The 57,671-nt window shown below is 64.6% G+C and carries 48 protein-coding genes (1 of these 48 running past the window's edge); 22 read left to right on the top strand and 26 right to left on the bottom strand.

Translation table 11 applies throughout. The annotated features are described in order from the left end of the window. Positions 1-1,391: the 3' portion of a ribosomal protection-like ABC-F family protein gene (abc-f, locus tag RJQ10_RS16280; protein WP_350148434.1), read on the top strand. Its footprint begins 517 nt before the window's first position; only the last 1,391 of its 1,908 coding nucleotides appear in the window; its start codon lies off the left edge, out of view; the stop codon is at positions 1,389-1,391. Here the strand turns inward: abc-f and RJQ10_RS16275 are convergent. Beyond that, positions 1,366-1,671: a GIY-YIG nuclease family protein gene (locus tag RJQ10_RS16275; RefSeq protein ID WP_502880251.1), complete on the bottom strand. Its 306-nt coding sequence runs from the start codon at positions 1,669-1,671 to the stop codon at positions 1,366-1,368. The genes abc-f and RJQ10_RS16275 overlap by 26 nt on opposite strands. 149 nt (positions 1,672-1,820) lie before the next feature. Here RJQ10_RS16275 and trxA point away from each other — a divergent pair, with 149 nt between their 5' ends. The 3 genes from trxA to ubiD all read left to right on the top strand — a co-directional run bounded on the left by trxA (position 1,821) and on the right by ubiD (position 5,267). Then, positions 1,821-2,147: a thioredoxin TrxA gene (gene trxA, locus RJQ10_RS16270; RefSeq protein WP_350148433.1), complete on the top strand. Its 327-nt coding sequence runs from the start codon at positions 1,821-1,823 to the stop codon at positions 2,145-2,147. A 272-nt stretch (positions 2,148-2,419) separates the two neighbouring features. Continuing rightward, entirely contained in the window at positions 2,420-3,688 is a 1,269-nt protein-coding gene (rho, locus tag RJQ10_RS16265) for a transcription termination factor Rho (RefSeq protein WP_350148432.1), read from the top strand. Between the two features lie 91 nt (positions 3,689-3,779). Next, a complete protein-coding gene (gene ubiD / locus RJQ10_RS16260) occupies positions 3,780-5,267 on the top strand; it encodes a 4-hydroxy-3-polyprenylbenzoate decarboxylase (protein WP_350148431.1) in 1,488 nt (495 codons plus the stop codon). Positions 5,268-5,279: 12 nt separating this feature from the next. Here the strand turns inward: ubiD and RJQ10_RS16255 are convergent, their stop codons facing one another. The 6 genes from RJQ10_RS16255 to RJQ10_RS16230 all read right to left on the bottom strand — a co-directional run bounded on the left by RJQ10_RS16255 (position 5,280) and on the right by RJQ10_RS16230 (position 11,278). Beyond that, on the bottom strand, positions 5,280-6,524 hold the full coding sequence (locus RJQ10_RS16255) for a heme biosynthesis HemY N-terminal domain-containing protein (RefSeq protein WP_350148430.1): 1,245 nt from the start codon (positions 6,522-6,524) through the stop codon (positions 5,280-5,282). A gap of 3 nt (positions 6,525-6,527) precedes the next feature. Further along, a complete protein-coding gene (locus RJQ10_RS16250) occupies positions 6,528-7,730 on the bottom strand; it encodes a uroporphyrinogen-III C-methyltransferase (RefSeq protein WP_350148429.1) in 1,203 nt (400 codons plus the stop codon). Beyond that, entirely contained in the window at positions 7,731-8,504 is a 774-nt protein-coding gene (locus RJQ10_RS16245; RefSeq protein ID WP_350148428.1) for a uroporphyrinogen-III synthase, read from the bottom strand. After that, on the bottom strand, positions 8,494-9,426 hold the full coding sequence (gene hemC / locus RJQ10_RS16240) for a hydroxymethylbilane synthase (protein WP_350148426.1): 933 nt from the start codon (positions 9,424-9,426) through the stop codon (positions 8,494-8,496). The genes RJQ10_RS16245 and hemC overlap by 11 nt, the downstream gene beginning before the upstream one ends. Before the next feature lie 65 nt (positions 9,427-9,491). Then, positions 9,492-10,220 (bottom strand): LytR/AlgR family response regulator transcription factor, encoded by a 729-nt coding sequence (locus RJQ10_RS16235; protein WP_350148425.1) that lies wholly within the window; start codon positions 10,218-10,220, stop codon positions 9,492-9,494. Then, positions 10,217-11,278 carry a sensor histidine kinase gene (locus RJQ10_RS16230; protein WP_350148424.1) on the bottom strand — a complete coding sequence of 354 codons (1,062 nt, stop codon included), beginning with the start codon at positions 11,276-11,278 and terminating at the stop codon, positions 10,217-10,219. The genes RJQ10_RS16235 and RJQ10_RS16230 overlap by 4 nt, the downstream gene beginning before the upstream one ends. Before the next feature lie 113 nt (positions 11,279-11,391). Between RJQ10_RS16230 and argH the strand changes: the two genes are divergently transcribed. Beyond that, the gene (gene argH / locus RJQ10_RS16225; protein WP_350148423.1) at positions 11,392-12,792 is read left to right on the top strand and encodes an argininosuccinate lyase; all 1,401 of its coding nucleotides are present in this window, start codon (positions 11,392-11,394) and stop codon (positions 12,790-12,792) included. Here the strand turns inward: argH and RJQ10_RS16220 are convergent. Next, positions 12,789-13,772: a DUF3187 family protein gene (locus RJQ10_RS16220; RefSeq protein ID WP_350148422.1), complete on the bottom strand. Its 984-nt coding sequence runs from the start codon at positions 13,770-13,772 to the stop codon at positions 12,789-12,791. The genes argH and RJQ10_RS16220 overlap by 4 nt on opposite strands. 107 nt (positions 13,773-13,879) lie before the next feature. Here RJQ10_RS16220 and lptM point away from each other — a divergent pair, with 107 nt between their 5' ends. The 6 genes from lptM to RJQ10_RS16190 are packed head-to-tail and all read left to right on the top strand — an operon-like array spanning position 13,880 to position 18,542. Next, on the top strand, positions 13,880-14,059 hold the full coding sequence (gene lptM, locus RJQ10_RS16215; RefSeq protein ID WP_350148421.1) for an LPS translocon maturation chaperone LptM: 180 nt from the start codon (positions 13,880-13,882) through the stop codon (positions 14,057-14,059). Between the two features lie 8 nt (positions 14,060-14,067). Further along, complete coding sequence (gene lysA / locus RJQ10_RS16210) at positions 14,068-15,318, top strand: diaminopimelate decarboxylase (RefSeq protein ID WP_350148420.1); 1,251 nt, start codon at positions 14,068-14,070, stop codon at positions 15,316-15,318. 15 nt (positions 15,319-15,333) lie between these two features. Then, positions 15,334-16,164, top strand: a complete 831-nt coding sequence (gene dapF, locus RJQ10_RS16205; protein ID WP_350148419.1) for a diaminopimelate epimerase — start codon at positions 15,334-15,336, stop codon at positions 16,162-16,164. A 38-nt stretch (positions 16,165-16,202) separates the two neighbouring features. Then, the gene (locus tag RJQ10_RS16200) at positions 16,203-16,910 is read left to right on the top strand and encodes a DUF484 family protein (RefSeq protein WP_350148418.1); all 708 of its coding nucleotides are present in this window, start codon (positions 16,203-16,205) and stop codon (positions 16,908-16,910) included. Then, entirely contained in the window at positions 16,910-17,824 is a 915-nt protein-coding gene (gene xerC, locus RJQ10_RS16195) for a tyrosine recombinase XerC (RefSeq protein WP_350148417.1), read from the top strand. The genes RJQ10_RS16200 and xerC overlap by 1 nt, the downstream gene beginning before the upstream one ends. Before the next feature lie 4 nt (positions 17,825-17,828). Beyond that, positions 17,829-18,542, top strand: a complete 714-nt coding sequence (locus RJQ10_RS16190; RefSeq protein ID WP_350148416.1) for an HAD family hydrolase — start codon at positions 17,829-17,831, stop codon at positions 18,540-18,542. 29 nt (positions 18,543-18,571) lie between these two features. On the opposite strand, the gene RJQ10_RS16185 is transcribed toward RJQ10_RS16190, so the two are convergent. The 4 genes from RJQ10_RS16185 to RJQ10_RS16170 form a co-directional block, all read right to left on the bottom strand. Continuing rightward, entirely contained in the window at positions 18,572-18,910 is a 339-nt protein-coding gene (locus RJQ10_RS16185; RefSeq protein ID WP_350148415.1) for a P-II family nitrogen regulator, read from the bottom strand. Positions 18,911-19,043: 133 nt separating this feature from the next. After that, positions 19,044-20,315 carry an ammonium transporter AmtB gene (locus RJQ10_RS16180; RefSeq protein ID WP_350148414.1) on the bottom strand — a complete coding sequence of 424 codons (1,272 nt, stop codon included), beginning with the start codon at positions 20,313-20,315 and terminating at the stop codon, positions 19,044-19,046. A 32-nt stretch (positions 20,316-20,347) separates the two neighbouring features. Continuing rightward, positions 20,348-20,686: a P-II family nitrogen regulator gene (glnK, locus tag RJQ10_RS16175; protein ID WP_350148413.1), complete on the bottom strand. Its 339-nt coding sequence runs from the start codon at positions 20,684-20,686 to the stop codon at positions 20,348-20,350. 62 nt (positions 20,687-20,748) lie between these two features. Beyond that, complete coding sequence (locus tag RJQ10_RS16170; RefSeq protein ID WP_350148412.1) at positions 20,749-21,426, bottom strand: TorF family putative porin; 678 nt, start codon at positions 21,424-21,426, stop codon at positions 20,749-20,751. 305 nt (positions 21,427-21,731) lie between these two features. Between RJQ10_RS16170 and RJQ10_RS16165 the strand changes: the two genes are divergently transcribed. Further along, positions 21,732-21,992 (top strand): accessory factor UbiK family protein, encoded by a 261-nt coding sequence (locus RJQ10_RS16165; RefSeq protein WP_350148411.1) that lies wholly within the window; start codon positions 21,732-21,734, stop codon positions 21,990-21,992. A 31-nt stretch (positions 21,993-22,023) separates the two neighbouring features. Beyond that, positions 22,024-23,526, top strand: coding sequence for a YifB family Mg chelatase-like AAA ATPase (locus RJQ10_RS16160; RefSeq protein WP_350148410.1), 1,503 nt, complete (start codon positions 22,024-22,026; stop codon positions 23,524-23,526). Between the two features lie 10 nt (positions 23,527-23,536). On the opposite strand, the gene paaN is transcribed toward RJQ10_RS16160, so the two are convergent. The 5 genes from paaN to RJQ10_RS16135 all read right to left on the bottom strand — a co-directional run bounded on the left by paaN (position 23,537) and on the right by RJQ10_RS16135 (position 31,159). Then, positions 23,537-25,219, bottom strand: coding sequence for a phenylacetic acid degradation protein PaaN (gene paaN, locus RJQ10_RS16155; protein ID WP_350148409.1), 1,683 nt, complete (start codon positions 25,217-25,219; stop codon positions 23,537-23,539). After that, positions 25,216-26,151, bottom strand: a complete 936-nt coding sequence (locus RJQ10_RS16150; protein ID WP_350148408.1) for a winged helix-turn-helix transcriptional regulator — start codon at positions 26,149-26,151, stop codon at positions 25,216-25,218. Before RJQ10_RS16150 ends, paaN begins: the two co-directional genes overlap by 4 nt. 49 nt (positions 26,152-26,200) lie before the next feature. Beyond that, entirely contained in the window at positions 26,201-27,091 is an 891-nt protein-coding gene (locus RJQ10_RS16145) for an adenylate/guanylate cyclase domain-containing protein (RefSeq protein WP_350148407.1), read from the bottom strand. Between the two features lie 111 nt (positions 27,092-27,202). Continuing rightward, positions 27,203-29,524: a TonB-dependent receptor gene (locus RJQ10_RS16140; RefSeq protein WP_350148406.1), complete on the bottom strand. Its 2,322-nt coding sequence runs from the start codon at positions 29,522-29,524 to the stop codon at positions 27,203-27,205. Positions 29,525-29,638: 114 nt separating this feature from the next. After that, positions 29,639-31,159 carry a carotenoid oxygenase family protein gene (locus RJQ10_RS16135; protein ID WP_350148405.1) on the bottom strand — a complete coding sequence of 507 codons (1,521 nt, stop codon included), beginning with the start codon at positions 31,157-31,159 and terminating at the stop codon, positions 29,639-29,641. A 160-nt stretch (positions 31,160-31,319) separates the two neighbouring features. Here RJQ10_RS16135 and RJQ10_RS16130 point away from each other — a divergent pair, with 160 nt between their 5' ends. The 6 genes from RJQ10_RS16130 to RJQ10_RS16105 all read left to right on the top strand — a co-directional run bounded on the left by RJQ10_RS16130 (position 31,320) and on the right by RJQ10_RS16105 (position 38,130). Then, positions 31,320-32,228, top strand: a complete 909-nt coding sequence (locus RJQ10_RS16130) for an SDR family NAD(P)-dependent oxidoreductase (RefSeq protein ID WP_350148403.1) — start codon at positions 31,320-31,322, stop codon at positions 32,226-32,228. After that, complete coding sequence (locus RJQ10_RS16125) at positions 32,225-33,016, top strand: DUF1295 domain-containing protein (RefSeq protein WP_350148402.1); 792 nt, start codon at positions 32,225-32,227, stop codon at positions 33,014-33,016. The genes RJQ10_RS16130 and RJQ10_RS16125 overlap by 4 nt, the downstream gene beginning before the upstream one ends. 88 nt (positions 33,017-33,104) lie before the next feature. Continuing rightward, entirely contained in the window at positions 33,105-34,019 is a 915-nt protein-coding gene (locus RJQ10_RS16120) for an NAD(P)H-dependent flavin oxidoreductase (RefSeq protein ID WP_350148401.1), read from the top strand. A gap of 3 nt (positions 34,020-34,022) precedes the next feature. After that, on the top strand, positions 34,023-35,702 hold the full coding sequence (locus tag RJQ10_RS16115; protein ID WP_350148400.1) for a class I adenylate-forming enzyme family protein: 1,680 nt from the start codon (positions 34,023-34,025) through the stop codon (positions 35,700-35,702). After that, the gene (locus RJQ10_RS16110; RefSeq protein WP_350148399.1) at positions 35,699-36,931 is read left to right on the top strand and encodes an acetyl-CoA acetyltransferase; all 1,233 of its coding nucleotides are present in this window, start codon (positions 35,699-35,701) and stop codon (positions 36,929-36,931) included. The genes RJQ10_RS16115 and RJQ10_RS16110 overlap by 4 nt, the downstream gene beginning before the upstream one ends. After that, complete coding sequence (locus RJQ10_RS16105; protein ID WP_350148398.1) at positions 36,928-38,130, top strand: acetyl-CoA C-acyltransferase; 1,203 nt, start codon at positions 36,928-36,930, stop codon at positions 38,128-38,130. The genes RJQ10_RS16110 and RJQ10_RS16105 overlap by 4 nt, the downstream gene beginning before the upstream one ends. Before the next feature lies 1 nt (position 38,131). Here RJQ10_RS16105 and RJQ10_RS16100 read toward each other — a convergent pair whose 3' ends face one another. Genes RJQ10_RS16100 through RJQ10_RS16085 form a run of 4 tightly spaced genes read right to left on the bottom strand, consistent with a single transcriptional unit; the run spans position 38,132 to position 42,996 of the window. Next, positions 38,132-39,658 (bottom strand): BCCT family transporter, encoded by a 1,527-nt coding sequence (locus RJQ10_RS16100; protein ID WP_350148397.1) that lies wholly within the window; start codon positions 39,656-39,658, stop codon positions 38,132-38,134. Then, positions 39,651-41,213, bottom strand: coding sequence for a carboxylesterase/lipase family protein (locus tag RJQ10_RS16095; protein ID WP_350148396.1), 1,563 nt, complete (start codon positions 41,211-41,213; stop codon positions 39,651-39,653). Before RJQ10_RS16095 ends, RJQ10_RS16100 begins: the two co-directional genes overlap by 8 nt. Beyond that, complete coding sequence (locus RJQ10_RS16090; protein ID WP_350148395.1) at positions 41,206-42,192, bottom strand: NADPH:quinone reductase; 987 nt, start codon at positions 42,190-42,192, stop codon at positions 41,206-41,208. The genes RJQ10_RS16095 and RJQ10_RS16090 overlap by 8 nt, the downstream gene beginning before the upstream one ends. Positions 42,193-42,216: 24 nt before the next feature. Then, positions 42,217-42,996: an SDR family oxidoreductase gene (locus tag RJQ10_RS16085; protein WP_350148394.1), complete on the bottom strand. Its 780-nt coding sequence runs from the start codon at positions 42,994-42,996 to the stop codon at positions 42,217-42,219. A gap of 208 nt (positions 42,997-43,204) precedes the next feature. On the opposite strand from RJQ10_RS16085, the gene gcvA reads away from it, so the two are divergent. After that, positions 43,205-44,152 (top strand): transcriptional regulator GcvA, encoded by a 948-nt coding sequence (gene gcvA, locus RJQ10_RS16080; protein WP_350148393.1) that lies wholly within the window; start codon positions 43,205-43,207, stop codon positions 44,150-44,152. Here gcvA and RJQ10_RS16075 read toward each other — a convergent pair. Together RJQ10_RS16075 and RJQ10_RS16070 are read right to left on the bottom strand one after the other, a co-directional pair. Further along, positions 44,146-45,795: a tetratricopeptide repeat-containing sulfotransferase family protein gene (locus tag RJQ10_RS16075; protein WP_350148392.1), complete on the bottom strand. Its 1,650-nt coding sequence runs from the start codon at positions 45,793-45,795 to the stop codon at positions 44,146-44,148. The two genes, gcvA and RJQ10_RS16075, sit on opposite strands and share 7 nt — an antisense overlap. A gap of 113 nt (positions 45,796-45,908) precedes the next feature. Next, positions 45,909-48,209 (bottom strand): TonB-dependent receptor, encoded by a 2,301-nt coding sequence (locus RJQ10_RS16070; protein WP_350148391.1) that lies wholly within the window; start codon positions 48,207-48,209, stop codon positions 45,909-45,911. A 452-nt stretch (positions 48,210-48,661) separates the two neighbouring features. Between RJQ10_RS16070 and RJQ10_RS16065 the strand changes: the two genes are divergently transcribed. Then, positions 48,662-49,225, top strand: a complete 564-nt coding sequence (locus RJQ10_RS16065) for a DUF2799 domain-containing protein (protein ID WP_350148390.1) — start codon at positions 48,662-48,664, stop codon at positions 49,223-49,225. A gap of 37 nt (positions 49,226-49,262) precedes the next feature. On the opposite strand, the gene RJQ10_RS16060 is transcribed toward RJQ10_RS16065, so the two are convergent. After that, positions 49,263-51,293, bottom strand: coding sequence for a PhoX family protein (locus RJQ10_RS16060; RefSeq protein WP_350148389.1), 2,031 nt, complete (start codon positions 51,291-51,293; stop codon positions 49,263-49,265). 135 nt (positions 51,294-51,428) lie between these two features. Here RJQ10_RS16060 and rep point away from each other — a divergent pair, with 135 nt between their 5' ends. Then, positions 51,429-53,426, top strand: a complete 1,998-nt coding sequence (gene rep, locus RJQ10_RS16055) for a DNA helicase Rep (protein ID WP_350148388.1) — start codon at positions 51,429-51,431, stop codon at positions 53,424-53,426. Between the two features lie 3 nt (positions 53,427-53,429). Here rep and RJQ10_RS16050 read toward each other — a convergent pair whose 3' ends face one another. Together RJQ10_RS16050 and RJQ10_RS16045 are read right to left on the bottom strand one after the other, a co-directional pair. After that, complete coding sequence (locus RJQ10_RS16050) at positions 53,430-56,573, bottom strand: efflux RND transporter permease subunit (protein ID WP_350148387.1); 3,144 nt, start codon at positions 56,571-56,573, stop codon at positions 53,430-53,432. 4 nt (positions 56,574-56,577) lie between these two features. Next, positions 56,578-57,671: efflux RND transporter periplasmic adaptor subunit (locus RJQ10_RS16045; RefSeq protein ID WP_350148386.1), on the bottom strand; the 1,094-nt coding region annotated here is incomplete at its 5' end.

Genomic DNA, 57,671 nt, shown 5'->3' with positions numbered 1-57,671 from the left:
TGGACGAACCCACCAACCACCTCGACCTCGACGCCACCCTGTGGCTTGAACAGTGGCTGCAGGGCTATCCCGGCACCCTGCTGATGATTTCCCACGACCGGGACTTTATCGACTCCACCTGCGAGCGCATCCTCAGTATCGAGGGCGGCCAGCTGCAGTCGTGGAAGGGCAACTACTCCGACTACGAGCGACTGCGGGCGGAGATGCTGGCCAACCAGCAGGCCAGCTTCGAGAAGCAGCAGCTGCGGATCGCGCATATCGAGGATTTCGTGCGCCGCTTCCGCTACAAGGCCACCAAGGCCCGGCAGGCCCAGAGCCGGCTCAAGGAGCTGGAGCGCATGCAGCAGCTGGCGCCGGCCCATATCGACTCCCCGTTCAACTTTGTCTTCCCCCCGGCGGGGAAGAGCAGTGACCCGCTGCTGCGCCTGGACGAGGCCGCGCTGGGCTACGCGGGCAAGCCAATCCTGCGCAAAGTGAGCCTGGTGCTGCGGCCCGGTTCCCGCATCGGCCTGCTGGGCAAGAACGGCGCCGGCAAGTCCACCCTGCTGAAAAGCCTGATCGGCAGGCTGCCACTGCTCGCCGGCTCCCGCACGCCGGGAGAACACTGTCGCATCGGCTATTTTGACCAGCAACAGCTGGAGGCCCTGGACATGCAGGCCAGCGCCGCCCTGCATATCCAGCGGCTGAGCCCGGACGCCCGGGAGCAGGAAATCCTCAACTTCCTCGGCGGCTTCAACTTTCGCGGGGATTTTGCCACCAAGGCCATTGCACCCTTCTCCGGCGGCGAGAAAGCGCGCCTGGCGCTGGCGCTGGTGGTCTGGCAGCGGCCCAATCTGCTGGTGCTGGACGAGCCCACCAACCACCTGGACCTGGACATGCGCAATGCCATGGAAATGGCCCTGCAGGGCTATGAAGGCGCGCTGATCCTGGTAAGCCACGACCGCCACCTGCTGCGCAATACCGCCGATGAACTGCTGCTGGTGCACGACGGCCTGGTCGAAGAGTATGAAGACGACCTCAGGGCCTATGAGAAATGGATCCTCGCCAGCTACCGCAACAGCGACAAGCCAGCTGCGGACGCTGCTCCGGCAGCGGAAACCAGCCGCAAGGAAAAGCGCCAGCAGGCCGCCGCCCAGCGGGCCAGGCTGCGGCCGCTGCAGAGGGACATTGCCAGCACCGAGCAGGCCATGGCTGCAGCAGAGCAGACACTGGCCGGTCTGCAGGAGCAGCTGGCCGATCCGGAGCTCTACACCGACCGCGGCAAGGCACAGCTGGGACAGCTGTTGAAACAGGAAGGGAAGCTGAAAGCGCAGGCGGAGCAGCTGGAAGAGCGCTGGCTGGACCTGCAGCAGGCACTGGAGGAGCTCAACGCCGAACTGGCGGCGGAGTGAGCCCGTTATTTCCCGGCAATTGCAGCTTGGCGGAGCGCGGCAGGCGCTTGATGGCTGACTCCCGCCGCTGGGCCGCGGAGCGATCCGCCGCCAGCTCCCACCACAACAGCTGCACCGGCCGCCGGCCGCGGGTATAGCGCGGGCCACCCGCCCGCTCGCCGTTGTGCTGTGCCAGCCGCCGGCGCAGGTCCACCGTCACCCCCGTATACAGGCTGCCGTCGGCACACTGCAGCAGGTAGACCGCCCACTGCGGCACCATTGTCAGCGACTCTGCCAGCAACGCATCCTCGCCAGGGGGAATAAGGTCATAACGAAAAACTCCTGGACGCCGGTTGTACCCCAATCAGCCAATGGTATCATTGCGCCTTCAACGCAAGGGGCCGATCCACGGCGTCCAGCCAGAGACAGCCCCGCCAACTGGAGCAAACAATGAACCAAAACATCGTACACGTGAGCGATGCAAGTTTTGACGCCGATGTTCTCAACGCAGACCTTCCGGTACTGGTCGATTTCTGGGCAGAGTGGTGCGGCCCCTGCAAGATGATCGCGCCCGTGCTGGACGAAATTGCCACGGAGTACGCCGGCAAACTTAAAGTCTGCAAGGTAGATGTGGACGCGAACCCCGACATTCCGCCGAAGTTCGGTATCCGCGGCATACCTACGCTGATCCTGTTCAAGGGCGGCAGCGCAGAGGCGACCAAGGTGGGCGCGCTGTCCAAGAGCCAGCTCGTCGACTTCATCAAGGAAGTGATCTGAGCATTCCCCCGGCCGGGCGCACCCAGCGCCCGGTCGCGGCCACGGGGGCCATCCGGACGGAGCCTGCGAGAATCGGCAGCTGCGCCAAAAAGCGGTAGACGCCCCCCTCCCGCCGTGCTACATTCCGAAACGTTGCACGGCCCCGTGCCGCAATAAAAACTCTGCCACCCAAACGTTTTAACGCTGCATTCACGTCGCCCTGATCGGCATTCCCGGTCACTACGTCCGTCTGCATTGCACTTCTTCCTCGAACAACAACTCAGCACTCTTCTATGAATCTAACTGACCTCAAGACCAAGTCCACGCAGGAACTGATTGATATTGCGAAGGAGATCGGCCTCGAAAACATGGCCCGGTCCCGCAAGCAGGACATCATTTTCGCCATTCTCAAGCGCCACGCCAAAAGCGGCGAGGACATCTATGGCGACGGCGTCCTGGAAATCCTGCAGGACGGTTTCGGTTTCCTGCGCTCGGCGGACAGCTCCTACCTGGCGGGCCCCGACGATATCTACGTGTCACCCAGCCAGATCCGCCGCTTCAACCTGCGCACCGGCGACACCATCTCCGGCAAGATCCGCCCACCAAAGGACAGCGAGCGCTACTTCGCCCTGCTCAAGGTCGGCGACATCAACTTCAACAAGCCCGAGAACGCCAAGCACAAAATCCTGTTCGAAAACCTGACACCGCTGTTCGCCGACAAGCGCCTGAAGCTGGAAAAGGGCAATGGCAGCACCGAGGATCTCATCGGCCGGGTCATAGACCTGGTGGCACCGATCGGCAAGGGCCAGCGCGGCCTGCTGGTGGCGCCGCCCAAGGCGGGCAAGACCGTCATCATGCAGAGCATCGCTCAGGCGATCCTGACCAACAACCCCGAGTGCTACATCATCGTGCTGCTGATTGATGAGCGCCCGGAGGAAGTGACCGACATGCAGCGCACCGTCGGCGTACGCGGCGCTGAAGTCGTCGCCTCTACCTTCGACGAGCCCCCCTCGCGCCATGTGCAGGTTGCCGACATGGTGATCGAGAAAGCCAAGCGCCTGGTCGAGCACAAGCGCGACGTGGTGATCCTGCTGGACTCCATCACCCGCCTGGCCCGCGCCTACAATACCGTGGTGCCAAGCTCGGGCAAGGTACTGACCGGGGGCGTCGACGCCCATGCCCTGGAGCGCCCCAAGCGCTTTTTCGGCGCCGCGCGGAATATCGAGGAAGGCGGCAGCCTGTCCATCATCGCCACCGCCCTGGTGGACACCGGCTCCAAAATGGACGAAGTGATCTACGAGGAGTTCAAGGGCACCGGCAACATGGAACTGCACCTGGACCGCAAGATTGCGGAGAAACGCGTCTACCCGGCCATCAATATCCGCCGCTCCGGCACCCGGCGCGAGGAACTGTTGACCGCCGAAGACGAACTGCAGCGTATGTGGATCCTGCGCAAGCTGCTGCACAGTATGGAAGACGGCCCCGCCATCGAGTTCCTGCTGGACAAGCTCAAGGACACCAAGACCAACGAAGAATTCTTCATGTCCATGAAACGCAAATAGAAACTGCCCCGACGCTGCGGATACCGGCGCTGCCGGTGCCCGCAGCGCGCTATACTGCTCCCTTGCCCGCTCCCTGAAGCAAGGACAGACCGTGAAGTACAAAGACCTCCGCGAATTCATTGCCGCCCTCGAACAGCGCGGTGAGCTGGTGCGCATCCGCCAGGAAATCGATCCCCACCTGGAAATGACCGAGATTGCCGACCGCACCCTGCGCGCCGGCGGCCCCGCCCTGCTGTTCGAAAACCCCAAAGGCAGCCGGATTCCGGTACTGGCCAACCTGTTCGGCACCCAGACCCGGGTGGCGCTGGGCATGGGCGCGGCAGATGTGACCGCGCTGCGCGAGATCGGGGAAGTCCTCGCCTACCTGCGCCAGCCCGACCCGCCCAAGGGCCTGCGGGACGCCTGGGACAAGGCGCCGCTGCTGAAGCAGGTGATGAACATGGGGCCGAAACTGGTGCGCAATGCACCCTGCCAGTACCACGCCCGCAGCGGTGACGAAGTCGACCTGTACCAGCTGCCGATCCAGACCTGCTGGCCCGGCGACGCGGGGCCGCTGGTCACCTGGCCGCTGGTGATTACCCGCGGTCCCAACAAGAACCGGCAGAACCTCGGCATCTACCGCATGCAGCTGATTGGCCGCAACAAGCTGATCCTGCGCTGGCTGTCACACCGGGGCGGTGCCCTGGACTACCGTGACTGGCAGTTGCAGAACCCGGGCAAGCGCTACCCGGTGGCTATCGCCCTGGGCGCGGACCCGGCCACCACCCTGGGCGCGGTCACCCCGGTACCGGACAGCCTGTCGGAATACGCATTCGCCGGCCTGCTGCGGGGCAGCAAGACCGAGCTCACCGAGTGCTACACCCAGGGCTGCCGGGACCACGGGCTGCAGGTTCCGGCGACGGCGGAATTCATTCTCGAGGGCTACCTGGAACCCGGGGAGATGGCGGACGAAGGCCCCTTTGGCGACCACACCGGCTATTACAATGAGGTCGAGCGCTTCCCGGTCTTCACCGTGGAGGCCATCACCCACCGGGAAGACCCGATCTACCACAGCACCTATACGGGCCGGCCACCGGATGAGCCAGCCATCCTCGGCCTGGCGCTGAACGAGGTATTCGTGCCCATCCTGCAGAAACAATTCCCTGAAATCGTGGACTTCTACCTGCCACCGGAGGGCTGTTCCTACCGCCTGGCCATCGTCACCATGCGCAAGGAATACCCGGGCCATGCCAAGCGGGTGATGCTCGGAGTCTGGTCCTTCCTGCGCCAGTTCATGTATACCAAGTTCGTCATTGTGACCGATGAAGACATCAACGCACGCGACTGGCAGGACGTCATCTGGGCCATGACCACCCGCATGGACCCGCAGCGCGACAGCGTATTCATAGAAAACACGCCGATTGATTACCTGGATTTCGCCTCACCTGTTGCCGGGCTGGGATCCAAGGTCGGCTTCGATGCCACCAATAAGTGGCCCGGGGAAACCAGCCGCGAGTGGGGCACCCCGATCGCCATGAGCGAGAACGTGAAGGCGCGGGTCGACGCCCTGTGGGACGAGCTGGGGATTACTGCCCAATAGCGCAGCGCTCGCCTAAGCGTGCTCGGCGCTTCGCTCCGGCAACGGCAGCTGCGGCAGGTTCTTCTCCCGCAGTAAAAGCCCTTCGCGGAAAGCGGTGGCACTGGCCCGCTCCTCACCCAGGGCCGCCAGCAGACGTCCCAGCTCGGCGCACACCTCGGGACTGCGGCGCTGCTTGTAGCTCGCTTCGAAATAGTTCCGGGCCTTGCCCCACAATTGATGCCTGCAGGCGAGCCGCCCGAGACTCAACAGCAGCTGCGGGTCCCGCGGATAGGCCGCCAGCCAGGTTTCCGCCTGTGCCAGCTGGCGCCCGGGGTTGTCGAGCTCGACATAGCCATAGAGCCGGGCCAGCTCACTGTCCCAATCCTGCTTCAGCGCCCGCTGGATGGTCTTGTCGGCAGCGGCGTGGTCCCCTTCCCGAACCAGCAGTCCTACATAGAGCTGCAGCATGGCGCTGTCCTGGCGCAGACTGCGGGGCATGGTTTGCCAGCGCTGCTGCAGGTGGGATGACCCGGCGTCGCCGGCGGCATCCAGCGCAACGCTGGCCTGGAGCAGCTGGGTGTATACCTGCCGCTCCAGCTGCAGCAGTTCCTCCTCCGGCAGCACATGGTACTTGCGCAGCTCCGGCAACAGCTTCAGCAGCGCCTCCCAGTCCTCGAGCCCGAGATAGGCCGTGCTCAACAGCTTCAGTACATGGGGGTGTTTGCCAGCGTTGCGCCGGGCCCGTTCGAGCGTGGCAACTGCCTGCTCATACTGGTTGCCGCGCAGCTTGAGTTCTGCCTGCGTCAGCTCTACCGCGATACCGGCCTCCGAGTCGGACTTCTCGGCGGCGCCGAGATATTCCCGCATCCGGTCGTGGTCGCCCAGCTGGAAGCTGGCGCGGGCGGCAACCAGGTAATTCAACAGCGGCACCTCGCTGTGTTCCGCACCGCGCAGCAACTGGCGCCGCGCGGGCTCCCAGTTGCCTTCAATGAAGCTGATCAGGCCCCGGTGAGTTAGCCGCGACGCCTGCCGGGTCTTGCGCTGCCCCAGCCAGCCGGAGAACACCCGCTGACCCCTGAGCAGCTTGCGCAGCAGGGCGAATACCGCGTAGAGGACCAGCGTGGCTAGCACCAGCAGCACGATGCCCACCCAAAGGCTGGTTTCCACCGTGTAGTTTCCGTAGGCGATCAACACATAGCCCGGGTGGTTCTCGATCAGGGCGACCACAGCCACGCCCAGCAGCAGGGCGATGAGGGCCAGCAAAAGCAGTTTGCGCATGGCCTACTCGCCCTCGCTCCGTTGCAGACGCTGTTCCGTTACCGCGTCCAGCTCCCGCAGGGACCCGGAGATATCGGGCAACTCGACCGCGATCACCTGTGCCGCGAGATCATCCAGCTCGCGGGCCGCGGCCGCCGTGGCTGATTCATCGGCGAGATAGTACTCAGCAAGCCAGCGCCGGGCCCGCTGCAGGCTGGCGTGGTACAGCGGCTGGTTACCGGACAGCAGGGCCACCTGGGCCTGCTGCAACAGCATCACCAGATTCTGCCGCAGCAGGGCCTCCCACTGCGGGTCCACCAGCGCTTCCAGGGGCACATCCCGGCGCCGCACTGTGACATAGCGGGACAGGGTCGCCAGCGCTTCCTCGTAGCCCTGCCGCAAACGCTGCTGCCAATCCCCGGCCTCCCCGGCGGGCGGGCCGGCCTCGCGCTCGGGCAACTCGAAAATCACCAGCCCGGCCACCTGGTCAACAACCGCCGCCAGACGCAGGTAGAGCCCCTCGGTGTCTACCTCTGGCAGCGCGCGCAGGGCGGCGATATCTCCGGCCACGGCGCGCCGCACCGGGTGCAGGGAGACATCCTCCAGCTGCCGTAAAATAGTGTCGGCGCTCTGCAACAGGCCGCGGGCAGATACCGCGTCCCCCGCCATGATCAGGCGCTGGTTGGCCAGGCGCAGCAGATACTCGACTTCCGCCAACAGCCAGCTGTCCTGGTCGCCACCACTGAGCTTCGCCAGTTCGCTGCGCTGCTCGCCGAGCTGGGTCTCCAACGCCTGCAGGCGCCCGGTCTGCTCCTGCAGAACCTGGCGCTGCTGCTGCACCACTTGCCGCTGCTCCTGCACCAGAGGTTGCAGGCTGCCGAACTGCCGTTCCAGCGCCACCACCTCGGCGCGCAATCCGCTGACGTCAGCCCCGCTGGCAACCGGCGCGGCAGCCGGGCCGGGCCGATCATTTTCTTCCAGCGCAGCCAACCGCTGTAACAGATCGGTTTCGCGCTCCTGAGCCTGCCACAGCAGCCATGCCGCGCCTCCGCCGAGCACCAACACCAGCAGCAGGGCCAGCCAGGCGACCGCGGCACCGCCGCCGGACCTGCCGGCAGGTGCCCCGGCATCAGCGCTTGTCGCCGGGGCAGGTTCGCCAGCTGGCTGTGCGGCGGATACCGCCTCTTCCCGCTGTTCCGGCAGCGCCGGTTCTTTGTCTTCGCTCACTCACTCATCTCCGCTGCTGGCGACCCATTTTTCCAGGGCGCGAAGCATGGCCTGATCAGAGGCATTGTCCGCCACCAGGCAATGTCTGAAGCCCGCGGCTGCTGCGGAATCCGCCACCCGTGCGGAGGGCAGCAACAGCCACACATCCTGTAACTTAGAGGTTTCTGCCGGGGTAAGCAACGCCAACATATTGGCCAGCCCTTCCCCGCTGCTGAGCATGATCAGGCCAATGTTCCAACGCGCCACCGCCGCCGCAAACGCGCCGGGGGCCAGGGCGGGCGCCACGCGCCGGTAGCAGGCCAGGGTTTCCACCCGCGCACCGCGCGCTGCCAGTTCCCGTGCCAGCGCCTCGCGGCCTCCCTCGCCCTTGACCAGCAGCACCCGCTCACCGCTGCAATTGCGCAGACCGGGCAGCGCCAGCAGGCCCTCACTGGTCATGTCCGCACCGGGGGTTTGCGCCGCCACACCGAAAGCCGCCAGCGCCCGCGCAGTGCCCTCGCCCACCGCGTACCAATCGAGGCCGAGGGGCAGTTGCGGCCAGAAATTCTCGATGACCTCCATGCCGAAGCGAACCGCATTGCCGCTGATAAAGATAATGTGCTGGAACTCATCGAGCGCCAGTACCCGCGCACGCTCGACGGCCGGTAGCAGCGGCAGAGGCTCCAGCACCAGCAGCGGCAACTGGTGGGCGCCAAGCCCTCGCCTGGCGACGCCCTCGCAGAGGGCATCACCCTGGCCTGCCGGGCGGGTAACGAGCACTCCCCTAGCGGCCATACACCTCCGCCAGAATGGCACCGGCGCCCTGCGCCAGGAGGTCCTCGGCAACTGCAATCCCCAGAGCCTCGGCCTCCGCCACCGGAGCCCGGCCCTCTGCCCGCAGCAACAGGCTGCCATCGGGCTTACCCACCAGGCCCCGCAACCACAGTTCGCGGTCGCCAGCTTCCAGCTCGGCATAGCAGGCTATGGGCACCTGGCAGCCGCCTTCCAGGCGGCGGTTGAGCGCCCGCTCGGCGGTCACCCGCAGCGCTGTCGGCGCGTGGTGCAGGGCCTGCAGGAGTCCCAGCAGCTCGCTGTCGCCGCTGCGCAGCTCGATGCCCACCGCACCCTGGCCGCCGGCTGGCAGGGAGTCCGCCACAGCCATCCGCTGGCGGATGCGATCCGCCATTTCCAGGCGCAGCAGCCCCGCCGTGGCCAGCACTATCGCGTCGTACTCGCCGTCATCCAGTTTGCGCAGGCGGGTATTGACGTTGCCGCGCAGGAAGCGGATTTCCAGGTCCGGGCGCGCCGCCCGAAGCTGGCACTCCCGGCGCAGGCTGGAAGTACCCACCACACTGCCTTTGGGCAGGGCGGCAACGCTGTCGAACCGGTTGCTGACAAAGGCGTCCCGGGGATCCTCGCGCGCGCAAATCACGCCCAGGCAGAGGCCCTCCGGAAAGGTCATGGGCACATCTTTCATCGAGTGCACGGCGATATCCGCGCTGCCGTCCAGCAGTGCCGTTTCCAGTTCCTTGACGAACAGCCCCTTGCCGCCCACCTTTGCCAGCGGCACATCCAGCAGCTGGTCGCCGCGGGACGTCATGCCCAGCAGCTCTACCTGCAGGCCGGGGTGCGCCCGCTGCAGGGCGTCGCGGACAAACTCCGCCTGCCACAGCGCCAGCGGGCTCTCTCGGGTAGCGATGGTGATGGTGCGGGGCATGCGTATCGATTCCTCATCCGGGACCCGGAATCATAACAGCCCGGCCACGGTGCGGCGACCTCGTGCTAACCCCGCTGCAGCCGCGCCTTGACCTCTGCCAGGTGCCTGCGACTGACCTGGACCCTGGCGGGCACGCTCTCCAGTTCCACCCACCAGGTTCCGTCTGCTTCCCGGCGCAGGCGCTGGATATGGGCAAGTGCCACCAGCGCGTTGCGATGCACGCGGAGAAAGTCGGCTGCCAGCTCCCGCTCCAGGTCCTTGAGGGAATCCGGCAGCAACAGCTCCCGATCGGGGGCGACCGCGGTGACGTACTTCTGCTCGGCAAGAAAACAGCGCACCTCGGCTATCGGCAGCGTCTCCAGCCCCCGGTGGCCCTGGCTGCTGACCTGGGTGCGCCCCGGCGCATCGCCGCCCGTGAGGGCTGCCAGCTGCACCCGGTTTACCCGCCCCGCGCTGGCCAGGGCGCGGGCCAGGTCCGCCTCCCGCACCGGTTTCAGGAGATAGGCGACAGCCTGGTGCTGCAGGGCTTCCAGGGCATACTCGTCATAGGCGGTGCAGAAGACTATCGCCGGCGGCTGCGGCAAGCGGTCCAGCTCCGCCGCAACCGCCATCCCGTCCATGCCCGGCATGCGGATGTCCAGCAGCAGCAGGGAGGGCTCCTCCCGCGCCAACACCGCCAGCGCTTCGTCACCGGACCCGGCTTCCAGCACCACCGCATCCGGACGCAGTTTCTGCAGCAGGCGCTGCAGGCGCTGACGGGCCAGAGGCTCATCGTCGACCAGCAGAATCTTCAAGGCTGGGCCTCCAGTGGATAGCGCAGCTCCACCCGGAAACGGCCCTGGGCGGGCACGCGCCGCAGGCTGGCATCATCGCCGAACAGGGCCTGCAGGCGCTGCTCAATATTGTTCAACGCCATGTTTTCTCCCCGGCTGATACCGGGGCGTTCCGGCACCGGGTTCTCCACCGCCGCCACCAGTTCGCCTCCCTGCCTCGCCAGGTGTACGCTGACTGTCCCGCCCCCGGGCAACAGCGACACACCGTGGTAGACCGCATTCTCCACCAACGGCTGCAGCACCAGGCCGGGCATCGGCAGCCCGGCCAGCCCCTCCTCTATCTGCCAGTCCAGGCGCAGGCGCTCACCCAGCCGCAGCTGCTCAATGCCCAGGTAGAGCTGGCACAGCCGCAGTTCGTCGGCCACTGTGGCATCCACCCCGGATTGCCGCAGGCTGGCCCGGAACAATTCCGCCAGATCCTCCACCGCTTCCTCGGCGCGCTCCGGGTGCGAGGCAATCAGGCTGGCAATGCTGTTCAGGGTATTGAAAAGAAAGTGCGGGCGGATGCGGGTCTGCATGGCATCCAGCCGCGCCTGCAGCTCGGAACGTTCGCGCAGGGCGAGCTGTTGCTGGAGATAAAAGTAGCGCAGGGCGATACCTGCCACCAGCCCCGCCACCAGCAGGTTGCGCAGCAGCCACCAGTGGCGATCCCCGGGGCCCAGCCACTGCGCAAAGAAGCCCAGCACCAGCTGGCTGGACAGCGCCGTGACCAGCAGCACCAGCAGGATGCTGCCGGCGGCGGCGACAAACAGGCTGCGGCGGGCAAACCAGCTGCGCAGGGCGCACAGCAGGACCGCGCTGAACAATACCAGCCACTGTACCAGCAGTGAGCCCGAGGCAAACACCGCCCAGTCGAAGGACGGCAAGCGGCTGACGACCAGAGTATGGATCAACACCACCAGCTCAGACAGCAGCACCAGGAAAAACACCGAGCGCGGCGCGCAGAGGTCGGGAATAAAGAACTCGCCGGAAGCTCGCGCGCTCGCGGCCGCTGCCTGCTGTTCCTTCGCATCCCCCATCTGCACGATCCCCGCGTTCCCCGGTGGTATACTTGCACCCTTGCGCGGCGGGAACAAGCGCAAGCCAGACCGCAACCGCCTGCCACCGGGCCACTGACAAGCGAAAGGACAGCATGAGCAAGCACACGGATACCAGCAAATTGTGGGGCGGGCGCTTCACCGAAGCCACCGACCAGTTCGTCCAGCGTTTCACTGCCTCGGTGCAGTTCGACCAGCGCATGGCGGACGAAGACATTCGCGGCTCCCTGGCCCACGCCGATATGCTCTGTGCCGTGGGAGTCCTCAGCGAGGAGGAGCGCGAGCAGATTCACCAGGGTCTGGGCCAGGTCCGCGAGGAGATCGCCAGCGGCCAGTTCCAGTGGTCGGTGGAGCTGGAAGACGTGCACATGAACATCGAGTCGCGATTGACCCAGCTGATCGGCAACACCGGCAAGAAACTGCACACCGGGCGCTCGCGCAACGACCAGTGCGCGACCGATATCCGCCTGCACCTGCGCAGCGCCATCGACCTCATTGGTGCCGAACTGACCCGCCTGCAGCGCGGCACCATTGCCCTGGCCGCATCCCACTGCGACACCATCATGCCCGGCTTCACGCACCTGCAGACCGCCCAGCCGGTGGTGTTCGGTCACCACCTGCTGGCCTGGAACGAAATGCTGGAACGGGACTACGGCCGCCTGATGGACTGCCGCGTACGGCTCAACCAGTCACCACTGGGGGCCGCGGCGCTGGCCGGCACCACCTACCCCATCGACCGGGAAATGACAGCGAGGGCACTGGAATTCGACCGGCCCACGGAGAACTCCCTGGACTCCGTATCCGATCGCGACTTCGCCATTGAATTCTGCGCCTTCGCCGCGCTGCTGATGACCCACCTGTCGCGGATTTCGGAAGAGCTGGTGCTGTGGACTTCGGCCCAGTTCAATTTCATCGAACTGCCGGACCGCTTCTGCACCGGGTCTTCCATCATGCCGCAGAAGAAGAACCCCGACGTGCCGGAGCTGGTGCGCGGCAAGGTGGGCAGGGTCAACGGTCACCTGGTGGCCCTGCTCACCCTGATGAAAAGCCAGCCGCTGGCTTACAACAAGGATAACCAGGAAGACAAGGAACCCCTGTTTGACACCATCGACACCGTGCTCGGCAGCCTGCGGGCCTTTGCCGACATGGTGCCGGCCATCCGCCCGAAAGCGGCGCCGATGCGAGAGGCGGCGCGGCGCGGCTTCTCCACCGCCACTGACCTGGCCGACTATCTGGTGCGCAAGGGCCTGCCGTTCCGCGATGCCCATGAAGTGGTCGGCAAGGCCGTGGCCCACGGAGTCGCCACCAGCACCGACCTCGCCGACATGAGCCTGGAAACACTGCAGGGATTCAGCGGCGATATCGGCGCCGACATCTTCGAGGTCCTGACCCTGGAAGGTTCAGTGGCCGCGCGCGACCATCTGGGAGGTACCGCGCCGCGGCAGGTCGCCGCCGCGGCCGAGCGTGCGCTGGCCCGGTTAAGCACTCGCCCCTAGCGCGGACGGTAGCGCAAACTGGCCTGGAAGGTGACGTCCGGCGCGGTTTCCACCCGGACATCCTCGACAAAGCCCAGATCCAGAGCCCAGTCCTCGCTGAACCGCCAGCGCGCGCCGGCGGTCAACAGCAAAGCGGTTTCGCCCAGCGCGGTGAGGTCGCTGTCCAGAGGTGCGCTGTGGCTGTCGAGCTGCAGCAGCAGGGACAGGGCATCACGCCAGGCCCAAACCACCCCCACACCGGCAAACCAAAGATCCCGCTGCTGGACGGCTCCCGGCAGGTCGTAGCGACCCGCGCGCAAGTAGCCCGCCTGACCCTGCCAACTGAGACGGCTGCCGGGAGCGGCGTGGCCGGCGCGCAACACCAGAAACCCATCTTCCGCCCCGCTGCCGAGAAAATCCCGCTCCCTGCCGGTGGCGAACTTGTAACCGGCACCGGCGCTCAACTGCCAGCGGTCGTCGCGGTACAGGGTCCGGTGCAGGGCCAGGGTGATATCGCCGATACCGCCGGAGGAATCCTGCAACTCGAAGTCACCAGCGGCTGACGCGTAGCGATAATTCAGGCGGTCCCGGGGCACCTGTTTGCGGCCGCCATCCGGCATACCCCAGAGGTCATGCCAGCCGTCGATCAGGCTGTCCAGGGAGCCGCCGTCATGGGTCTGCACCGGCAGTTCCAGTTGCAGCTCCCAGTCTTCGGCAAGGCCATAGCGAAAGTCGAAAGCCAGGCGCCAGGTTTCGCCGTCCAGCACCACCGCCTCGCGGCCGTTGCTGTCCACGGCGAAGTGGCTGGCGATGGCCATGTGCGTGGCAAACTGCAAGCTGCCGGGGTCGGCCAGTTGCGCCGCCCGCGGCGAGGGCAGCCCGAGCAGCCCCGCCACCGGGCTCAGGTTTTTCACATACAGCGGATCCGCGGCAAGGACGGCCTGTGGCAGGGCCAGCATGCTCCCGGCAAGCCCAATCACCAGACTCCGGTAGTTGCACATGGGTACTTCCCCAACAGTTTCCTGCCGCGATAGTACACCGCCGGGGTGACAGATTCTGCCGGGGAATCAGGTATACTGCGCCTTTTTCCCAGCCGGACTCAGCTTTCATGCGCAACCTGTTGCCCTCCACTGCTTTCGCCCTGGCGCTGCTGGCCCTGTCAGGCTGCGGCCAGACAGGGCCCCTGCAGTTGCCACCCCGGGAGCCAGCACCCCCAGCGGCGGAGCCACAGCCGCCAGCGGGCGACACAGAGGTTGCCCCAGCGACAGCACCGGCCAGTAACGGATAATCCCGACCATGAGCAGCTTTCATTATCGCGACGGTGTCCTGCACGCCGAGCAGGTCAGCGTCGATGACATCGCCGCGCAGTTCGGCACACCCTGCTACGTCTATTCCCGGGCCGCCCTGGAGGCGGCGTTCCGCGCCTACCAGGACGCGCTGGCGGACTGGCCCCACCTGATCTGCTACGCGGTCAAGGCCAACTCCAATATCGCGGTGCTGGATGTGCTGGCGCGCCTGGGAGCGGGCTTCGACATTGTCTCGGTGGGCGAGCTGGAACGAGTGGTGGCCGCGGGCGGGGATCCGGCTAAAACCGTGTTTTCCGGCGTCGCCAAAACCCCGGCGGAAATGGCGCGGGCACTGGAACTGGGCATCCACTGCTTTAACGTGGAGTCCGCGGCCGAACTGGAGGTACTCAACCGCGTCGCCGGCAGCATGGACCGGCTGGCGCCGGTGTCCATCCGCGTGAACCCGGATGTCGACGCCCGCACCCATCCCTATATCTCCACCGGCCTGCGGGAAAACAAGTTCGGCCTGGGCGTGGCGGAGGCCCTGCCCCTGTACCGTCGCGCCGCCGCCCTGCCACACCTCGACGTGCAGGGGCTAGACTGTCACATCGGTTCCCAGCTGACCGAGCTGAGCCCCTTTATCGACGCCCTGCGGCGCCTGCTGGTGCTGGTGGACGAACTCGCCGCGGAGGGCATTGCCATCCGCCACCTGGACCTGGGTGGCGGGCTCGGGGTGCGCTACCGCGACGAGCAGCCGCCGGCGATCGGCGACTATATCGCGGCCATCCGTGCCGAGTTGGGCGAGCGGCAGCTGCCGCTGGTATTTGAGCCGGGTCGCTCCATCTGTGCCAATGCCGGCCTGCTGCTGACCAGGGTGGAATACCTGAAGCAGACCACGGAACACCACTTCGCGCTGGTGGACGCAGGCATGAACGACATGATCCGCCCAGCCCTGTACCAGGCCTGGCTGGACATCCAGCCCAGCCACCCGGCCACGGAAGGAGTCTCGGCGCTGTGGGACATCGTCGGGCCGGTGTGCGAGACCGGCGACTTCCTCGGCAAGCAGCGGCAGCTGACCCTGGCCCAGGGCTCACTGCTGGCAGTCTTTGGCGCCGGTGCCTACGGCTTCAGCATGAGCTCCAACTACAACAGTCGGCCCCGCGCCGCCGAAGTGATGGTGGACGGCACCGCCATGCACGAGGTAAGGGCACGGGAAACCGTAGCCGAACTGCTGCGGCTGGAAAGCCGCCTGCCGGCCTGAGCAGGTGGCGCTGACATGCTGCTGAAGTTCACCAAAATGCACGGCGCGGGCAATGACTTCGTGGTCATCGACCTGATCAGCCAGCGCTACCGGCCACGGGAACAGGACATCCGCATGCTCGCGGACCGCCACTTCGGCATCGGCTGTGACCAGGTTCTGCTGGTCGAGGCTCCGGACAGCCCGGATGTGGATTTTCGCTACCGGATTTTCAACGCCGACGGCAGTGAAGTGGAAAACTGCGGTAACGGTGCCCGCTGTTTTGCCCGCTTCGTGCGCGACAAGCAGCTCACCGGCAAGCGCATTATCCGGGTGCAGACCGCGGGCGGCATACTGGAGCTTCGGGTGCGGGACAAGCACCGGGTCGAGGTCGACATGGGCATACCGGTGTTTGCCCCGGCTGACATCCCTTTCGCCGCCGCGGAGCTGGCAGACCATTACGCCCTCGCCGTCGACGGCCAGCGCCTCGAGATCGGCGCCCTGTCCATGGGCAACCCCCACGCGGTGCTGCGGGTGGATGACGTGGACACCGCGCCCGTCGCCACAATCGGGCCCGCGCTGGAGCGCCACCCGGATTTTCCGCAGCGGGTCAATGCCGGTTTCATGCAGGTGATGTCCGACCGCGAAATCCGCCTGCGCGTGTATGAGCGGGGCGCGGGCGAGACCCTCGCCTGCGGCACCGGAGCCTGTGCCGCAGCCGTGTACGGCATGCTGCGCGGCTGGCTGCGGGATACCGTGACAGTGCAGCTGCCCGGCGGTAAGCTTGAGATCAGCTGGGCCGGAGCAGGCCGACCGGTCATCATGACCGGACCCACTGCCGTAGTGTTTGAAGGCAGCATCAAGATCTGACGCCGCGGTGCGGCAGCAATTACGGAGAGAGACAGACCATGCCAGCCAAAAAGGAACCGGCAGTCACCGTGGCCAGCCCCGAACTCAACGATGAATCCGTGCGGGATTACCTGAAACAACACAGCGACTTTCTCCAGCGCCATCCCGACATGCTGGATTTCCTGCATGTATCGCACGCATCGGGTAGCGCGGTGTCGCTGGTGGAAAAGCAGGTTACCGTATTGCGGGAGCGCAATATCGAGATGCGCCAGCGCCTCAACGCGCTCACTGCCAATGCCCGCCACAACGACAAGCTCTACGAGCAGACCCGGCGCCTGGTGCTGGCGCTGCTGGACGCAGAGTCGCTGCCGGAGCTCTGTGGCACCTTTACCCGGGCCATGCACGAAGACTTCGAGGTCGAACACGCCAGCATCATCCTGTTCGGAGACCGGCACAAGGCCCCCGCGGGGGTGCGGATCGAGAGCGGCGAGCGCGCGCGCATCGAAATCGGCGCCCTGCTCCGCGGCCGCAAGGCCCTGTGCGGCCCGCTGCGCACCGAGGAACTTAACTATCTGTTTCCCGAGGCCGGCGCGGTCGGCTCCGCCGCCGTCATGCCGCTGCTCAACGGCGAGGAAGTCGGCGTCATCGCGGTCGGCAGTTCCGATGCCCACCGCTACAGCAGCAGCATGGGCACCCTGTTCCTGCAGCATATCGCCGAGGTCCTGGTGCGCCTGCTCCCACGCCTCGGTGTCGGCCCGGGCAGCTGATGCCCGCCGCCGCCACGCCCCTGGCGGACGCCAGCGTCGCCTATATCAATTACCTGCGCGACGTGCGGCAGCTCTCCCCGCACACGATCAGCAACTACCAGCGGGACCTCCAGTCGCTGGTGGCTTACTGCGCTGTGCGCCAACGCGAAGACGCCGGCGCTGTGCACGAGGCCGATATTCGCAGCTGGGTGAGCCAGCTGCACCGGCACGGACTGGCCGGCAGCAGCATTCAGCGCGCGCTGTCCGCGGCGCGCTCGTTCTTCCGCTACCTGGGGCGGGAACAGGGGCACAGCCGGAACCCCGCCGCGGCGGTACAGGCACCGCGCCAGCCCCGGCGCCTGCCCAAGACCCTGGACGCAGACCAGGTCAACAAATACCTGCAGTTTGCCGGCGATGACCCCATGGCCCTGCGCGACAGCGCGATTGCCGAGCTGTTCTACTCCTCCGGTCTGCGCCTGGCGGAACTGGTGGCAATCAACCTGGACGACATTGACTCCCAGGCGCACCTGGTAACCGTGACCGGCAAGGGCCGCAAGACCCGCACCATTCCGGTTGGCTCGGTGGCCCTGGAGGCCATCAGCCGCTGGCTGGCGGTGCGCCCACCCAGCAGCGACCCGGCCCTGTTTACCAGCAATCGCGGCCAGCGTATCAGCGTGCGCAACGTGCAGGCCCGGCTGAAGCTGCAGGGTCGTCGCGCGGGCATGTACCAGGACGTGCACCCGCACATGCTGCGCCACTCCTTCGCCAGCCACATGCTGGAGTCCAGCGGCGACCTGCGCGCGGTACAGGAGCTGCTGGGGCACGCCAACATCGCTACCACCCAGATCTACACCCATCTGGACTTCCAGCACCTCGCCAAGGTCTACGATGCGGCCCATCCGCGGGCCCGGCGGCGCAAGCCGAAGGCGGATTGAGGCCGTGAAGATCGCCGTCATCACCTTCGACCTCGACAACACGCTCTGGGATGTGGAACCCGCCCTGCTGCGGGCCGAGCAGGCCCAGCGCGACTGGCTGCTCCAGTATCGCCCGGGTTGCATCGAGCACCACGATCACGACAGCCTGTGGGAATTCAAAAAGCGTGTCTGGCAGGGCCACCCCGAACTCGCTCACCACGTCAGCCAGATGCGCATCCGCATGCTCTACGAACTGCAGCGGGCAGCGGGCTATAACGATGCAGACTGTGAGCGCGGCGCCATTGCCGCTTTCGCCGCCTTCCTGGAAGAGCGACACAAGGTGGAGCTGTACGAGGAAGCGCTGGAGGTACTGAGGGAATTGGCTGGACACTACCGGCTGGGCGCCCTGACCAACGGCAATGCCGACATCTACAAGACCGATGCCGGGGAGTATTTCGACTTCGCCTTTCTGGCCGAAGAGATCGGGGCCAGCAAGCCGGCGCCGGACATGTTCCAGGCGGCGTTGGCGCAGACCGGGGTGCAGCCCGGCCAGATCGTGCATGTCGGGGACAATCCTGAACACGATATTCTCGGCGCCAGCCGGGTTGGCATGCGCACGGTCTGGGTCAACCTGCAGGGCGCCACCTGGGATCAGCAGGGCCTGCTGCCGGACGCCGAGATACAGACCCTGCGCAAGCTGCCGGATGCCATCCGCCGCATTGACCACACCGGGCGCTGAACCCGGCGCCGATTACCGCTCTGGCAGTATCAGATGGCTTCTTCGCCGGTCTCGCCGGTGCGGATGCGGATCACCTGCTCCATCTCGGTCACAAAAATCTTGCCGTCGCCGATCTTGCCGGTATTGGCGGCCTTGATGATGGCTTCGATCGTGGCATCGAGATGGCTCTCGCCGACGGCGATCTCCAGCTTCAGCTTGGGCAGGAAATCGACCACGTATTCAGCGCCCCGGTAGAGCTCGGTGTGACCGCGCTGGCGCCCGAAGCCCTTGACCTCGGTCACGGTGATACCCTGCACCCCGATATCCGAGAGGGCGGCGCGAACATCATCCATTTTGAAGGGTTTGATAATTGCGGTGACCAGTTTCATGGCGGTGCTCCGGCGCGTTCAACGAAGCAGCCATTATGGAAGGCGGGCGCAGAATCGCAAGGGGTGGGCACAAAAAAGGGGGCCCGAAGGCCCCCAAAGCACGCATTGCATCAATGCGCCCGCAAGACTGGAACTATTTCTGGGAAACAAACTCCGGGTAGGCTTCCATCCCGCACTCGGACAGATCCACCCCTTCGTACTCCTCTTCCTCGCTGACCCGGATACCCATGACGGCCTTGAGGATTGCCCAGGTAATCAGGCTGGCGCCAAAGACCCAGATAAAGATCACCAGGGTGCCGACCAGCTGGCCCATGAAGGTGGCGTCGGGGTCGGACAGCAGTACCGCGAAGATGCCCCAGATACCGACCACGCCGTGGACAGAGATGGCGCCGACCGGATCGTCGATCTTGATCTTGTCCATGGCCACGATGCTGCCCACCACGATGATGCCGCCGATGGCGCCGATGATCATCGCCAGCAGGGGCGAGGGATCAGCAGGCTCGGCCGTAATGGCGACCAGGCCGGCGAGCGCGCCGTTCAGGGCCATGGTCAGGTCTGCCTTGCCGAACACGAGGCGCGACAGCAGCAGGGCCGCGATCAGGCCGCCCGCAGCAGCAGCGTTGGTGTTCAGGAACACGTTGGCCACTTCGTTGGCTACCGCGATGCCGCCCAGTTTCAGGGTGGAGCCGCCGTTGAAGCCGAACCAGCCCATCCACAGGATAAAGGTACCCAGGGTTGCCAGCGGCATGTTGGCGCCGGGAATGGCACGGACAGAACCGTCAGCGGCATACTTGCCTTTGCGCGCGCCGAGCAGCAGGACGCCTGCCAGGGCCGCCGCCGCACCAGCAAGGTGCACAATACCGGAGCCGGCGTAGTCGCTGTAGCTCAGTTCACCGATGAACGGCACTGCCTTGCCACCCCAGGTCCAGCCGCCCTCGATCGGGTAGATGAAACCGGTCATGACTACGGCGAAGGCCAGGAAGGCCCACAACTTCATCCGCTCTGCCACGGCACCGGACACGATGGACATGGCGGTGGCGACAAACACCACCTGGAAGAAGAAGTCGGAAGCACCCGAGTACACCGAGTCGCCGCCAAAGCCGGCTTCAGCGGAGTCCGCCAGCACCGCGGCCACGGCCACGTCATCCATTTGGGCAACCGTGGTCACACCGGACAGGAAGAAGCCCCCGTCGTACATGAAGTGGTAGCCGCAGATCAGGTACATGGTGCAGGCCACCGCGTACAGGGCCACGTTCTTGGTCAGGATTTCAGTGGTATTCTTGGCGCGAACGAGGCCTGCCTCCAGCATTGCGAAGCCTGCCGCCATCCACATTACCAGCGCGCCGCACACCAGGAAGTAAAAGGTGTCCATCGCATACTGTAATTCAAAAATCTGGTTTTCCATGGGATTCACTCTCGTTGGTTAGTCGCGTGGGTTCAGATGGCGTCTTCGCCGGTTTCGCCGGTACGAATCCGTATCACCTGCTCCAGAGCGGACACAAAAACCTTGCCGTCACCGATCTTGCCGGTGTTGGCAGCCTTGGTGATGGCCTCAATGGTTTTTTCCGCCAGGGCCTCGGCAACGGCCACCTCGATCTTGACCTTGGGAAGGAAGTCGACAACGTACTCGGCGCCACGATACAACTCGGTGTGGCCTTTCTGGCGACCGAAGCCCTTGACCTCGGTCACAGTGATGCCCTGCACACCTATCTCAGAGAGCGCCTCGCGTACATCGTCCAATTTGAATGGCTTGACGATAGCCGTGATCAGTTTCATGCAAATCTCCTGGTTTCAACAGGGCGCCCCGCAGGGCGCCAGTGGGGTTCAGTCCCGGCGGCTCAGAAGCTCTTCGAGATGGAGAACACGACGCGATCATCGGCGGCATCGCTATCGTCGAGATCGGTGCCGATCAGGGCGAGTGCGAAGTCCAGTTCGTAGGCGCTGTAGCCGAAGGTGACGCCGTAATCCATGTAGGTGTCTTCGCCTTCTTCCCAGAAATCGTCCTGGTCAGTGTCGGTGAAACCGATGTTGAAGCCGACACTGAACTCCTCGGTAAGGCTCATGGAGTAGCCGGCAGAGTAGTAGATATAGGTGGGGCCGCCGTCGCCGAACTCATCGGAGTAGTTCACACCGAAACTGAAGTCCGAGTAGCTGAAGCCCAGCGCGAATTCCAGATAGTCGAACTCTGGCTCGTTCTCGTAGTCGTAGTAAATGAAGCCGAAGTCGTAGCCGAAGCCACCGGCGGTTTCACCGGCAAAGCCGCCGTAGTAGTCCATCTCGGTGGACGCATCGCCACCGAAGTTGATGTTGGAGCCCCAGATGCCCGCGTACAGCCCGGACTCACCGGACCAGTCGAAGCCACCCTGGATGGCTCCGCGCTCGCCGGTCTGGGAGATACCGCGGAAGGTGTAATCCGTGGCCAGGGTGACGTTGGCGCTGATTTCCGCCTGGGCGGAAGCGGCACCCAACAACAGGGCAGCGGTGATGGAAGCGGGAAGCAGTTTCTTGTGCAACATGTTGTGATTCTCCTTGGGTTGGCGTTCGGGAGTCGCAGGTCTTGGCCCGGTGACTTCCGTGACACGTTTGTCACATTCGCAACTGAGCTTCTGCAGACCCTGTGCCAACAGGATTAAAGTCTTTATAAAACAGTTTGTTATAAAATAAATCCGGCATCGCGGGGCGATCCCCGAGCCGTGGGAGAGCATCTGCGGTGCACCATAGTAGTGCGGCGCTTGATATTGGTGCGCAGCGATGATCTGTGCTCGGCCAGCCAATTGCACTACACTGCAGCCGCTAACATTGTGGAAAGAGACGCCCTGTCATGGCCCTGAAACCCCCACCGCTGGGCGACATCCTGCAACAGATGAACGCACTGGCCGCAGGCTCCGGACTCCGCGCAGATGTGGACAAGGGTGTGCGCGCGTTGGCGCAGTCCGCACTGGGCAAACTGGATGTGGTGAGCCGGGAAGAATTCGACGCCCAGGCGGCCATCCTCGCCCGCACCCGGACACGGGTCGCGCAACTGGAGGCGGAACTGGAAGCACTGACCAAGGAATTTGAGGCCCTGCAAGCGAGGAACTAACATCCCCGGGGGGCATGCTCAAGGATGAGCCATGGAACTGTCTGTCATCTTCAGCCGCGCGGCGGTGGGTATCGCCTCACCCCCGGTGCAGGTGGAAGCCCACCTCGCCAATGGTCTGCCCTCGTTCAGCATCGTCGGCCTGCCGGAAACCGCGGTACGCGAAAGCCGCGATCGCGTGCGCTGCGCCCTGCAGAACTCCCACTTCGAGTTCCCCGACCGACGCATAACCGTGAACCTCGCGCCGGCGGACCTGCCCAAGGAGGGCGGCCGCTTTGATCTCCCCATCGCCCTCGGCATCCTGGCCGCCTCCGGCCAGCTCCCGAGCACCGACCTTGCCCGCTACGAGTTCGTGGGCGAACTCGCGCTCGGCGGCACTATCCGCCCCATTCCCGGCATCGTTCCCGCAGCCCAGGCCTGCACCAGTGCGGGGCGCACACTGGTCACGCCAGCTGACAACGCCGCCCTGGCCGCTGTCGTTCCCGACAGCAGGATCATTGGCGCAGAGGACCTGCTGACGCTGTGCGCGCACCTGAACGGCCGTCAGCCCCTGGCGCCCACGGTAGCCAGCGCCACAGCACACACCCTGCCGCGCTATCCAGACCTGGCGGACGTCGCGGGCCAGGACCTGGCGCGGCGCGCCCTGGAAATTGCCGCCAGCGGCGGCCACAACCTGCTGCTCTGCGGCCCACCCGGCACCGGCAAAACCCTGCTCGCCAGTCGCCTGCCCGGCATCCTGCCGCCACCGGACCCGGATGAGGCACTGACCTGCGCCGCGCTGCACAGTTTCTACGACAGCACCAGCCTGGAGCATTTGTGGCGTCGCCCCTTCCGCAATCCACACCACAGCGCCAGCGCTGCGGCCCTGGTCGGCGGCGGCGCCCGACCGCGACCCGGCGAAGCCAGCCTCGCCCACGGCGGGGTACTGTTCCTGGACGAATTGCCAGAATTCAGCCGCCAGGTGCTGGAAATGCTGCGGGAACCCATGGAAGCCGCCGCCATTACCCTGTCCCGTGCCAATCACAAATTCACCTACCCGGCCCGTTTCCAGCTGGTTGCCGCCATGAACCCCTGCCCCTGCGGGTTTAACGGCGACCCACAGCAACCCTGCCGCTGCACCCCGGACCAGATCCAGCGCTATCGGCAGCGCCTGTCGGGCCCACTGCTGGACCGGATTGACCTGCACGCGGACGTGCCGCGTATCGACGCCGCGACCCTGCTGCGCGAGCGAACGGCGGGGGAAAGTTCAGCGGCGGTAAGGGCGCGGGTCGTTGCCGCGCGGGCACATCAGCTGCAGCGGCAGGGCTGCACCAATGCCAGCCTGCCCGACGAGCGGTTTCGCGAGGTGTGCAGTCTGCAGCCGGCGGCGAGGCGCGAGCTCGAGCGGGCCGCCGACACCCTGCGCCTGTCCGGGCGCGGCCTGCACCGCAGCCTGCGGGTCGCCAGAACCCTGGCCGACATGGCCGGAGCCACCAGCATCGACCACAGCCACATCGCCGAGGCCCTGGCCTTCCGGCAGCAGGGCCCCAAGGCCTGAACCGCAGCGCTCAGTGCGCCGGCGCCACACCCATGAACTTGCTTTGCACGATGCGAAACCGGTTGCTGACGAAGGCGAGGTCCGCGAGGCAGGCATTGCCTGCAGGATTGAGCCCGGTGACGTGGAAATCCGAGTAGGCGGCGGCAAAGTTGATCGGCATGCCGGTCAGGTTACAGGCCACCGACGCACCGGCGGCGTGGTAGGCGTCCACCGCCCTGCCCAGGAACACCGGATCCGTGGAGTAGACATGGGAGGTGATGGCCCCGCAATCGCGGGCATTGCCGGTGGCGTCCTCCAGGCAGGACTCCGCGCTGTCGTTGGCGATGATAAAGGAGACCGGACCAAAGACTTCCTGCCGGTACCAGTCCCGATCCGCTGCGGTCGCCGCAATCACCAGCGGTGTCGCGGTGCGTGCGGCCGGGAAGTCCGGATTGGCGTAGGCTGCCGAGTCGCGCAGGATCCTGTCACCGGCCAGCTCGCGATAGCGATCCACGTTGGCCTGTACCGAGGGGTCGAACAGGGTGCCGCACAGGGTGGCGGCGCCGCGCGCATCGGCAAGCCAGTGATCCACTGCGGCGCAGATCGCCTGCGCCACCTCTGCGTGGGGGACTGCCTCACCGCCAACCCGGATTCCCGCCGCCGGTATATGGATATTCTGCACGCTGGTGCACATCTGCGCCGAGGCCTGGCACAGTGAATGTGCGATGGCCCTGGCTGTGGCGGTGAGGTCATCCGTGGACTCTACCACCACCGAGTTGCAGCCCGCGGTCTCGGTATAGACGAGCTTGCCGGGGCAGTTCTGTTCCAGCCAGCTGCCAAAGCGCGGACTGCCGGTAAAATCAATGATGGCGGTGTCCGGGTGCTGGACCAGCGGCAGGGTCGCCGGTTCCGCGCGGCTGTCCGCCGCCAGGGTTACCAGATTGGGATCAAAGCCCGCCTCGGCCAGCACTTCGCGGCACACCTTCGCCACCATCGCCACCGGCAGGGTCGCCGCCGGGTGCGGCTTGAGCACCACCGGATTACCAGTGGCAAGCGATGCACAGAGCGCCGGATAGGTATTCCACAGCGGAAAGGTGGCGCAGCAAATCACCACACCGATACCGCGCGGCACCAGCCGATAGCGCTTGTCCAGGCTGGCCACGCCGTCGCGGCCGAACTGCCGCTCCCAGCGCGCGCTGGCGGGCACGTCCTGCATGGCCTTGTGAGCATAGGCCAGCGCCTCCAGCCCACGGTCCAGGGCATTGGCGCCACTGCCCGCAAACGCCATGACATAGGACTGGCCGGAAGTGTGCATGGTGGCGTGGGCATTTTCGAATAGCTGCTCCCCGCAGCGCTGGAGGATCTCCAGGCAGACCCCCACCCGCTCCTCCGGACTGGCAGCGGCCCAGGCGGGGCGCCCGGCATTGATGGCCGGGAACAGGCTGCCCGGGTCCAGCCGCGGATAGCGCAGCCCCAGGGGTCTGCCGGTGTAGGGCGAGACTTCCTCGCCGACGCGGTCGATCTCGCCGGGCTGCTGCAGCGGAAAGTCCTGACCCAGCAGGGCCTCGAAGCGCGCCTGTCCGGCCGCCGGCCTGGCCTCGCCGTGGATCTTGCTGCTGGGGTTCTCGGGCCAGCCACTCCAGGCGTAGCGCCGGGCGCAGGCGTCCAGGGCCTTCGTCAACAGGTCCTGGTGTTTGTTGAACAGGGCGGTCATACCGGGTCTCCAATGGTGAAATCGACGTGGTGGGCGCGCAGCTCTTCGCCGCAGTGGTCACAGACCACTTCGCCGTGCAGGTTTTCGCCGCAGACGGTGTGGGTAAGGCACATCGGGCGGCCGGCGCCAGTGGGGTCGCACCATTTGTCGCCCCACTGCAGCAGGGTGAGAAAGTAGGGAAACAGGTCCCAGCCCTTCTCGGTTAACTCGTAGGCGTAGCGCACCGGGCGCTGCTGATAGGGCCTGGTGGCAAACACGCCCTGGCGCACCAGGTAGCGCATCCGGTCCGAGAGAATATTGGTCGCCACCGGCAATTCCGTGTGGAATTCATCGAAGCGCTGCAGGCCGTGAAAGGCCAGGGCAATCACGTTGGCGGTCCAGCGGTCGCCCACCAGGTTGATCAGGTTGCGATAGACGCTGTGTTCCCCGGGAACCTCGTGGGCGGACAAGGAGGAACGCCGGCGCACCTTCTTGTCCCGGACGTCCCGGGTTGCACCGGGGCCGGGATGATAGCTGACGTCCCTGCCGTCCACATCGCGACGGCAGCTGCCACAGCGCAGGCGCGGCTGCAGGGACTGGCCGCAGCTGCGATGCAACAGGTGCACCTTCCCCGCAGGCGGCGGCGGGTGATGCTTTTCTTCCCAGATAACCGCCATCAATGCGTGTTGATAGAGATCTATCGACTTGCGGGTCAGGTGATAGACAGGATGGCGCGGCCCCCCGTCCGAAGAGCGCTTGCGCAGACAGTCCATGGACTGCAGCCATTTCAACCGGTTGGACAGCACCCCCCGGGATACGCCGGTGGCCTCGAGCATCCCGCCGAAGGTATTGATACCCCAGAACACCTCCTGGATGATCAGGATGCACCATTTGTCGCCAATCTGGTCCAGGGCGCGGTTGATGGAGCTGGCCCGGGTTAGCAGCTGGCTCATGTCCGGTACCCGACAGTCGTTCCGCGCTCGCAGGGCTGGACTCTATCCGTCAGCTGCACCGGAAAACCAGCGCCAGAGAGGGACTCATGTCGCGACTCTGGCCCAGGCTGATATTGCCGCTGCCGCGCAGCAGCAACTCATCGCGGTGCAGGAAAACCGGGTCATCGTCGCCGAGACAGACGAAGGTGCCGTTGGTGGAGGCATCGGCAAGCACGAAGAATCCCCGCCGGTACTCGATGGATGCGTGATGACGGGACACCCACTCAGCCTCCACCACCAGATCCGCCGAGGTATCCCGGCCCAGCAGCAGCGGCTGGCTGGTTTCATCCATGGTCACCGCAATTCCGTCCAGCACAAGCTCCAGGCAGGTGTCGTGATGCACCTCGGCAAGCGATTCCTGCCCCTGGAAGGTCGTGATGTTGGTGGTGTCCTCCTGCCAGATCACGTCGACAATATCCAGCAAGGCGTGCTTGCCGGGAACGTGGGTCCGGCCCAGACTGCGCGTGCGCAGGCCACTGGAGGCGGAAAGTTTGCGCGCGGAATCCGCAGTGGTGACAATCTGCTCGCGCTTGGCGAGGCTGGCCATGCGCGCAGCCGTATTGACCGCTGCGCCAAAAACGTCGCCACGGTCATGCAGCACGTCGCCGTGATGCAGGCCGATCCGCAGCGCCAGGCGCTCCCGCCTGCAGCTCACCTCGTCACTCACCCGACGCTGCATCTGCACCGCCGCCTCGATACCGCTTTCAACAGTGGGGAAGGTCGCCATGATCTCGTCGCCGATAGTCTTGACCACCTCCCCACCGTGGCTGGCAACAACCTCGGCGCACAGATTGAGCAGGCCGAGGATGGTCTCACGCGCCGACTCATCGCCCCGCTGCTCGAACAGGCGCGTGCTGCCGCTGATATCGGCGAAGACGATGGTGAGGGCTTCACTACTCATAACCCCGGATGATAGGTGAAAGCGAGCCCTGCCTCCACTGCTGCAGGGCGGCAAGGCAACACCGCCGGGACAAGCTCCCGCGCCACGGCGGGCTGCTTGTCCCGCGCTTCATCAGAAGCTCTTGGTCAGGGTGACGCCGGCGGTGCGTGGAGGCATGTAATACTCCGAGGTAACGCCGGTGGGATCCACGATGCGGTTGGTTACCTGCAGCTCATCGTTGAGGTTCTTGCCCCAGAGGTCAACGGCGAGGGAGCCATCGGCACTGGTCCAGCTAACGCTGGCGTCGATCAGTTCGACGCTGCCCTGGCGTTCAACCGGCCGGTTCTGGGGACCGGTGTAGTACTCATCCTTCCAGCTGTAGCTGAGGCCGAAATCCAGGGCGCTGCCATTGCCCAGATTGACCCGGTAATTGGCAGTGCTGGTAAGGGAACCATCCGGCGCAAACGGCAAGTCGCGGTCCGCCAGGTCCACACCGTTGGAGTTGATGAACTCCTTGAAGGTGGCGTCACTGTAGTTGTAGCTCGCGCTCAGGGTGAAATTCTCGAAGGGCACGACGTCGATGGAGGCCTCGTAGCCTTTCGACTCGGCCTGGGCATTCAGCAGTACCAGCAGGAAGCGGCTGTTGAGCTCGAATACCTGCAGGTCCTCATAGTCCATGTCGTAGTAGGACAGGTTGAACTGCAGGCGCTGGTCCCACCAGGTGGACTTCATGCCGATCTCGATGTTCTCGACAATTTCCGGATCCACCGGTTCCGCGGCTACGCTGGCCAGGTTGGTCTGGGACTGGAAAGCGCCGCTCTTGAAGCCCTCGGAATAGGTGGCGTAGAGCATCAGGGCATCGGTGGGTCGCCAGGCCAGCGACAGCTTGTGGGTCACCTCGGACCAGGAGTCTTCGGCAAACACCGGCGCCGCGAAAGAAGGCAGGATCAAGGGAACGCCGGACGGCGTGGTATCCAGCAGGTCGATGGAATTCTGGGTGATTTCCTTTTCATCCTCGGCCCAGCGTACACCGTAAGTCAGGGTCAGCTGCTCAGAGATATCCCAGTCTGCCTGACCGTAGACCGCATAGCTGGTGGTGGTATTGTCCTGGGTAAACAGCACATCCCCGAGCCCGGCGAGCCCCAGACCCTGCAGCGGGGTGCTGTATTGGGTATAGAACTCCTCGGCCCGCTCCACATCCTCTTCCATAAAGAAGGCGCCAGCCAGCCAGTTCAGGCGCTCGCTGTTGCCGGCGAGACGGAACTCCTGGGAGATCTGCGACGCTTCTTCCTCGGCACCGTTGACCACATTGCCGGGGGCGGTGAAGAAACCCGGGGGCAAGGGCACTCCGGGAGGGGAAGGCGCCGCCAGGTTGTTGAGGGGGATCCCGGTGAGGTCGTCCACCCAGTTGTAGTCGCTGGAGCGCCAGGCGGTAATGGAGGTCAGGCTCGCCCAGTCCAGGTCGACTTCGAAACGGGCCATCAGTCCTTCGACCACACGTTTCTGCGAGGTATCGAACTGGGAGCTGCAGTTGCGATCATCGGCCATGTAGCGCTCGGACATACCGATGCGCCAGAACGGTGCCAGGCCGGCTATCGCCGAGTCCACATTCTGGATGTGGCGACAGGGACCGTTGGTCTCGTCGCGGGCATAATCCGCCGTCAACAACAGGTCCACGCGCTCACTGATATCGAACATCAGCTGCCCGCGGGCGCTGACCGCGCGAGCGTCGTCCATTTTCTCCCCTGCATTGCCGGCGCCAAAACTGCCGCCGATGGTCGGGCTGTTGGAGAAGTTGCCGGCGGTGCTGATTTCGCCGGGAGTAATCACGTTGCGGCCGTAGCCTTCGCGGTCGCGGAACGAATACACCAGCTTGCCGGCGACGTTGTCGCTGAGGCCGCCGCTGGCCAGCCCCTGGAAATGGCGCAGCTGGTCACTGCCGGCAGAGACCCGCACCCGCAGTTCGGTTTCCTGGGAGGGGCGCGACGTGACAATGTTGATCGCGCCGCCGTTGGTGTTCTTGCCATACAGGGTGCCCTGCGGACCGCGCAGGATTTCCACCCGCTCCAGATCAAACAGGTCGAAACCCACGCCGCCGGTGCGCCCGATGTAGACCTCATCCAGGAACACCCCCACTGCCGGGTCGCTGCCAGCGGAGTCCGAGCTGTTGCCGATACCGCGGATGTAGATGCGCGGCTCGCCGATGCTGAACTGGTTGTAGGTGAGCCCCGGGGTGCGGAAGGCGATATCGTTGAGACCGCTGATCTTGCCGACTTCGATATCATCGCCGGCGAGCGCGGCAACCGACAGGGGTACATCCTGGATACTCTGGGCACGCCTTTCGGCGGTCACCACGACCTCTTCCAGCTGCTGCTGGGCGGAGGCCACCGTGGGCAGGGCCAAAGGAAGTACGGCGAAGGCGTGGATGGCGATGCGCAGTGCGTTGGTAGTCATAGAAGCCTCGTGGCGAGTTATCAATTATAGTGGCTTGCATTAACGAACCCAGTTTATCGCAACATTGGCGAAAAACAAGGTCAGGGCGCGTGCAATCCACGCGCCCCGATTCAATCAGGCGCGATACAGGTCCTCACCACGCGCCCAGGTAGCGTGGAAACCATAGGGCACCCGATGCGGCATCAGTACCCGCGCCACCGGCCCCTGCTCGATATCCCGGGCGTCAAACACCAGGCAGTGTGATTGCCAGGTATTGCTGTCCGTCGCCAGGGTGATGACATAGCCGTCGTCCTCGCCGGAGTTCGCAGTGGCGCCCCGGCGCGGCGCGAACACTGCCTCGCTGCCGAACACGCCTTTGCCGTAATCCCACTGCCAGCGCTGACCGGTTTCGTTATCGTACTTGACCAGCCCGGTAAACCGGAGGGTATAACCGCCCTCGTGATGCAGCGGAATACGCTGGTGGTAGGCGTAGCGACTCTTGCGGCCGTGATATAGCGGGTTGGTCTTGTTGAACTCGGTATTGAGATCGTCGATCGGCCCCTCCCGTACTTCCCCGGTACGCAGGTTGAAGCGCCAGCGGTAGTTGTTCGCCTCCAGCCGCATGTAGGCCAGCATGGAGGCCAGCTCACCTTCCCCGGGCTGGGCATCGGGCATCGGATTGGTGGAGCGGCAACCATCCATGACCACCCAGTCACCCTCCTCCCAGCAATTACTGGTGTGCAGGATGTAGCAGGGTTCGCACTCGAACCAGCGCACGTCGCTGCCGGCACCGTGGCGCGGTATCAGGCCAAAGCGGGTGGGGATGTCGGTGTGAAAGGTCAGCACCCGGTAACCGTGCTGACGCAGGACATTCATGTCGTGGAAAAACGGCAGGTCGTGCAGAATCGTGTAGTGGGTGGTAAAGCCAATATCGTGGGGCAGGCGCGGCCCCGGCAGATCGATGGCCACCTCGTGCAGCAGTTTGCCGCTGGGGTCAGCCACGCCATAGGTCATGTAGGGTGGCTCATCGCCGTAATCAAAGAACAACAGCTCGCCGGTGGCCAGATCGACCTTGGAGTGCGCCGACATGCGCCGCTGCTGCCGTCCCTGCAGATCGTAAAAGCCCTTGGTCGCAAGATCGTGCGCATCCAGCCTATAGGGATGACCGGCGTTGTACCACAGGCTCATCAGGTCGCCGTTGTAGATAAAAATATCGGTATTGGAAGTGTCCTTGATACCGAAGGGCGACACGCTGTAGTCGAACGGACCCATCACCCCGGGCGAAACCGAGCGCCCGTCGGCCCGCTCTCCCTGCAAGGCCACGGTGCTCACATAGCGATTGCGATAGGCGGCCTGGCCATCGCGAAAGTACACCCCGTGCACCATGCCGTCACCATCAAAGGGATGGTAGCGGTTCTTGGGCTTGAACACCGGGTTGGGGCCATTGCGGAAATACGCGCCCTCAAGGTCCGACGGCAGTTCCCCCTCCACAGCGAGGCCCGCGACATCCAGCTCGTCCGAGGTAGGAGCGTAGACCCCGTGCAAGTAGGGGTTGTCCAGGGTGTAGATCCACGGCTGGGTGTCGGAAAACTCGGCGACACCGCCGATACACTGGTCAACCGAAGGGTATTCACTGACTTTGCTGAGACTCTGCATATTGCTCTCCCTGGAACCGGATCTTGACCCGATTATAGATAGCAGGTTTTTTTATGCAAGTTTAAATGCACACCAGCTAAATAGCTCACGGACAGAGCTTGCGGGCACTACCGCGCTTGGCTAGAATTGAAGTCTATTTATAAAAGTGACAGGTGGCAGAGTGGCGGATAACGGAGAGAGAGAGGCAGGGAGCCTCGGCGGCGACCTGGCGGGCAGGGTCGCCATTGTCACCGGTGCCGGCAAGGGCCTGGGCCGGGCCTATGCGCTGGAACTGGCCATGCGCGGCGTCCGCCTGGTGGTCAACAACCGATGCCACACAACTGATAGCGTGCGCAGCGCGGACGCTGTGGTGGGCGAGATAGAGGCGATGGGTGGAGAAGCCGTCGCCGATTATTCCGATGCCGCAGACCCGGGCTGCGGCGAGCAGCTGCTGTCCCTGGCACTGGAGCAATTCGGCCGCCTGGACATCGTGATCGCCAATGCCGGGGTCTCCGAAGCCGCCTCATTCCACAAGCAGTCGCTCGATGAGTTCCGTCGGGTCGTGGAGATCAACCTGATGGGGACCGCGCACCTCCTGCATCCGACGTTTGCCCACCTGTACCGCCAACGCAGCGGCGCGATCGTGGTCAGCAGTTCAGCGGCGGGCCTGTATGGCGAGCACGGGCTGCCGGCCTACTCCGCGTCCAAGGCGGCAGTCATCGGGCTTTGCCAGGCCCTGGCCCTGGAAGGTGCCCCCCACGGCGTACGGGTGAACACCATCGCCCCCTTTGCCAACACCGCAATGACCCGGGACAGTCTTCCGCCGGCACTGCGGGAAAGCCTCAGCCCGGCGGCCGTGGCGCCGGTGGTGGCCTGGCTGGTCAGCCACAGCTGCCCCCTGAATGGCGAGACCTTGATAGCGGGCGGAGGCAATATGGCCCGGGCGCGGCCGCTGCTGAGCGCTGCGGTTACCGCCGGCAGCACACCGGTGGAAGTGGCTGCGGCCTGGTCCCGCCTGCCCCCTCCGGACCGGGACTCTGCATCGGCGGTGGCGATGTTCAAGGCTTTTGCGGGGAGCATCCAGTCATGATGGAACTGCTGTTACTGTTCGCCACGTCCCTGGGCGTCGCCCTCGCCGCCGCCATTGCACTGTGGCTGGCGAGTATTCCCCTCCGGGATGTCAGCATCATCGACATGTTTTTCGCCCTGATCATTGTCGCCATCACCGTCGCCAGCCTGCTGCTTGCGCCCAGCATTGGCCCCCTGCAATGGCTGCTGTCGGCGATGGTAGCTCTGTGGGCGCTGCGCATCACCGCCTACCTGATAACACGCAATTGGGGGCACGGTGAGGACCCTCGCTACACCAAGCTGCGCAGCTGGGTGAATGACGAACGCGCCTTTATCTGGCTCAGCCTGCGCAAGGTGTTCCTGCTGCAGGCGCTGGTGCTCTGGCTGGCCTCCCTGCCGGTACAGCTAGGCATGCAGCTGGGCACTGGTGCCCCGGGCTGGCTGGCGGTCGCCGGCACCGCCCTGTGGCTGCTGGGCCTGGTAACGGAAACGATCGCCGACCGGCAATTACAACACTTTCGGAAGGACCCCGCGAACAAGGGCACCGTGCTCTGCACCGGTTTGTGGCGCTACTCCCGTCACCCCAACTATTTTGGCGAACTGTGCGTGTGGTGGGGCATCTGGCTGGTGGCCTGCGAGGCGCCTTTCGGCTTCCTCACCATCATCGGCCCGCTCGCCTATAGCTACCTGGTCGTCAACGTCACCGGCCAGCGCACCCTGGACAAGAAGCTGGCCCGGGAAAAGCCCGGCTATGCCGAATATATGGCCCGCACCAGCGGCTTGGTGCCGCTGCCGCCGCGGCGCCAGTAAGGTATCGCCGGAATCCTCCGCTCTTGCCTGCGGTGGTTATCGCCCGTACCATGAGAGTCTTTTAATAAAAGTCACCCTCGGAGACGCCATGCCCCGCGCCCTGTCCCAGCTCAGAATCCCCGTCTTCCAGGCTCCCATGTTCCTGCAGTCAGGGCCGGAGATGGTCATCGCCAGCTGCAACGCCGGGATTGTCGGCACCTTCCCTTCCGTCAACGCCCGCACTACCGAGGAACTGGAAAGCTGGCTGCAACAGATTACCGCCGCGGTAGGCGGCGAGCAGGACGGCCCCTGGGCAATCAATCTGATGATGCACCGCTCCAATACCCGCCGCTTCGAGGATCTCGCGCTGGCGGTGAAATACCGCGCACCGCTGGTGATCTCGGCGCTGGGCAGCCCGAAGGAGGCCATTGACGAAGTCCACAGCTACGGTGGCAAGGTGTTTGCCGATGTCATCGACACCCGCTTTGCCGCCAAGGCGGTGGAGGCCGGGGTGGACGGCCTGGTACTGGTCGCCGCCGGCGCCGGTGGCCACACCGGGCAACAGTCAGGTTTTGCCTTTGTCGAGGAAGTACGCCAGTTCTGGGATGGCGACATCGTGCTCGGTGGCGGTATTTCCAGCGGCCGCGGCGTGCGCGCGGCACAGGTGCTCGGCGCCACCTACGCCTACATGGGCACCCGCTTTATCGCCACCGAGGAGAGCATGGCGGTGCCCGAGTACAAGCAGATGGTGGTGGATGCCAACGGCGCCGACATCATCTGCTCTGACGCGCTCACCGGGGTCAAGGCCAACTGGCTCCGCGCGAGCCTGGTTGCAGCGGGCTACGACCCGGCTAATATGCCTTCAGGCGCCAAAATCGATATTGCGGCGTCCACCGGCGACGCCAAGCGCTGGCGGGACGTATGGTCAGCGGGTCAGGGTGTGGGCGCCATCAAGGAAATCCTGCCGATTGCCGCGCTGGTCGACCGCCTGGAAGCGGAGTACCGCACTGCCTGCGAGGGATAAGCCATGCATACCAGTTCCAGTGCCCGGATCCGGGCCCTCACCGACGCCGGCTACTGGGGCCGGGAAACACTGCACAGTGTCCTTGCAGCGCGCGTGGCGGACAGGGGCGACAGCACCGCGCTGGTGGACCAGCCCAACAAGTCCGAGCTCACCGACCTGCCGACCCAACGTCTCAGCTTCGCGGATCTGGACCTGCTCAGCGATGGCCTGGCGGCCCAGCTTCTGGGGCTGGGCCTGCAGCACGGCGACAGGTTGCTGGTTCAGCTGCCCAACATCAGCGAGCTGGTGCTCTGCTACTACGCCGCCAGCAAGCTGGGGGTGGTCATTTCCCCCATCCCAGTACAGTACGGCGGCCACGAGATCGCCCGCTTCGCCGCCACCCTGCAGCCGGCGGCGATGCTGACCCTGGGCCGTTTCCGCGATACCGGGCTGGCGGACCAGGCTCGCCAGGCATTGTCGACGGTGCCGGTATGGACCCTGGGCACCGACCTGCAGTGCGACCCGGTCACCGACCCGGGCCTGCTGTCCGCCTACCTGGCCCACCGGGAGCAGTACCCGGATGACGCCAACGCCATCCTGACCATCGTCTGGACCTCCGGCACCACCGGCACCCCGAAGGGCGTGCCCCGCTCCCACAACATGTGGCGGGCGATGGCGCGCAATACCATGGCCGCCGGGGACTACCAGCCCGATGAAACCCTGCTGGTGCCTTTCCCGCTGGTCAATATGGCGGCATTGGGAGGGTTCCTGTTTCCCTCGGTGATCAACGGCTGCAAGCTGGTGCTGCACCAGCCCATGGATCCGCAAATGTTCCTGCGCCAGATCCAGGAGGAACAGGTGCACTTCACCATCGCCCCGCCGGCCCTGCTGAACCGGCTGGCGCAGCAGCCCGCCCTGTGGGCGCAGTGCGATTTCAGCAGCATCCGCGCCTTTGGCTCCGGCTCGGTACCCCTGTCGCCCGCCATGATCGCAGTGATTGAGGGCGAGTACGGCAAGCCCATCATTAATTTCTACGGCTCCAACGAGGGCATCAGCCTGTTCTCCACGCCGGACGTGGCACCGTCGCCCGAGTACCGGGCAACGATGTTTCCCCGCTTCGGGGTGCCGGGCATGCCCTGGCAGGGCCACTCCCACGAGTCCATCACCACCCGCGTTATCGACCCGGATACCGGTGCGGAGATCACCGCCGCCGGGGCTCCGGGGGAACTCTGCATTGGCGGCCCCGCCGTGTTCGACGGCTACCTGGACCACGACGGCGAGGGGGTGTTCACCGCCGATGGCCTGTTTCGTACCGGCGACCTGGTGGAGATCTGCGGCGAGCCCCCCAACTACTACCGTATCGTCGGCCGCTGCAAGGACATCATCAACCGCGGCGGCATGAAGATCTCCCCGGCCGAGCTGGACATCCTGCTGGAGGGCTTCCCGGGGTTGGCGGAAGCCGCCGTGTGCGCCTACCCGGACCCGGATCTGGAGGAAAAGATCTGTGCCTGCGTGGTGCCGGTGGAGGGAGAGGCGGCACCGCGGCTAGACACCCTGTGCAGCTGGCTGCTGGACAAGGGCATCGCCAAATTCAAACTGCCCGAGCGGCTGGAAGTGTTCAGCGCCCTGCCCCGCAACCCGGTGGGCAAGGTGGTGCGCGGCGAGCTGCAGCAACAGGTCAATCAACGAGGACAGACACCATGAGCCACGTCTACATCCTGGGCGGGGCCCAGACCGACTTCAGCCGCAACTGGGCCCGCGAGGGCCTTGAAATCTACGACATGTTCACCGAGGTGCTGGCGGATGCCATCGCCGATGCCGGCATAGAGCCCGGGCAGATCGAGGTGGGCCACGTCGGCAACTTCGTGGCAGAACTGTTCACCGGCCAGGGGCTGATCAACGGCTTCTTCGGCCAGGCCTACCCGGAGCTGGCGTCGATACCGACCTCGCGCCACGAGGCGGCCTGCGCCTCCGGTTCCATCGCCATGCTCAGCGCCATGCGCGACCTCGAAGCCGGCCACTACGACGTCGCCTGCGTGCTGGGCCTGGAATACATGCGCAACGTCAACGGCAGGACCGGCGCCGAATACCTGGGCGCCGCCGCCTGGCAGGGCCACGAGGCCACCGATTGCGACTATCCCTGGCCGCACATGTTCGACCGCATCACCCGTGAATACCAGCAGCGCCACGGTATCGACAGCGACCATCTGGCGCGCATCGCCGAAATCAATTTCGGCAACGCCAAGTCCAACCCCAACGCCCAGACCCGCGAGTGGCAGTTCCCGCCCGGCTGTTTCAGCCAGGACGATGAACTCAATCCGGTGATCGAGGGGCGGGTGCGGAAAATGGATTGCGGGCAGATCACCGACGGCGGTGCCTGTGTAATCCTGGCCAGTGAAAAGGCCGCCCGCGAACACGCCACCCGCCAGGGTCTGTCGCTGGCAGACATCCCGCGTATCAAGGGCTGGGGCCACCGTTCCGCACCCATCCTGCTGGAGCGCAAACTGCAGCTGAGCGCGGGCCAGCCGCTGTTGTTCCCGCACATCCGGGCGATGATGGAAGACGCCCTGCGCCGCGGCGGGTTCCGGCAGGTGACAGACCTGGACGGCCTGGAAACCCACGACTGCTTTTCAGTCACTGAATACATGGCCATCGACCACAGCGGCCTCACCGCGCCGGGTGAAAGCTGGAAGGCGGTAACAGAGGGTCGTATCACCCGGGACGGCGACTTCCCCATCAACCCCAGCGGCGGCCTGATCGGTCTCGGCCATCCTGTAGGTGCCACCGGGGTGCGCATGGCGCTGGACTGTGCCCGCCAGGTGACGGGCCGCGCGGGCGACTACCAGCTGCCCAAAGCCGAGAACATGGCCACCTTCAATCTCGGCGGCAGCGCCACCACCTGTGTCAGCCTGATTGTCGGGGTAGGCGTATGAAAACCGCATTCATCTACGATGCCCTGCGCAGCCCGCGCGGACGCGCGAAGGAAGGCGCCAGCCTCAACTCCCTGACCCCGCAGGCGCTGTTGCAACAACTCTACGCGGCGCTGGTTGAGCGCACCGGGCTGGCGCCCTCTGAAGTGGACGACGTTATCCTCGGCTGCGTCACCCAGCAGGGCGAGCAGGCGGGCAATATCGCCAAGAGTTCGACCCTGTACGCGGGCTGGCCCGGCTCGGTGCCGGGCCTGACCGTCAACCGCTACTGTTCCTCCGGCATTGACGCCATGGCGCTGGCAGCACTCAAGGTCGCTGCGGGCCAGGCCGGGATCACCGTTGCCGGCGGGGTGGAAATGATGTCGCGGGTACCGATGCTGTCGGATCAGGCCCGGGTATTCACCGATCCGCACTTCGCCGCCCAGTGCCGCATGCTGATGATGGGTAACGGCGCGGACCTGATCGCCACGCTCCATGGCGTCAGCCGGGAGGAGGCCGACGCGGTGGCCCTGGCCAGCCAGCAACGCGCTGCCCACGCCCGGGAACAGGGCTGGTTCAGCTCCATCGTGCCGATCACGCTGGAGGACGGCAGCCGTGTCAGTGCCGACGAGTGCATCCGGCCAGATACCACCGCCGCCCAGCTGGCGGAGATGCCCGCGGTGTTCGCCAAGGCCGGCGCCGCCGGCATCGATGCTTTCCAGCTCGCGGGCTATCCGCAGCTGCAGCAGGTGAACCACATCCACACGCCGGGCAACTCCCCGGCCATGGCCGATGCTGCCGCCCTGGTGCTGGTCGGCGATGAGGCCTGGGGCGAGCGCAACGGCGTGCGACCCCGGGCCCGCATCGTCACCGCGGCGACCGTCAACGCCGACCCGCTCCAGGTCCTGAGCGGCTGCATCGAGGCCGTCCGCAAGCTACTGGCGGACCAGGGTCTGACCGCAGCCGATATCGATCTGTTCGAGATTCACGAGGCCTTCGCCGCCATCAGTGTGGTGGCCATGCGCGAACTGGGCATCCCCGCTGACAAGCTGAACGTGAACGGCGGGGTGATAGCACTGGGACACCCCATGGGCGCCACCGGCGCGATCATGGCCGGCACCCTGCTGGACGAGCTGGAGCGGCGCGATTTGCAGTGGGGCATTGTCTCCGCGGCGGGTGCGGCGGGTACCGGCAGCGCGCTGCTGCTGGAACGGCTGCCCTAGGTCAGGACAGCGGGTGGTCTTCACGCAGCATTTTCAGCAGCGATGTGGCCATGAAATACCCGACTGCCAGCAGCGGCAAGGAGACGATGATGGTGGTCGACAGGATGACCTTCAGACCGCCATCGATAAACATCAGCACCAGCGGCAGTACGCCCAGCGCGCAGGCCCAGAATACACGCAGCCAGCGGGCCGGATTCTCGCCCGCGTGCATGGCATAGGTCGAGACTGAGGCCAGAGTAAAGGATGCGGAGTCGTAGGTAGTGGCGAGAAACACCACAGCGACCACCAGGAATGCCGCCAGCGCAAGCTGCCCAAGCGGCAAGGACTGGAAGATCTGGGCGATGGCCGCTGACTCGCTCTGTTCCGCCATGATCCGGGTGACCTGCAGCAGGTCATTGAGCTCAAGGTGCAGCGCGTAGTTGCCGAACACCATGAAAAATACCGCTGCGCCGAGGCTGCCGTAAACCAGCATCCCGAAGATGACCTCCCGAATGGTTCGGCCATAGGAAATCCGGGTCACGAAAATACCGACAAACGGCCCATAGGCAGTCCACCAGGCCCAGTAGAAGATGGTCCAGTCTTCAACGAATCGGGAGTTGGTGATCGGGTCGGTCCAGGTATTCATGCGGATAAAATTCTGCAGCACCAGCCCGATGCTGTTGGTGCCGGTCTTGAGGATAAACAGGGTGGGGCCTACGGCCAGCACGAAAAACAGCAGCGTCAGTGCCAGCCACATATTGAAATCGGCCAGCTTGCGGAAACCCTTCTCCAGACCAAGCCAGGCGCTGGTGCCAAAAATCCCGACACAGAACACCACCACCAGGACCTCCAGCAGGAAATCGTGGGGGATGCCGGAGAGCTCGGAGAAACTTGCCGCGATCATGGGTGTGGACAGGCCCAGCGAGGTGCCGGTACCGCCGATAAGATTGATCATGTAGAGGAAATCAATCATACGCCCGCGGGCGGAGTTGCAACCGCCGGGAAGGTAGGCCAGGCAGCCGGTGCTGAGCCGCAGGTGTGGCTCCTTGCGCACGTAGAAGGGGTAGGCGATTGCGAGAGCCGGCAGACAGTAGAACGCCCAGGCGGTGACACCCCAGTGGAACAGTCCGTAACTGGCAGCCCACTCGGTGGCCGCCGCCGAGCGGGGCTCCAGCCCAAAGGGCGGTGCCTCAATGTAATAGGCCCATTCAATAACCGCCCAGTAGAGCAGTCCCGCGCCAATTCCGGCGCAGAACAGCATGGCCACCCAGCTGGGTGTACTGAATTCGGGCCTGCTTTCAGCCGGGCCAAGACGCACATTCCTGAACCGGCCAAACCCCAGGTAGAGCAGAAACACCAGGGCTGCAATCCCGTACCACAGGTAAAGGATGCCGAAGTTGCTGGTCATCGAGTCGTACACGGCCTGCACCAGTGCGCCAGCCCGGTCGTGGGCGAGAACCAGCGGTATCGAAACCGCGACAATGGCAAACACGGCGGCGGAAAACGTCCAACGATCCAGGGATCCGCTACCTTGCGGGGAATCACTCATGGCCGTGAGCCGCTCCGGAAGGGACTGGCAGCAAGTCGCAAAGCTCGCGACTGGGGTGGTCGATAGCCGTGATCTCACGATCCAGGCGGATCACGCGGGAATTCTTTGCCGTGTACGCCGGCCATGGGGGGAGGCCTGCACCATTGGGGTTGCCGTCGCGAGCAAAATTGACCCAGTACGTCATCATGGAGCGGGTCAGCGCCTCATCGTCTGCCGAGTTCGGCAGCCAGTCGTCGTGGGTAGCGAAAACATAGGGCAGCTCGGCACCGTGGTAAGCCCCGATGGACGCTGCCTTGTCACCTTCACGCTGGCGGGAAAAATAGTAGCCCCAGCTTCTGCCGCCGGCGGCGGCCACCACTTCCGCAAAATGCAGCGAGGGGCAGACGAATCGGTCTGCGGTAATGAGCCGGTCGAGCGCGCGCAGTGAATCGGGTTCCTGCCGCGCATAGGAGAGAACCGGCTCTACAAGCCGCCCCGGCAGGTTCTCCCGGGTCCACGCTTCCAGGTTGGCATCTTCTTCCAGGTACATGAGCCACTCATCGGCATTGGTGCCAATAAGCAGATCCAGGGGTGGGAAATTGCCCAACGCCAGACTCGCAGCCACCGGTTCGGTCAGGGTAACGCCGTCAACCACCGGGTCAAAAAAAGTGTCCTCGAAAACCCGGTCTGCGGCTGCCAGCAGGGGTCCCGCTGGCACGTTGCGCAGACCGTCCAGACTGCCCGCGGAGCCGGTCAGCTCACGCTGCAGCGCCAGCCCCCTCGCGAGCTGCTGCTTCCGGGACACGCGATCCGAGATCGCCCAGCCCGCACTCTGGTGGATAACGCGCTGGAACAGGCCTTTTGCCTGCGGCGACACCATCAGGTGCGAGACATTGCTGGCACCGGCCGACTCGCCAACCAGGGTGATATTCCCGGGGTCGCCGCCGGCCGCACCAATGTGCTGCTGCAGCCACTCGAGCGCGGCGATAAGGTCCAGCAGGGCGAAATTGGACTCGGCCAGGTCAGGGTGGGAGAAAAAGCCAAAGACCCCCAACCTGTAGGCGACGGTGACCACAAGCACGTTCTGGCGCGCGAGATTCTCGCCAATATAGTTCGGCTCGTAGGACCAGCCACCGCGGTTGCTGCCACCGTGGACATACACAATGACCGGGAGAGGCGCTGTACCACGCTCCTGCGGACGCCAGATATTCAGGTAGAGGCAATCCTCGCTCACCGGCGGCGGACTGATACTGGCGGGATCACCCCCAAAAGACTCTATCAGGTCCCGATACCAGCGTGTGATATGGTCGCCTTGGTAGCAGGCGGGGCCAAACTCCCGGGCCTCGGTAACCGGGGCGCTGTAGCGCACGGCTTGCGGAGCGCGCCAGCGCAAATCAGCCACGGGCGCGGCCGCGAACTTCACTCCGAGAAATGACTCTACCGCACCGTCCGCGCTGTAGAGCCCCTCCAGTCGGGTGCCCTGCAACTGAATGGACGGACCAGCAGCGTTAACCGGGGAGCAGACGGCCAGCAGCAATACCAGCCACAGCGGCATCCACGACAGCATTTCAGGCATTGACGTTGACCACCACACAGCCGCCGAAGCCACCCTGCTCGATCAATTCGTGGGCGCGGACCATATCCCCGAATGGAACGCTGTGGGCAATCCGGTGTTGCAGGCGGCCCGCCTGCAAGGCGGCGCAGGTATCCTCCACTGCCAGGGTCTTCGCCTCTTCGGGCATGGCGTAGACAATGACCATACGCACCGTGAGATCCATAAACATCATGTCGCGAAACGGCAATTGAGGTTCGGCGACAGACGATGAGTAGGTGGCAATAGTGCCGCCGATACGAATGCACTGCAGTACTTCACTCAGGTTGGCGCCGAAATCGACCTCCACCAAGCGATCAATGTTCTTGCCGTTGTTGCAGGCAATTGCCGCCAATCCCCAGCCCGCCTCCCGGTGATTGACCACCTCGTCGGCGCCCATCTCACGACAGAGCGCAGCATCGCTGTCGTTACTCGCCGTTGCAATCACTCTGGCGCCAGCCAGCTTTGCCCACTGGATGGCGTAGTAGCCCACCCGCCCTGCGCCGCCAGTAACCAGCACAGTTTGCCCGGCCACATCGCCATCGGCAAAAACGCAGCGATGTGCGGTCATGATCGGAATACCGATACAGGCACCGACCTCGAAACTGGCCTCATCCGGCAGGCGCGGAGCGCGCACGGCCTCGAGGGCGACGTACTCCGCAGCGGTGCCAAAACGACGACCATACTGCGCCTGGTAGACGAATACCCGCTCACCAATGCGTGCCGGATCAACACCCTCGCCCACGGCGGCGATCACGCCGGCACCATCGCTGTGGGGAATGACCAGGCCGTCGTCCAGCAGCTTGGGGAAAGCGCCCGCACGCTTCTTCACATCCGACGGATTCACAGCTGAGGTATACAGCTTGACCAGTACCTCACCCGGAGCGGGTTCCGGACGGGGCAGTTCACCAAGGACCAGCGTGTCGGCGGCAGCGCCGAATGATTCAAACCAGGCAGCTTGCATTGTCGTTTCCCGTTGAGTGAGTGTTCAGAGTAACCAGTTGGACAGGCCTTCAGTGTGCCCGTCGATGGCCAGCGCCTGACCGGAGATATGTTTGCCGGCGCTGGAACAGAGAAATTTCACCGTTTCCGCAATGTCTTCCGCGTTGACAAAAGCCCGCATGGAACTCTGCCGGCGGTAGACATCGCGGATGGCATCGGGCTCGAAACCACGCTCCTCCGCCTCCTTTTCGATAACCCGGTCAATTCTCGGGCCGCTGACGGAGCCGGGACACAGGGCGTTCACGCGTACCCCGTGAGGGCCCAGCTCCATGGCCCAGGTCTTGGTCAATCCCACCAGCGCCCATTTCGCTGCGGTATAGGGCGAGCGCAAGGGAAAGCCGAACAGCGCGGCGTTTGAGGACATATTGATCATGCAACCGCGACTCTCCCTGAGCATGGGGGCGGCCAGACGGGTAACGTAGAATATGCTGTTGAGATTGACTGCGATAGTGCGGTCCCAGGCTTCCGGCTCCACCTCCTCGACCGGCGCAGTCGGTCCCGCAATACCAACATTGTTGACCAGGATATCCAGCCGCCCGTAGGCACTGTGCAAATCGCGGAACAGAGCGTCCACGTCGTCGACACGCGACATATCACCCAGTGTTGCAGTCATCCCCGGGTTCGCCGCCAGGCATCGGTCAATCGCCAGCGGGTCTACATCGCTGACGTGCACACTGACGCCATCCGCGAGCAGGCATTCGGCGATGGCTCTGCCAATGCCGGATGCGCCGGCGGTTATCAACGCTACGCGGTTCTGGGCCATCATTTCGCTCTCGTAAACTGTTATTGTCGGGCTCGCCGGGAGGTACCAGCGGCCCGTGTTCAGGCTCTCATGCTCGCAGCGGCGGGCCCCGCACGCAAATGAAAAATATAGACACACAGATTAGATTCGCTCATCCTTGGAGCATGAATATGTTGAAATAATGCCGATAGCCTAGAGCTACAGTTGTGTTTTTCTAAATTGGAGACCGCCGGTGACAGGAATACAACAACGTCGTCGCTTGCCGCCACTGAATGCCCTCAGAGCCTTCGAGGCGGCCGCCAGGCACCTGAGCTTCAAGGAAGCCGCCAACGAACTCAATGTCTCCCAGTCAGCCGTCAGCCACCAGGTCAAAACGCTTGAGGATGTGCTGGGCACCAGCCTCTTTACACGCAAAGTTCGCGCGGTAGAACTGACCCGCAAGGGCCGACTCTACTACCCCATCCTGCGCGCCGCGTTCGAGAGTATCGCCGAGGGCACCCAGATCATTCTCGAGGAAACATCGATCGCCGTATTCACGCTGCACGTTTACTCGACGTTCACCATTCGCTGGCTGCTGCCACGGCTGGCGCGCTTTCAGGAAGCGCATCCCGATATCCAGGTGCGGCTTCACACCTCCCAGGATGACGTCAATTTCGATCAGGACGACATTGACGCCGCGATCATGATCGGCCAGCCAATCAACCCGAACCTGCATTACGACTACCTGTTCGACTGTGAATTGTTTCCGGTGTGCAGCCCACTTTACCTGCAGCGGAACGGGCCGCTGAATGATCCCACTGAGCTTGCCAGACATCCGCTGCTGCAGGTCTATCCATCGGCTGGCGACTGGCATGTCTGGCTGGAAACCAACGATGTGAGAGGCGTGCAACCCGACTCCGGGCTGCAGTTTGAGAGCTACGATGTTGCCCTTAGCAGTGCTGTCCAGGGCATGGGCATCGCGCTGGGACAGCAGCCCTACGTCGAGCGCGAGTTCGCCAGCGGGACGCTGGTCGAGGTGTTCCCGTCGTTGCGCATCCCCAACCCAAACCGGTGGTTCCTTGCCTGCCGCAGCGACAAACGCCATGCGATCAAGCTGGAAACCTTCCGGCGCTGGCTGCTGAACGAGGCCCAGGCAGACCAGGCGTTAAAATTTGCGGGCCGCGGCTCCCCCGATCACTGATTCGGCGGGTAGCGGTCCAGCACCGAGCCCAGCGCTCGCTTGAGCGGCTCCAGCCAGTCCTCAAAGTGCTGCCACTGATCCATGCCACTGCGATAAATTGGCTGCCTGACCTGCTCTGAGCTTGCAGTCCTGACCGTGCGTTCGTTCTCGTGAAAGGCCAGGCATTGCTCTTCGAAGGGAAGGTCGCAATAGTCCAGCATGCGCCGCACCTGGGCCTCCGTATCCTCCACCATATCCTCGTACTGTACGCGCAATACACGGCCGGGAAGCACCCGGTCCCAGTGATCCATGATGTCGACGTAATCACGGTAATAGTTGCCGATCCTGGACAGGCCATAGGTGAAACCCTGGCCCGACGCGAACAGCTGCTTGTAGCCGCTGAAGCAGCAGTCCATGGGGTGACGCCGGGCGTCTATGATCCTGGCGTTGGGCAGTATCCCGTGAATAAGCCCGATGTGGCTGAAGTTGTTGGGCATCTTGTCGATGAAACGGGGTTTGTCGGTTTGTCGCTGTTTAGCGGTACTGGCCAGGTAGTCCCGGCCCATCTCCGCCAGCGCCCCGGCGCCGACTTCCGCCAGCACCCCGGGGTAGCAGGAAACGTCATCCCGCCGCTGCTTGCCCGACAATCGCCGAGCCAGCGCAATAATGTCGGCCAGCTCCGCAGTGCCCTCGACCTGCGAATGACTTGCCAGGATCTGCTCCAGCAGGGTCGAGCCTGCCCGCGGCAGGCCAACAATGAATATCGGGTCCGGGGACCCGCAACCCTGGCCAGCAACCGAGGCAAAGAACTCCGGCGTGAAGAATGCCTTGAGCTCGGCCACGTTGCGACTGAACTCCCGACTGTCCCAGGGCACGCTGCGACCCCTGACCTGGTTACCCTTGGCGTAGGCGGCCATGGCGTGACGGTACTCGCCCCGGTCCTCGCGGGCCTTCCCCAGCGCAAACAGCAGATGGTAGTAGTCCCGAAACGCACAGGACTTGTCCTGCAGCAGGGCTTCCATGGCAGCAATCTGCGCGTCGGTAAAGCGATAGGTTTTGAGGTTGGCAAGACTCCAGTAGGCCTCTCCCTCGCCGCTGCCCAGCTCAATACATTTTTCGTAGGCGACGATGGCCTCGTCCACGGCGCCCACCGCCCGCAGGGCATGGCCGTAGCTCAGGTAAGCCTGCCTGTGGGCGGGATGCTGTGCGATGACATCCGCGAGCAGGGGAATCGCGCTGGCATGCTCACTGACATCGACCAGGGTCGCCGCCTTGAGTGTCAACCATGCCGCATTGCCGGGATCGCCCTTCAGCAGGATGTCCAGCTCCGCCAGGGCCTCATCGTAGCGATGCCGCTTGTAATACACATTGGCCAACGCGAAGCGGGCTGCGCTGTAATCGGGCGCCAGCTCGACACAGCGCGCCAGCAGGTTCTGGGCGTCGACCAGCGCACCAAGGGACATGCCCAGCTCGCCGAGCATGCGGATACCGTTTACGTCGGCTGGATGGTCGTGGACATATTGGCGCAGAATGGGCTCTGCCAGCGCCAGCTCTCCCGCGCTCACGTGGCCGGCTGCTGCAACCAGTTCCGGCGCGAACTTGCCGGACCCCGACAGCATGGAGCCATGGCCTTCGAGCGGCACACCCATTTGCCTTGAATTCATGGTCGAAGCCTCCCTGTCCCGGCTGCACCAAAGCTCAGCATACGCGTGACGAGTAAAAAAGGCACCGCAGGGAGATCCTCACGGCGCCGGCCAGCCTGCGGGACACAGGGCGTTTAATCGAAGCTCATGCCAAAGCTGATGCCAATCGTGCGGGGCTTGTTGACCGTGACCAGGCGCTGAATGTCGACTGAATTGATGTACAGCTCGGCGACCTTGTCCGTCAGGTTTTCCGCAAACAGGCTGGCGTGCCAGCCGTCCCCTTCAACCCGGAGGCTGGCATTGAGCAGACCGTAGCTGTCCATTTTCTCCCGGTTGGCAAGGAAGATGTCGTTCCACATGGCGTCTGTGTAGCCATAGTTGAGCTGCGCGGAGGATTGCAGGCCCATCAGCTCAAAGCCATAGCGTGCGGTTATGGTGTACTTGCTGTCCGGCGTAAAAGGAAGGTCCTGACCATCGATTGCCGAAGCCGGCTCTCCCGGTGCGCGGAAATAGTCTTCCGTCAACTCGGCCTTGTTGTAGGCATAGGACAACACGAGCTCGAGCTTCTCTGTCACCAGGAAGGTGCTGTCAAGCTCAAGCCCCCGGCTCTCCGCCTGGCCGACGTTGTCCACCAGCCCGAGCAATGATATATCGGGATTAAAGAAGCCGATCTGGATGTCGTCCCACTCCATGAAGTAGAGCGCACCGTTCAGGCGCCAGCGGCCATCCAGCAGGGTGCTCTTCACGCCCAGCTCATAGCTTGTCAGGAAGTCCGGCTCGTAGGTCTGGCCCACCCCGGGGGCACGGTTGGTGCCACCTGGCCGATAGCCTTCGGCAAACGTGGCATACATCATCACGTCGTCGCTGAAGTTGTAGGCAAGATTCAGCTTGAGTGTGCCGTCATCACCGGAAAACTTGCTGTCCACATTGTCCGGCGGGCGCGTATCCGAGAACGCGAAACAGCAGTTGGGCCAGAACACGGTACCCACGAAGCCCTGCAGGGTGGTTTCGCCATCGAACCAGCGGTAGCCGATGGTGCCTTTGAGATTGTCGGTAAACCGGTAGCCGAACTCCCCGAACAAGGAAATCTCGCTGTCCTCGCGCCGCTGGTCGGTCTGGAAGTAGAGGTCGTCTTCAACCGCAGCGCCCGGGTTGATGGGGGGAACGGACCAGCGGCTGTCGAAGGCCGTTTTCTGTTTTGAATAGAAGGTGCCGAGAACCCAGTCCACACGCTCGCCCTGGGACATGAGCCTGAGCTCGTGGGTCTGGTACTTCATATCTGTTTGGTTCGAGTACTGGATACTCGGATCGACGCATGGACCGAAGTAGGATACATAGCAGGTGTAAAAGGGCTCTACGAACCCGTCGATGGAGTAGTGTGAGTAATCACTGTAGGTATCAAACTGGCGATCCAGGTAGGAACCCGCATAGGTCAGGTCGGCAAAACCGAGATCTCCCTGTACCGTCAGCGAGAACTGGGTCCACTCGTCTTCCTGCCGGTCCTCGAAGAAGCGCCCGACCTTGAATTCGCCGAGGCCCTCCGGGTCGTGATCCCACACCCCATCGGCTTCAAGGCTCTGGTACATGACGCTGGCAGTGGTCGTCCAGCTATCCGACAGGTCGACACTGAGCGCAGCGCGCATGCCCTGCTTCTCCGACTCGTTGAAGTCGTCCTTGACGAAACCTTCATTGCCGCGCGTGATGCCACTGAGGGGAAAGCTGATCGTGGAGGGAGCGGCATCAATGTAGCCGCCGTCATCGTCCCACCAGCCGGTGAGGCGCAGTGCCGCGCTGTCGCCCAGCGGAATATTGACAAAACCCTCCGTCATCCAGCCATCGCCGCCGCCGGAGATGGTTTCTGCAGAGACATCAAATCCGGCCTCGAAGGCGCTGGGATCGGGCTTGTTGGTAATGATCCTGAGGTTCCCGGCCTGGGAGGCGGCCCCGTACAGCGTACCCTGGGGCCCCATCAGGACCTCGATACGCTCCACGTCGTAAATATGGACATCCAGATTGAACCCAATCGCGGTAACCGGCTGCTCGTTCAGGTAAATGGCCACCGAGGGACCCTGCAGGGACTGGTTGGAGTTACCGCCCTCGGAAATGCCCCGCATGAACAGCGAAGCCTGGCCCGGTCGGCGCTGGTTGTAGGAAATCGACGGCAGTTGCGCGACATAATCCTGGAAATTGGTGATATTCAGGTCGTCGAGGTCGCTCTGGTTGAGCGCCGAAATGCTGATAGGGACATCCTGCAGGCTCTCCGCCCGCTTCTGTGCCGTCACTACGACCTCTTCCAGCCTGAAACTGTCCTGGGCGTGGACCATGGAACTTGCCGCCAGCGCTGCCAGCAGAGTGGCATTCCTGACCTGCATGGCAATCGGCTTGCGCGGTGAGCGCCCGGGAAACGGGGAGGCAATCGGTCGATCTTGTCTCATGCTACTTCTCCACTATTTATCGTTATGAGTACAAAGCAGTACTTAGGCGTGGAGAGTACTTCCCCTGTGGAAATCCCGGCAAACGAGCATTTCTCTAGCACGCATTAGAAAATCTGATGCATATGCGCGTTATAAATCCTGAATTCATCTGCACCACAATACAAGGGCATGAGCCCAAGTAACGTATTCTGGCAGCTCTGCGCCGCCTCCTGGCGCTGATATCACCCACGGGGCCGGGCTCGCGTACACCGCCTGCCGAACTCGCGGGAAGCGAGGATCAGCCCGACCCAGGGTATGCCACACTGGGAACAGCCGGTGCAAACGATAACGGCCATGGACGCGTTCTGGGCCAGCTCCAGGGAAGGCTGCTCCAGCGTCCACTCCGGCACCGGAGCCGCTGGACGACTTTCAGATCAGTGCCTATGCTTGCGCGGCAGAAACAAGAGATAGACGTGGCGGGGGTAGGGGAAGTGGTGAAAGCGGCATTGGTCGGGGTCCTGCTGGTCCTGCTGGGAGGTTGCGCCGCGATGTCGGAGCAGGAATGCCTGTCGACCGACTGGTATGAGCGCGGCGTTGCCGATGGTCGAGCCGGGCATCCCTCGGGTCGCATCGACAGCTACCGGGAGGCTTGCGCCGGGGTAGAGGTTCGGCCGGACATTGCGCTCTGGCAACAGGGGCGGGAAGCAGGACTGGAAGAATTCTGCCAGCTGCCCCTGGCGGTCGAGCGCGGACTGAATGGCTACAGCTATTCGCGGGTATGCAATGACCCGAATTATGACCGGCTATACCACAGCGCCAGGGCGCTGGGTGATGTCCGCGATCAGATCGAGAGCATCGATGCCCAGTTCAGTGCCCGGGAACAGGATTTACTCTACAACAAGAAACTCAGCGACCAGCAAAGGCAGCAACTGGCCATCGAGATTCGCAATCTTGATCGCCAGCGGGACCGCGCCCGCGATGACCGCGGGGATGCGGAGCGACAGCTGGACCGGTTGCGCGACGAGCTTGGAGTCTGACTTGTGACCACGCGCAGACGTTGCCGGGAGGTGCTGATCAGGCCCCTATCCTGCCCCCATCCTCCCGGGTAATCACCACCGTCGCCGAGCGCGGCACCGACTCTCCGCCCCCGGGCCAGTGGCTGGCCAAGCTGCCGGCGGCAAATTCCTCCGCTGTGGTGCTGGCGCCGGGGTGCTGCACGTTGACGAACATGGTGGTCTGGTCGGGCGTGGTGACGACGCCGGTGATCTCAGCGCCCGGGGGGCCGGTAAAAAAGCGCCGCAGCTCACCGCTGTCCGGGTCGGCGGCCAGCATGGCGTTGTTGCCCATGGGCCGGTAAGCGCCCCGGTTCTGCACCTCGTCCGAGATATCGGTCTGTATCCACAGGCGGCGGTCGGCGTCGAACCAAAGCCCATCAGGGTTGGCGAGGAGGTTGGCGGCATCCAGGGGCTTGCCCCGGAGATCGCGCCCGGACTCGGCGTCACCTGCCAGCAGGAACAGTTCCCAGGCAAAGGTCATTGCTGCGTGGTCATTGCCGGCCTCGCGCCAGCGCACGATCTGGCCCATGGCATTCTCCGCCCGCGGATTGGCGCCACCCGCCTGCCCGACGCTGCGCCGGGTATTCTTGGTCAGGGTGAAGTACAGCTGCCCGGTGGCGGGATCGACCGCGCCCCATTCCGGGCGGTCCATCGGCGTGGCGCCGGCGACATCGGCAGCCCCGCGGGTATTGAGCAGGACATCCGCCAGGCTGACAAAGCCGTTCTCCGGGCCGAGCCCATTGGCACCGGGGGCCAGCTTCAACCACTCCCCGCTGCCGTCACTGTCGAAGCGCGCGGCATAGAGCGTGCCCTCGTCCAGCAGCGAACCGCTGGCAGTCGCCGCATGGTAGGGCCTGGCGGACACGAACTTGTAAATGTATTCGAACATTGAATCATCGCCGGAATAGAGCACCACCGGCTCGCCCTCCCGCACCGGCGCGAACACCACACCCTCGTGGGCGAAACGGCCCAGATGGGTGCGTTTGACCGGTGTACTCGCGGGATCGAAGGGGTCGATTTCCACCACCCAGCCAAAGGCATGGGGTTCATGGCGAAAGTCCCGCTGCGGGCTGTCGGCGCGCGGCGTGGCGTCAAAACGCGCGTACTGCGCCGCCTCCTCGCCCGCATTGGCCGCCGCCAGATGCCAGCGCCAGGCGTTGAGCGGCCCGACCCCGTAACGGGACAGGGAGGCCGGCATCGCGCCCTGTTCGCGAGCGAAGTAATAGCGCCAGTTCTCCTCGCAGGTGAGGTAGGTGCCCCAGGGCGTGACCCCATGGGCGCAGTTGTTCAGGGTGCCGCGCCCGCGAGTTCCATCCGGGCTGTAGGCGGTCTGCAGGCGCGGGTCGCCGCGCAGCGGGCCGCTGAACAGCATCGGCGTCAGCGCCGAAATGCGCCGGTTCAGCGGATCCCGCAGCGGCCGCCACTGGCCGTCCTCCGCGCGGCGGATGCGTACGATGCTCACCCCGTGAGCGTGCATTTCCTTCAGCACCTGGTCCGGATCACGGCTGCCATCCCCTCGCAGCGGCACGTCAAAACTGCCCAGTTCCAGCCCCGCAGCCGCCTGGTGCATCAGGCGCGGCTCAGCGTACTCGTGGTTGACCACCAGCAAACCCTCGCTGGAGCTGCCCGCGAGGGGAAAAAAATGCATGCCGTCGTGGTGGGCGCCCATCTGCATGGCCTGTTCGGCCCCGCTGTTGTCGGGCGAGAATGCCGGGTACGTGCCAGTGATGGGTTCGCCCCAGGGGAGCAGGACCTGAACCCGGTACCCGGGCGGGACCACCGCAGTGTCGGCGCGGCTGACGGGAACCGCCTCGAAGCCCAGCAACCTTGACGCTCCATCCGCACCCTGCTCGCGCGTCAGCGCAGGGGCCGGCAGCCCCCCAAACAGGCTCCCGATTGCCAGACCCAGGCCGCCGCGCAGAATAGCCCTGCGCGGATAGCGAGCGCCAACCACCGCCTGAAAGTCGGGCTGCGGTACCGGCGTGCGAGCCGGTTCTTCGTTGGCGACAAACGCGGGATCGGCGGGACCCGGGATGGCGTGGTCGGTCATGGACACTCCTGTTGCAGTGGTGATGGGCCTGCGCAGCATAGCCGCTCATTATGACGGAAGTCCTGTTGCCGCGGGACGCGCGGGTCTCCAAACTGCTAGACTTCCCGGCCACGCACAATCGGCAGCAAGCACCCTGTGACCCAACTCAACCCCCGCCAGCGCGAAGCAGTGCGCTACATCGACGGCCCCCTGCTGGTTCTCGCCGGCGCCGGCAGCGGCAAGACCAGCGTCATCACCCGCAAGATCGCCTACCTGGTGGAGCAGTGTGGCATCCAGTCCCGCCGCATCGCCGCGGTCACGTTTACCAACAAGGCGGCGCGGGAGATGAAAGAGCGGGTCGGCAAACTGCTGGGCGCGCAGACCGCCGAGGGCCTCACGGTCAGCACCTTCCACCAGCTGGGGCTGAAGATCATCCGCGAGGAGCGCAAGGCGCTGGAGATGAAGGCCGGTTTCTCCATCTTCGATGGCGAGGACACCCGCAACCTGATCCGCGACCTGCTGATCCAGGAACACGGGGCCGAGGGTGACCAGGCGCAGCTGATCCAGCAGCGCATTTCCAACTGGAAGAACGACCGGGTATTGCCGGAAGAGGCGCTGGCCCACGCCAAAAGCCCCGCCGACATGCTGTTCGCCCAGGCCTACCAGCGCTATCGCAAGGCCCTGCGGGCCTACAATGCCCTGGATTTCGACGACCTGATCCTGCTCCCCACCATCCTCTTCCAGCACCAGCCGGATATCCTGACAAAGTGGCAGGAGCGCCTGCACTATCTCCTGGTGGACGAGTACCAGGACACCAACGCCAGCCAGTACCTGCTGGTGCGCCAGCTGATCGGCCTGGGCGGCGGCCTCACCGTGGTGGGTGACGACGACCAGTCCATCTACGCCTGGCGCGGCGCGCGACCGGAGAACCTGGCCCTGCTGCAGGATGACTTCCCCGGCCTCAAGGTGGTCAAGCTGGAGCAGAATTACCGCTCCACCGCACGCATTCTCAAGGCCGCCAATACCCTGATCGCCAACAACGCGCACGTGTTCGAGAAACAGCTGTGGAGCGAACTGGGCGCCGGCGACCCGCTGCGGGTACTGCGCTGTGCCGACGAACAGCACGAGGTCGACCAGGTGGTGGCGGAGATACTCGACCACAAGCTGCGCAAGCGCACCCGCTTTGGCGACTACGCCATTCTGTACCGGGGCAACCACCAGTCGCGGCTGCTGGAACTGGCCCTGCAGCAACAGCAGCTGCCCTACCACCTGAGCGGCGGTACCTCGTTCTTCGCCCGCAACGAGGTCAAGGACATCATGGCCTACCTGCGCCTGCTGGTGAACGAGAACGACGACAACGCCTTCCTGCGCATCGCCAATGTGCCGCGGCGCAAACTGGGCCCGTCTACCCTGGAGGCGCTGGGCACCCATGCCACCGCCCGCCATTGCAGCCTGAGCCAGGCCCTGCAGCATATCGATGCCGGGGCCCTGCCCGAGGCCGGCCTCAAGCGCCTGCGGGAGTTCCACCACTGGCTGTCCGGCCTGCGCCGCCAGGCCGAGGGCGGCAACGGCATCGGCGCTATCCGCCAGCTGATCCGCGACATCGACTACGCCGACTGGCTGCTGCAGCTGAGCTCCAGCGAGGACGTGGCCGAGCGCCGCATGGGCAATGTCACCTTCCTGGTCGACAGCCTGGAACGGGTGATGCGGGACGAGGAGATCGGCCTGGACGAGGCGGTAAGCCGCCTGCTGCTGCGCGACCTGCTGGAGCAGCAGGAAGAGGAAAAAGCCGGCCCCGACAGCGTCCAGTTGATGACCCTGCACGCCTCCAAGGGCCTGGAGTTCCCCCACGTGTTCATCATCGGCATGGAGGAGAACCTGCTGCCGCACCGGGCCAGTATCGAGGAAGACAACATCGCCGAGGAGCGGCGCCTGGCCTACGTCGGCATTACCCGCGCCCGGGAAACCCTGACCATGACCATGGCCCTGAAGCGGCGCCAGTACGGCGAGATCATCAGCTGCGAGCCCAGCCGCTTCCTCGCTGAACTGCCGCCGGACGACCTGCAGTGGCAGGGCGGCGACGCCGACACCGCCGAGGCCAACGAGCAGCGCGCCACGGAGACCCTGAGCAGCCTGAAATCGCTGTTTGCCTGAAACTCAGGCGGAATGTTCGGGCGGCGCCAGTCCCAGCCGCCGCTTGATACGCTCGCGCACAGTCTGGATGATGGCGTAGAAGCCGGGGATAAAGAAGGTGCCCACCAGCAGCGCCGCCAGCATGCCGCCGAACACCGTGATGCCCAGCGAGCGCTGGCCGAAGGCACCGGCGCCGGAGGCGAACACCAGCGGCAGGATACCCAGAATGAAGGACACCGCGGTCATGCACACCGCGCGAAAGCGCAGCCGGCCGGCGTCGGCGGCCGCCTCCAGGATGCCCTGCCCTCCCTGCTCGCGCAGTTGCCGGGCAAACTCCACAATCAGGATGGCGTTCTTCGCCGCCATGGCAATCAGCAGCACCAGGCCGATCTGGGCGTAGAGATTGAGGGCCTGCCCGGTCAGCAGCAGCGCCAGGATGGCGCCACCGATCGCCATCGGCACTACCAGGATGATAGCCACCGGAATCGACCAGCTTTCATACTGCGCCACCAGGAACAGGTACACAAAGACCAGCGCCAGCCCGAAGCCGAGGACAGCGGTGTTGCCCGCCTGTCGCTCCTGATAGGCGGAGCCGGTCCAGTCGATCCGGTAACCGGCTGGCAGGCGGGTCGCCGCGGTCTCAAGCGCCGCCATGGCATTGCCGCTGCTGTAGCCCGGGGCGGCATTGCCGCGCACCGTTGCCGCGCGGTAGAGGTTGTAGCGCTGGACCACGTCGGGGCCCAGCATCAGGCGGCTGCTGACCAGGGTACTGAGCGGCACCATCTCCCCGCTCGAGGCTTTGACATAGAAGTGTTCCAGCCCCTCGAGATCGGCTCGGAAGGGGGCATCGGCCTGCATGGTGACCTGGTAGGTCTGGCCGAACTTGTTGAAATCGTTGATGTACATTGAGCCCAGCTGGGCCTGCAGGGTCATGAAGACCTCATCCAGCGGTACGCCGAGATTCTTCGCCTTGACCCGGTCCACGTCGATGAAATACTGCGGCACATTGGCCCGGAAGCTGCTGAACACGCCGGTGAGGGCCGCCTGTTCGTTGCTGTCGACGATAAAATTGTTGAGCACTGCAGCCAGCTCCGCCGGGCTGCGGGCCAGGGTATCCTGCAGCATCAGCTCCAGCCCACCCACGGCACCCATGCCGGGTACCGCCGGCGGCGCGATGGCATACACCTGGGCCTCAGGCACCTGCGCGAAGGCCCGCGCATTGATCCGTTGGGCGACGCTGAATACCAGCTGTGCCTCCTGCTCGCGTTCATCCCAGTGCTTCAGCACCACGAACAGAGTGCCGGCATTGCTGGCCATGGCCCCGGTCAGGATCGAGAAGCCGCTAACCTCGGTTACGCTCTGCACCGCCGGGTCCTCGACAATGATATCGGCCACCTTGCGCACGACGTCCCGGGTGCGCAGCAGGGAGGCGGCGTCCGGCAACTGCACGTTCACCAGCAGCGCACCCTTGTCCTCGTCCGGCACCAGCGCCGTGGGAATGCTGAGCACCCCCAGCGCCAGGGCCCCCATCCACAGCAGGAAGATAAGCCCGACCACCGCGAGCTTGCGCAGCACCCAGCCAACGCCGCGGCTGTAGCCGCCGGTGACGCGGGCGAAAAAGGCCAGGAAGGCGCGGTACCAGGCGGCATCGCGTTGCCCGCCCTGACGCAACAGCAGCGCGCAGAGGGCGGGGCTGAGGGTGAGCGCATTGAGGGAGGAGAACACCACCGCGATGCAGATGGTGACGCCGAACTGGCGGTACATTTCGCCGGTAATGCCCGGCAGCGTCGCCACCGGGACAAACACCGCCAGCAGCACCAGGGTGGTCGCAATAATGGCCCCGCTCACCTCCCGCATGGTGACCAGGGCCGCCTGGCGCGGCGCCAGCGCCGGATCAGCGCGCAGATGACGGTCGCAGTTTTCGATCACCAGGATCGCGTCATCCACCACGATGCCGATCGCCAGGATCAGCGCGAACAGGGTCATGGTGTTGATCGACATGTCCAGCAGCAACAGCACCGCCAGCGACGACACCAGCGATACCGGGATGGTGACCGCCGGTATCAGGGTGGCGCGCAGGCTGCCGAGGAAAATGTAGGTAATCAGGATCACCAGCGCCACCGCCATGGCCAGCGACAGCAGCACCTGGGACACCGCCGTGGAGACGTAGCGGGTGGTGTCATAGTTGATCTGGTAGGTCATGCCCTGCGGGAAGCCCTCAGCCACCTCCGTCAGCAGCGCATTGACGGCAGCCCCGACCTGCAGCGCGTTGGCGTCCGAGGCCTGGTACAGGGCCACGTTCACCGCCGGGCGGCCGTTGATCTCACCGAAGAACGCGTAGCCGGACTGGCCCAGCTCGATCCGCGCCACATCCCTGAGGTAGATCGCCGAGCCATCGGGTCGCGCCCGCAGCACGATGTTCTCGAATTCCTCGACCTCCTGCAGCCGCCCCTTGACCCGCAGGGTGAATTCCGTCTCCATGCGCCGGTCAAAGGGTGCACCGCCGATCTTGCCGGCGGCGACCTGGACATTCTGCTCACTGAGCGCGGCGTAGATGTCGGAGACCGACAGCCCGCGGTTGGCCATCTTGTCCGGGTCCAGCCACAAACGCATGGCGTAATCCGCTTCGCCGATCACGGTGGCGCCGGATATCCCGGGAACCCGGCTCAGCGACGCCAGCACATTGATCTTGACGTAGTTGGACAGGAACTTGTAATCCAGCGAATCGTCGGGAGAGGTAAAGCTGACGATCTTCAGCATGTCCGGCGCGCGCTCGACGATGGTCAGGCCCCGGGCAGTGACTTCCGCCGGCAGGGAGGGCTCCGCCAGCTTGACCCGGTTCTGCACCCGCACCAGCGCCATATCCGCATCGGTGCCAATCTCGAAGGTGACCGTCAGGGAGTAGCTGCCGTCGTTGGCGCTCTTGGAGGACATGTAGATCATGTCCTCCACTCCGTTCACCGCATCCTCGATCGGCGTGCCTACCGCCGCTTCCACCACCTCTGCCGCCGCGCCCGGGTAGGAGCCCGACACCACGATATTGGGCGGGGCGATAGGCGGGTATTCGTTCACCGGCAGCAGGGCCATGGCGAGGGAGCCGAGCAGGGTCAGGACAATGGCAATGACCAGGGCGAACTTGGGGCGCGCGACAAAGAAGGCACTGAACATGCCGCTACGCCCCGCCGCCTGACACCGTCGCGGTGACCTCTACCGGCATGCCCGCGCGCACCTGCTGCAGTCCGCGTACAATGACCCGGTCGCCGTCGTCCACGCCCTCCTTCACCAGCACCAGGTCGTCAAAGCGCTCACCCAGTTCCACATTGTGGCGAGCGACGGTGCTGTCGGCGCCCACCACCAGCACAAACGTGCCCTGCTGGTCCGCCTGCACGGCCGCCAGGGGCAGGAACAGCCCTTCCAGCAGCTGGGTATCCTGCAAGGTCACCCGGACATACTGACCGGGCACCAGCAGGCCGTAGGGATTGGGGATCCGTGCACGGGCCTCCATGGTGCCGGTACTGGCGTCGATCCGGTTGCCGAAATAATCGATCTGGCCGACCTCCGGGTAGACCACGCCGTTGGCCAGCTCCAGCATGACTTCCACCCCCCTGAGGTCGGCGACGCTGGGATTGGCGGTGACGCGCTGGCTGATCTGGGCGATGTAGGTGGCCTCGGACACCTGGAACAGGGCCTCGATGGGATCGACGCTGACCAGGCTGGTGAGATCGCCGCTGGTGGGCCCCACCAGGTCACCGGCGCTGACCTGGCTGCGGCCGATGCGACCGGCGATGGGCGCCTTGATGGTGGTGAAACCCAGGTTGACCTCGGCGCTGGTCACCTGGGCCCGGGCCGCCTCGATACTGGCGTCCGCATCCAGTTTCTGGGCGGTGAGATTGTCCATCTCCACCTGGGAGATCGCACCCTTGGGCAGCAGTTCCTGGCCCCGCTTGTAGTTGCGCTCGGCGTTGGCCTGGTTGGCGGTCGCCGCCGCCAGCTCGGCCCTGGCCTTGGCCAGCGCCGCGGCGTATTCCGAGGGGTCGATGCGGTAGAGCACGTCCCCGGCCGCAACCTGTTCACCCTCGGTGAACTCCCGCGCCAGCAGGTAACCACTGACCATGGCGCGGATGGTGACATCGTCCTTGGCCACCAGGCGGCCGACATACACCGACCTGGGCTGGTAGGGTTCCAGGCGCACGGTATCGACAACCACCCCCACCACGGGCCGGGGCGCCGGCTCCTCGGCGCAGGCGAACAGCAACAGCGCCGCCG

Source organism: Haliea sp., assembly GCF_040222615.1.
Taxonomy (GTDB): domain Bacteria; phylum Pseudomonadota; class Gammaproteobacteria; order Pseudomonadales; family Halieaceae; genus Haliea.
This window is presented reverse-complemented; position numbering and strand designations above follow the sequence as displayed.

Coding starts and splice junctions, on each gene's coding strand:
- trxA (WP_350148433.1), top strand. CDS start 1,821: ATGAACCAAAACATCGTACACGTGAGCGATGCAAGTTTTGACGCCGAT.
- rho (WP_350148432.1), top strand. CDS start 2,420: ATGAATCTAACTGACCTCAAGACCAAGTCCACGCAGGAACTGATTGAT.
- RJQ10_RS16255 (WP_350148430.1), bottom strand. CDS start 6,524: ATGCGCAAACTGCTTTTGCTGGCCCTCATCGCCCTGCTGCTGGGCGTG.
- RJQ10_RS16245 (WP_350148428.1), bottom strand. CDS start 8,504: ATGGCCGCTAGGGGAGTGCTCGTTACCCGCCCGGCAGGCCAGGGTGAT.
- hemC (WP_350148426.1), bottom strand. CDS start 9,426: ATGCCCCGCACCATCACCATCGCTACCCGAGAGAGCCCGCTGGCGCTG.
- RJQ10_RS16230 (WP_350148424.1), bottom strand. CDS start 11,278: ATGGGGGATGCGAAGGAACAGCAGGCAGCGGCCGCGAGCGCGCGAGCT.
- argH (WP_350148423.1), top strand. CDS start 11,392: ATGAGCAAGCACACGGATACCAGCAAATTGTGGGGCGGGCGCTTCACC.
- RJQ10_RS16220 (WP_350148422.1), bottom strand. CDS start 13,772: ATGTGCAACTACCGGAGTCTGGTGATTGGGCTTGCCGGGAGCATGCTG.
- lptM (WP_350148421.1), top strand. CDS start 13,880: ATGCGCAACCTGTTGCCCTCCACTGCTTTCGCCCTGGCGCTGCTGGCC.
- lysA (WP_350148420.1), top strand. CDS start 14,068: ATGAGCAGCTTTCATTATCGCGACGGTGTCCTGCACGCCGAGCAGGTC.
- dapF (WP_350148419.1), top strand. CDS start 15,334: ATGCTGCTGAAGTTCACCAAAATGCACGGCGCGGGCAATGACTTCGTG.
- RJQ10_RS16200 (WP_350148418.1), top strand. CDS start 16,203: ATGCCAGCCAAAAAGGAACCGGCAGTCACCGTGGCCAGCCCCGAACTC.
- xerC (WP_350148417.1), top strand. CDS start 16,910: ATGCCCGCCGCCGCCACGCCCCTGGCGGACGCCAGCGTCGCCTATATC.
- RJQ10_RS16185 (WP_350148415.1), bottom strand. CDS start 18,910: ATGAAACTGGTCACCGCAATTATCAAACCCTTCAAAATGGATGATGTT.
- RJQ10_RS16180 (WP_350148414.1), bottom strand. CDS start 20,315: ATGGAAAACCAGATTTTTGAATTACAGTATGCGATGGACACCTTTTAC.
- glnK (WP_350148413.1), bottom strand. CDS start 20,686: ATGAAACTGATCACGGCTATCGTCAAGCCATTCAAATTGGACGATGTA.
- RJQ10_RS16170 (WP_350148412.1), bottom strand. CDS start 21,426: ATGTTGCACAAGAAACTGCTTCCCGCTTCCATCACCGCTGCCCTGTTG.
- RJQ10_RS16165 (WP_350148411.1), top strand. CDS start 21,732: ATGGCCCTGAAACCCCCACCGCTGGGCGACATCCTGCAACAGATGAAC.
- RJQ10_RS16160 (WP_350148410.1), top strand. CDS start 22,024: ATGGAACTGTCTGTCATCTTCAGCCGCGCGGCGGTGGGTATCGCCTCA.
- paaN (WP_350148409.1), bottom strand. CDS start 25,219: ATGACCGCCCTGTTCAACAAACACCAGGACCTGTTGACGAAGGCCCTG.
- RJQ10_RS16150 (WP_350148408.1), bottom strand. CDS start 26,151: ATGAGCCAGCTGCTAACCCGGGCCAGCTCCATCAACCGCGCCCTGGAC.
- RJQ10_RS16145 (WP_350148407.1), bottom strand. CDS start 27,091: ATGAGTAGTGAAGCCCTCACCATCGTCTTCGCCGATATCAGCGGCAGC.
- RJQ10_RS16140 (WP_350148406.1), bottom strand. CDS start 29,524: ATGACTACCAACGCACTGCGCATCGCCATCCACGCCTTCGCCGTACTT.
- RJQ10_RS16135 (WP_350148405.1), bottom strand. CDS start 31,159: ATGCAGAGTCTCAGCAAAGTCAGTGAATACCCTTCGGTTGACCAGTGT.
- RJQ10_RS16125 (WP_350148402.1), top strand. CDS start 32,225: ATGATGGAACTGCTGTTACTGTTCGCCACGTCCCTGGGCGTCGCCCTC.
- RJQ10_RS16120 (WP_350148401.1), top strand. CDS start 33,105: ATGCCCCGCGCCCTGTCCCAGCTCAGAATCCCCGTCTTCCAGGCTCCC.
- RJQ10_RS16115 (WP_350148400.1), top strand. CDS start 34,023: ATGCATACCAGTTCCAGTGCCCGGATCCGGGCCCTCACCGACGCCGGC.
- RJQ10_RS16110 (WP_350148399.1), top strand. CDS start 35,699: ATGAGCCACGTCTACATCCTGGGCGGGGCCCAGACCGACTTCAGCCGC.
- RJQ10_RS16105 (WP_350148398.1), top strand. CDS start 36,928: ATGAAAACCGCATTCATCTACGATGCCCTGCGCAGCCCGCGCGGACGC.
- RJQ10_RS16100 (WP_350148397.1), bottom strand. CDS start 39,658: ATGAGTGATTCCCCGCAAGGTAGCGGATCCCTGGATCGTTGGACGTTT.
- RJQ10_RS16095 (WP_350148396.1), bottom strand. CDS start 41,213: ATGCCTGAAATGCTGTCGTGGATGCCGCTGTGGCTGGTATTGCTGCTG.
- RJQ10_RS16090 (WP_350148395.1), bottom strand. CDS start 42,192: ATGCAAGCTGCCTGGTTTGAATCATTCGGCGCTGCCGCCGACACGCTG.
- RJQ10_RS16085 (WP_350148394.1), bottom strand. CDS start 42,996: ATGATGGCCCAGAACCGCGTAGCGTTGATAACCGCCGGCGCATCCGGC.
- RJQ10_RS16075 (WP_350148392.1), bottom strand. CDS start 45,795: ATGAATTCAAGGCAAATGGGTGTGCCGCTCGAAGGCCATGGCTCCATG.
- RJQ10_RS16070 (WP_350148391.1), bottom strand. CDS start 48,209: ATGAGACAAGATCGACCGATTGCCTCCCCGTTTCCCGGGCGCTCACCG.
- RJQ10_RS16060 (WP_350148389.1), bottom strand. CDS start 51,293: ATGACCGACCACGCCATCCCGGGTCCCGCCGATCCCGCGTTTGTCGCC.
- RJQ10_RS16050 (WP_350148387.1), bottom strand. CDS start 56,573: ATGTTCAGTGCCTTCTTTGTCGCGCGCCCCAAGTTCGCCCTGGTCATT.